A 57671-nucleotide genomic window follows, 5' to 3' on the forward strand; every position below is an offset into this window, starting at 1 on the left:
AAGGGACGGCGCCCCTGGATAACGGACCGGTCCCGGATCTTGAAGTCCATCGCATCCCCTGAACTGGGGTGTTGCGACAACCACTAGAACTCAAGCGATGCCTGCGGGCCGTTCCGGTGTCGCGGGTACTGCGGGTTTTACGGGTGCTCCACGACCGGTCAGTCGTCGCCGCTGAGGATCGCGACCAGGCGCAGCATCTCGATGTAGATCCACACCAGGGTCACGGTGAGGCCGAAGGCCGCCAGCCAGGACTCCTCGCGCGGAGCGCCGTACGCGATGCCGTCCTCGACCTGCTTGAAGTTCAGGGCGAGGATGCACGCGCCGATGACGATGGCCACGATGCCGAAGATGATGCCGAGCGCACCGCTGCGGAAGCCGAGGCCGTCACCGCCGCCGAACACGGCGAACAGGAGGTTGACCATCATCAGCAGCGTGAAGCCGATGGCAGCCGCCATCACGAAGCCGTAGAAGCGGCGCGTGACCCGGATCAGTCCGGTGCGGTAGGCGATAAGCACACCGGCGAAGACCGCCATGGTGCCGATCACCGCCTGCATCGCGGCGCCGGGAGCCCAGTAGACACTGACGATGTTGCTGATGACGCCGAGGAAGACACCCTCGAACGCCGCGTACGTCAGGATCAGCGGCGGCGAGGGCCGGCGCTTGAACGAGTTCACCAGCGACAGCACGAAGCCGATGATCGCGGCGCCGATGGCGACGCCGATCGCCGTGCCGACGTTCGCCTTGTCGACCGGCAGCGTCCACCAGGCGGCGGTCGCGGCGACGATCACGGTGCCGAGCGTCATCGCCGTACGCGTCACCACGTCGTCGATGGTCATCACGTCGGGACGGGCGGGCGCCTGCGGGGCGCCCTGGGTGTCCGTCTGCGCGTAGGGGTTGGTGGCGTACGGGTTGGCGGCGGTGCCCTGCGCGTACGGGTTGCCCGTCGCGGGGGCCCCGGCCTGCGGCGTCGCGTTGAAGCCCGCGTGGCCGTTGTCGCGGCTGAACCCCCGTCGCGAGAAGACCGGGTTGCTGCTCCTCATCTCACTCCTCCATGGCCACACTGCGTGGCCTTGCCACAAGAGTAATGGGTAGGCAAAAGAATCACCCTAGTGCCAGGGGAGGATCTTTGCGGCAGCGTGGAGTGATGCCCGCCGAGGGCTTGGGAGAGCTGTCGTGCGGGGCCGGGATCACGGACCGGGCGCCTGTCACGGTCTGGGCCGTCCGGGTCACGCACAGTGCGGCGCGTGGTGCCCGGAGCCGGACTCGAACCTGCTCCGCCCTGACGCCCTGACGCCCTGACCAGCGGAAACACCCTCACCTGCGAAACCCCATCCCGAGCCAGGCCCAGCCAGGGGCGACCGGAGGGGGCCAGCCGGGCCCCGTGCGCCATCTGGCGCACGGCCTGGCGCACCCCCGGGAACGGCGTAGGCCCGGCAGTCCACCTGCCGGGCCTACATCTGCACACGGGTGCCGGGTCAGCGGCGGGCGGTCACCAGAAGCGTGCCGATGTGCCCGGCCGTCGGGGCGTCGAGGACCCGGGCGTCGACGTCGCGGAACCCCGCCCGCTCCAGGATCCCGGCCCAGCCGCGCGGCGTGTAGCTGTACCGGTAGGTGTACATCGCCCTGCCGGCGAACCCGCCCTTGTACATGCCCTGCGGCCCGTACGCCCCAGGGATCGCCGGAGGGTGGGAGAACGCGAGGACCCCGCCCGGCCGGAGCCGCTCCGCGACGAGCGGGAGCAGCCGCGCCGGGTCGGTGAACCAGACCGCCCCGAAGATCGAGTACACGGCGTCGTAGGTCTCGGTGTCGGCGGCGAGGGTCTCCAGCACCTCCCCGCAGACGAAGTCGGCCCCGACGCCGGCCCACCTTTCCGTCACCTTCTTCACCATGACCGGCGACAGGTCGACGCCCGTCGCCTTCACCCCGCGCCCAGCCAGGAAGGCGAGCGCCCGGCCGGTGCCGCAACCGATCTCCAGCGCGGTCGCCGGATCACCGAGGAGCTCCGGCCCGGGGCCGTGCCCGGCGTACTGCGTCCAGCAGAAGACCGGTTCCATGTCGTCCTTGAACGCGCTGTCGGCATAGGTGTCCCACAGCTCGGTCTCAGCTGCGATGTCGTGGCGTGCGGGCACGGCACCTCTCCTAGTGGTCGAAGGGGAAGGCCCCTGCCCTCCGCACGGGCGGAGGACAGGGGCCAGCGTAGGGGGACTGAAGTCCCGGATCAGTGGCTGTCGGGTGCCTTGCTGTCACACGGCGAGCAGCTCGCCCCGTCGATCGCCCACAACTCCTCGTCGACGTCCCAGCCGTCGGCCGCGAGGAAGTCCGCGGTACGCAGGCACAGGCCGTCAGACCGCCGCTGGATGAACGGCGCGTGATGCTTGTACCGGCCGCCGTTGTGGACCTTGCAGAGCGCGAAGTACACCGGGGTGTCGAGGATCAGCTGATGCACCCCGATGTCGACCAGCTTGCCGACGCCCAGGTGGACGTCCGGGTTCTCCATGGCGCACACGCTGTACGCCACGGCCTGGCCGAGGATCCTCTCCGCCATGTTCCGGACCATGGTGTTGTCGCGGAGCAGGAGGGCGATCTCCCGCTCCCACAGGGGGCCACCGTCCATGACGTTGACCGTCAGGTGCTCGATGTGCGGCGCCAGTGCGTTGAGAGTCTGTTCCGGGTCGCTGGTACGGGCGAGGGTGGGCGGCTGAACTGCAATGGTCATCCTGTCCTCCGTCGATCGTCGAGTCGTGCGATGGAACCCCTCACCCCGGCCGACCGGGGTGAGGGAGCTTTGTCGGCCAGCCGTCAGACCGTGCCGGCCACCTTCTCGAGTGCGGCCACGCTGGCCGGCACGTCATGGCTCAGCCGGACCCGCAGGTGCGGCATCAGCGCCAGGCGCGCCGACACCTCGTCACGGGCGCTGCGCCGACCGCCGCCGTCGACGCCCCGCGCCAGCTCGAAGATGTCCGGGTAGCGGTCCTCTGTCGCCCCCGACATGAAGTCGTCTTCGCTCAGGCCGAGCGTCTGCGCGCCGTCGACGACGTCGGGCGAGCCGTTCGCCTCGACCCGGGGGAAGAGGAGCCCGGCAGCCCGGCCGCCCGCCGCGAGCTCGACGCCGAACAGCTCGGGGAACTGGTCGGGCCACACCTGGACCTTCCGCTCACGCGGCCGGTCGTCCTCCCACAGCGGCGTGAAGTCACCGGCGAGGAGGGCGTCCGTCACAGCGTCGTGCTGCGTCGGGTGGAAGCTCCCGCCCTCCTGCAGGTGACCGCGCGCCGCCGCCCCCCAGCCGAGAGCGTCGACCAGGCCGAGACCGAGAGCAGCCGCCGAGGGCCACGGCACCACCTCGACGTCGCGTTCACCGGCCGGCCGGGTCAGCACCCGGTCGTTCGCGAGGAGCTGCCACCCGGCCGACGCGAGGAGGAGCGCGGTCGTTGTCTTGCCCGCCCCCTTGCCCCCGAACGCGAGGAGCGTCGCCCCGTCCTCCGGGCGCACGACGGCCGACGCGTGCAGGACCGCCCACCCGTCCCGCAGCAGCTGCCCCCTCACCACCTCACGGGCCAGCCGTGCGGCTGCCAACGCCAGCTCCATCACGCCGACACCGGAGAGCACCAGGCGCCCCGTCGACGGAGTGCACCGGTAGCCGGTCGACTCGTCCGGCGACGTCGCGATGATGTCCTCGCCGTCCCGGGCGACGAGCATCCGATGCCGCGCGTACTCCACCTCATCGGTATGCCGGCCGTCGTGGACCTGAAGGCTCAGCTCGGCGTACTCGGTCGGGTCGACGTCCGCGACGAGGACCGGCCCCGCGCACACCTGCGTCGCGTCGACCGCGGAGGCGTTCCACCACTGCCCGAAGTACCGGGCCGACCAGTCCGTCACCTCCGTCCGTGAACTCCTGGACCGCGCCGCCGTCTAGGACGGCTTCACCGACTTCTGAACCCACGCAACGCATCGGTCGGCACCCAGGACGATGGGCACGGCGCACACCTCCGGGTTGTCCCAAGGGTGGTTATCGAGCAGGTAGTCCTCCAGCTCCGGATATCGGTCCTTGGTCGTCTTGAGCAGCAACTGCCACTCCTCCCCCGTGCCCTGCTTGCCCAGGTGCCAGAAGACGCTGACGACGGGGCCGACTACCTGAGCCCCTGCAGCGAGGCGCTGCTCGACGGCACCGGCCGCCAGAGCGACCGCCTGGTCACGAGTCTCCGTGGCTGTCGATACCTGCACGCATTCAGTCATGGCCGCGAGCCTTCGAGAACGCCCCACCCCCGCTGAAGATCGCTTCCGGTCTCCGAGCAGGTCCGGAGACGGAGGAAGTGCCGTGCTGTGACGCTTCGACCCGCGCCGGACGTAGGTGGCCGCCGGCTCGTTCACCCAGGCCCCGATCGTGGCCTTCTAGAAGTGATCGGTGGAGCGGACGTCGCAGTTCCGGAACGTCGGCAGGAGGTAGGCCTCCAACTCCTTCGTGATCGCGCCCCGGTAGCGGTCCTCGATCCCGGTCCGGTTTCTTGGTGGACTCCCGGGCGTACGCCTCGAAGACGAACCGCGCCTCGTCCTCCGACCCCGGGGCGATGCCCTCTCGCCCTTTACCCAGCCCGGGGGCCACTGCTGATCGTTGTCGTTCACCGCGTCACGGAAGACCTCCGCAGAGGTCACGTCGAGGAACCGCTCGCCTTGCCAGTCGCCATCACGGGCTCCGCCCAGCCGCCACTTCACCCGGCAGCTGGTGATCTCTCCGACCTTGCTCTCCACTGGATCCACGTATGCCACGCACGCAACGTAGTAACCGCACGCCAGGCGTGCGCCAGTAGCAAGAAAGCTACCCAGGGGTAGCGCAGCGTTCTTACTGGTCACTGGCCGTATGCGAAAGAGTGCCCGGAGCCGGACTCGAACCGGCACGCCCCCGAGGGGCAGCGAGGTTTAAGCTCGCCGTGTCTACGTTCCACCATCCGGGCGTGCCGCGCGACTCCGCGTTTGGCTACCGACCCTAGTCGGGGGCTTCCCTCGATCAGCGGAACAGTGGCGCGATGTTGTCCTATTTTATTGACCGCTTGAGGGCCCGTCAGGACATCAGGCCAAGCTGACCGCACGCCTGCGGCCGATCTTGGGCGGTCCGCGCACCGCACGGGAATGACGGAAAGTCGCCGCACTCGTACGGCCCAACGCGCCAGGTCCGCGCCATGCTTCGCCAGGGCATCCGCCACCCTCCGGCCCGGCTCCGCCCCGGACCCGGGGCCGGGGCGGAGCCGGAGGGGCCGGCCCACCGCCGGGGCCGCTCCCCGCGGACGTCCAGCCGCACTCACGATGGGTGACCACGAAGCGGTGGCCACGCCTCCGGTCAGGGTCGATGTCATACCCGAGGAGGACGGATCCACGCCCTTGATGCGACTCAAGACGGCCACGGGAACGGGCATCGGGAGTGACGACCGGGGCCGATCGGGACGTAACGATGGAGTAAGTCCCCGAGGCATGGCGTCGGCCCTCGCCTCAGCACGGCCCATGCATCCGCATCACCCGAACCAGGAGCGTCCCTGTGACCACCACCCCCACCGTTCACCGCGCCACCGCGGTGGCTGCCCGCGCCACGGAGCTGTCGAAGGTCTACGGCGAGGGCGAGACACAGGTCGTCGCCCTGGACCGGGTGACCGTGGACTTCCCGCAGGGCGAGTTCACCGCGATCATGGGCCCCTCGGGCTCCGGCAAGTCGACGCTGATGCACTGCGTCGCCGGACTCGACAGCTTCAGCAGCGGTTCGGTGCGCATCGGCGAGACCGAGCTCTCCACCCTGAAGGACAAGCAGCTCACGCAGTTGCGCCGGGACAAGATCGGCTTCATCTTCCAGGCGTTCAACCTGCTGCCGACGCTCACCGCGCTGGAGAACATCACCCTGCCGATGGACATCGCGGGCCGTAAGCCGGACGCCGCGTGGCTCCAGAAGGTGATCGACATGGTCGGGCTCTCGGACCGGCTGAAGCACCGCCCGACCGAGCTCTCCGGCGGTCAGCAGCAGCGTGTCGCCGTGGCCCGCGCCCTGGCCTCGCAGCCCGAGATCATCTTCGGTGACGAGCCGACCGGAAACCTGGACTCCCGCTCCGGCGCCGAGGTCCTCGGCTTCCTGCGCAACTCGGTGCGCGAGCTGGGCCAGACCGTGGTGATGGTGACGCACGACCCGGTCGCCGCCTCCTACGCGGACCGGGTCATCTTCCTCGCCGACGGCGCGGTCGTCGACCAGATGATGCACCCGACCGCCGACGGGGTCCTCGACCGGATGAAGGCGTTCGACGCGAAGGGCCGCACGAGCTGACGCCGTCGGCGGCCCGCCCACGGCCGCCGCACCGGCTGACGCGGGCGCCCGCCGAACCCCGGCCGCCGCCCCCGCGCGTCCCCGCCCCCCTTCCGGAACCCATCCCAGGACACACAGACATGTTCCGTACCGCCCTGCGCAATGTGCTCGCGCACAAGGCCAGGCTGCTGATGACCGTGCTCGCCGTCATGCTCGGCGTAGCGTTCGTCTCCGGCACCCTGGTCTTCACCGACACCCTCGGCAACGCCTTCCGCAACCAGTCCGCCAAGAGCTACGACAACGTCGCCGTCGCCGTGGAGACGTACGCCGGCGGGCACGACGAGAAGACCCCCGGCATCGACGAGGCCACCCTGGAGAAGATCCGGGGCCTGGACGGCGTGGCCTCAGCCACCGGCCGCGTCAACGGCTTCGCCGGGGTCGCCGACCCCGACGGCAAGCTGATCGGCAACGGCTGGTCCAACACCGGCGCCAACTTCGCCCCCGGCAAGGACGGCAAGGACGCGAGCTACGACTTCACCGACGGCTCGGGCCCGGCGAAGAACGGCACGATCGCGCTCGACAAGGACACCGCGAGCAAGGGCGAGTACCGCGTCGGCGACCCGGTGCGGGTCGCGACCAACGGCCCGGTGAAGGAGTACACCCTCTCGGGGATCTTCACCACCGAGGACGGCGCGGTCAACGCGGGCGGCAGCCTGGTGCTGTTCGACACCCCGACCGCCCAGAAGCTCTACCTGAAGCCCGGCGTCTTCCAGAACGCCACCGTCGCCGCCGCGGGCGGCGTCTCCGACCAGAAGCTGCTGGACGCGATCGAGCCCCTGCTGCCGAAGGACGCCACCGCGCGGACCGGCGAGGCGCTGGCGGACCAGCAGGCGAAGGACATCGAGAACGGGATGGCCGGCCTCAACGGCATGCTGCTGGCCTTCGCGGGCATCGCGCTGTTCGTCGGCATCTTCCTCATCGCCAACACCTTCACCATGCTGATCGCCCAGCGGACCCGTGAACTGGCCCTGATGCGGGCCATCGGAGCCACCCGCCGCCAGATCAAGCGCTCGGTGCTGCTGGAAGCGGCCGTCGTCGGCACGCTCGCCTCCGTCATCGGTTTCGCCCTCGGTCTCGGCCTCGCCACCGGTCTGCGCTCCGCGATGGGCCTCCTGGGCGGCAAGATCCCCGCCGGGCCCCTGATCGTCTCGCCGACCGCCGTCCTCTCCGCCTTCGCCGTCGGCGTCCTGATCACCGTGCTCGCCGCCTGGCTGCCCGCCCGCCGGGCCGCGAAGATCGCCCCGGTGGCCGCGATGAGCAGCGTGCACGCCACCGCCTCCACCAAGTCCCTGGTCGTACGGAACTCCATCGGCGGTGTGATCGCCCTCCTCGGCGCCGCGGGCATCGTCGGCGGCGCGGCGGCCGGCGGCACGTCCGGCAGGCAGCTGGTCGCGGGCGGCGCGTTCTTCGCCCTGATCGGCGTCATCATCCTGATCCCGCTGCTGTCGCGCCCGGTCATCGCGCTGGTCCGGCCGCTGCTGAAGAAGCTGTTCGGCGTCTCCGGGAAGCTGGCCTCGCAGAACGCGGTCCGCAACCCGCGGCGTACCGGAGCCACCGCTTCCGCACTGGCCATCGGGCTGACCCTGGTCACCGGCATCTCGGTGCTCGGCGTCACGCTCGGCCAGGCCATCGACAAGATGACGACGGACAACATCAAGGCCGACTACATGGTCTCGATGGCCAGCGGCGACGCGCTCGACGAGTCCGCGCTCAAGGCCCTGGCGAAGGCCGACGGCGTCGCCGCGCTCTCCCCGCAGCAGGCGGCCTGGCTCGAGGTCGACGGTGGGGGCTACTCGGCCTCCGGCGTCACCCCGGGCGACGTGGAGAAGGTCTTCTCACTGACGACCGTCTCCGGTTCGCTCGGCTCGCTCGAGGACGGGCAGGTCGCGGTCGGCTCCAAGACCGCCAAGACCCACGGCTGGAAGACCGGCGACACCCTCCCGGTGACGTTCGACGACGAGAAGAAGGGCGAGGTGAAGATCGGGGCGCTCTACGAGGAGAACGAGTTCCTCTCGCCCTTCCTCATCCCGAAGGAGCTCGCGGACCAGCACAGCGCGGCTTCCCGCCCCGACATCCGCGAGATCTGGATCAAGGCGGACGGCGGCGCGAGCAAGGCCAACGAGCAGTCGATCGTGGACGCGCTCGGCGACAACCCGGCGATGAGCGTCATGGACCGGCAGGACATCCGTGACATGTTCGGCGGCTTCATCAACACCGCCCTGAACATCATGTACGGGCTGCTCGCCATGGCCCTGCTGATCGCGGTCCTCGGGGTCGTCAACACCCTGGCGATGTCGGTGTTCGAGCGGCAGCAGGAGATCGGCATGCTCCGTGCGATCGGCCTCGACCGGGGCCGCGTCAAGCGGATGATCCGCCTGGAGGCCGTCGTCATCTCGCTCTTCGGCGCGGTGATCGGGGTCGGCCTCGGGGTCTTCCTCGGCTGGGCGATCGGCCGGACGCTGTCCGCCGACATCCCCGGCTACGCCCTGGTCATCCCGTGGGACCGGCTCGGCCTCTTCCTGCTCCTCGCCGCCCTGGTGGGCGTCCTCGCCTCGCTGTGGCCCGCCCGCAGCGCCGCGAAGCTCAACATGCTGACGGCGATCAAGACCGAGTAACCCGGGCCGGGGGGCCGGGACGGGAGTAGTACGGCAACGGGTGAGGGGCCGGTGCACCGCTTTCCAGCGGTACACCGGCCCCTCACCCGTTGCCGTGACCGTACGGGTCAGGCCTCCCCGCCCTCGGCGGACTCCGTCCAGGTGCGGGCGCGCAGCGGCATCAGGGAGCTGCCGCCGTCCAGCGGGCGCACCGCGAGGATCTGGTTGACGCCGATCTTGTTGTGCTCGAAGGAGAGGGCCGAGGCGGCCATGTACAGCCGCCAGACCCTGGCCCGGCCCGGGGAGGTGGCGCGTACCGCCCGCTCCCAGTGCTGCTCCAGGTTGGCCACCCACCGGCGCAGGGTCAGCGCGTAGTGCTCGCGCAGCGTCTCGACGTCCCGGGCCTCGAAGCCGGCCTCCTCCAGGATGGCCAGGGTGCGGCCGAGCGGGGCCAGTTCGCCGTCGGGGAAGACATAGGCGTCGATGAACGCGTCGATGCGGTAGGCGTCCTCGTCCTTCTCGGGGCGGCGGGCGATCTGGTGGTTCAGGAGGCGTCCGCCGGGCTTCAGGAGGGCGTAGAGGTCGTCCGCGTACTCCCGGTAGCGGACCGATCCGACGTGCTCGGCCATGCCGATCGAGGAGATTGCGTCGTACGGGCCGTCGCGGACGTCCCGGTAGTCCTGGACCCGGATCTCGATCCGGTCGGTCAGGCCCTCCTCGGCGATGCGCTTGCGGGCGTGGGCGGCCTGCTCCTGGGAGAGGGTGACACCGGTGACCTGCGCCCCGTACGCACGGGCGGCGTGGATGGCCATGGAGCCCCAGCCGCAGCCGACGTCCAGGAGCCGGTCGCCCTCCTTCAGGCCGAGCTTGCGGCAGACCAGGTCGAGCTTGTCGCGCTGGGCCTCCTCCAGGGTCCCCCCGTCCTGCCAGTAGGCGCAGGAGTAGACCATGGAGGGTCCGAGCACCAGGGCGTAGAAGTCGTTCCCGACGTCGTAGTGGTGGCTGATGGCCTCCTTGTCGCGGCGTCTGGTGTGCAGCGGGCCGGTGCGGCGGCGCACCTCCTCCGCGGGCGGGGCCGGGGGCGGCCAGGGGCCGGCGAGGTCGAGGAGACCGCGGGCGAAGGCACGGACCTTGGGGTCGCGGACCGGGTGAACGGAATCCTTGGCGTCGGCGCCCCGGTCCCAGAGCAGCCCGGCCAGATGGCCGAGCGCTTCGTACAGGTCGCCCTCGATGTCGATCTCCCCCGCCACCCAGGCGCGGGCCAGGCCCAGTTCGCCCGGCTTCCACAGGAGCCGGCGCAGGGCGCGGCGGTGGCGGATCACGAGGACCGGGGCGCCGGGCGGCCCCGATTCGCTGCCGTCCCAGGCCCGGATACGGACCGGCAGGGGTTCCGAGAGCAATTCCTCGGCAAGAGCGGTCAGCCGCGACGCGGCGTCTGCCATGGCGCACACCTCCGTGGTGTTTCCCCGACAAGCACAACAAGCACAGGCGAAAAGACATGCTCGTAGCCCCGCCGCGCCACCCCGGTGCCGTGGCGAGGTACGCCTGCGTCAACTGTCCTCGCACACTCCGTCATTCCGCTACCGGGCAACGAAACGGCAAAACGTATGTATGCGCCATTCATATGGGCGAGAACAGGCCACGGCCCGCCGTCCGGCCCTGGTCCGGCCCCCTCCCGGATACGCCGAAGGGGCCGTCCGCACCACGGATGGCGGACGGCCCCTTCGGGCGTCGTACGGTGCGCTCCCCGCGGAGCGCTTCACCGGGGGGTCAGGAGGCCTTGGCCTTCTCGCCCTCGGACTTGGCGGCGGCCGGAGCCGGGGCCGGCTTGGCGGCCTCGTAGAACTCCTCGCGCGGCGTCTCCATGGCGCCGAGCGAGACGACCTCGCGCTTGAGGAACATCGCCAGCGTCCAGTCGGCGAAGACCCGGATCTTGCGGTTCCAGGTCGGCATGGCCATGCCGTGGTAGCCGCGGTGCATGTACCAGGCGAGACGGCCCTTGAGCTTGATCTTCACCTTGCCCATGACGATCATCGCGACGCCCTTGTGCAGGCCGAGACCGGCGACCGCACCCTTGTTGGCGTGGCTGTACTCCTTCTGCGGGAAGCCCCGCATACCGGAGATCACGTTGTCGCCGAGGACCTTCGCCTGACGCAGCGCGTGCTGGGCGTTGGGCGGGCACCAGGCGTTCGGGTTGCCGGCGCGGCGGCCGACCATGTCCGGCACCTGGGCGTTGTCGCCCGCGGCCCAGATGTAGTCGGTGCCCTGCACCTGAAGCTTCTCCGAGGTGTCCACGTGGCCGCGGGGGCCGAGCGGCAGGCCGAAGCGCGCCAGCGCCGGGTTCGGCTTCACACCGGCGGTCCACACGATGGTGCTGGAGTCGACCTCCAGGCCGTTCTTCAGCACCACGCGGCCGTCGACGCAGGAGTCCATCGAGGTGGAGAGGTAGATCTCCACGCCGCGGCTCTCCAGGTGCTCCTTGCCGTAGGCGCCCAGCTTCGGGCCGACCTCGGGGAGGATCTTGTCGGCGGCGTCGACGAGGATGAAGCGCATGTCCTCGCGCTTCACGTTCGTGTAGTACTTCGCCGCGTCGCGGGCCATGTCCTCGACCTCGCCGATGGTCTCCGCGCCGGCGAAGCCGCCGCCCACGAAGACGAACGTCAGCGCCTTGCGGCGGACGTCCTCGTCGGTGGTGGAGTCAGCCTTGTCCAGCTGCTCCAGGACGTGGTTGCGCAGGCCGATGGCCTCCTCGACGCCCTTCATGCCGATGCCCTGCTCGGCGAGGCCGGGGATCGGGAAGGTACGGGAGACCGCGCCCATCGCGATGACCAGGTAGTCGAAGGGCAGCTCGTAGGCCTCGCCGACGAGCGGCGCGACCGTGGCGACCTTGCGGTCCTGATCGATGGTCGTGACACGACCGGTGAGAACCTCAGCCTTGGGCAGCACGCGTCGCAGCGGGACGACGACATGCCGAGGCGAGATGCTGCCTGCAGCAGCTTCGGGGAGGAAGGGCTGGTACGTCATGTACGACCGCGGGTCGACGACCGTGACGGTCGCCTCTCCGTATCGCATCTTCTTCAGAATGCGACGAGCTGCGTACAGGCCTACGTACCCACCGCCTACAACGAGGATCCTGGGACGCTCCGTGGTGCTCATGCCATCGAGTATCCACCCCGCCCCAGGGGGGTGCTCGTGAGCCCCTTCACAAGGATTGGGCGACCCTCTGCTACACTTCGCCGCCCACGTGACCCAGGTCATGGGCACGAAAGGGAACCACAGCACTGCGGGAAACGTTGTTCACCGCCCGTGAGCTGGCCCTTGACCCTCCGGAACGGGTGGACCACCCCTCCCCTTCATACGGCCGCAACGTTCCCGGAACGCGTGCGCGACACTTCCGCACACCCTCCCGGGCGACCGGTTCCGGCCTGATGGGCCCCAACTGCGACCAACAGGGCACCATTCCTTGTGAAGAAGTTCACGAAGTTTCCCGCGGCGTGTCCCCGGAGGGGCCCCCGGACGACCCCGAGGGGCCGGGTCAGGGCTCAACGGTGCAGGTGACGATGCGATTGAGCGGGCAGCGGGAGGGGTCGACCGCAGGGTCACGCGGCGCTCCAGGCGATGCCGTCCAGCATCACTTGCCTCGCCGGTCACCGCCACCGTCGCGTGTACACGAAATCGCGTACACTTGGTCCATGGCCGAGAGCACTGTGACTGTACGGGAAGCCCGCGCGCACCTGGCGGACCACATCAACTCCGCAGAGGAGGGCACCCCCACGGTGATCACCCGCAACGGCGTACCCGTCGCGGCGCTCGTTCCGATCGCGGACTTCGACGCACTGGAGGTGGCGGCCGACGTACTGCTCGCCCGGGAGGCGGAAGCGGTCCTGGCCGAGGGCGGCCCGACCGCGACGATGGCGGAACTACTGGCAGACCTGTTCACCGAGCGCACCGAAGAAGCGGCGTGAAATACGCGTTCCGGTTCACCGCTGCGGCGCAACGGCAACTCCGCGCCATCGACCGACCCGCCGCCATGCGGATCCTTGCCGCGCTGACGGCTCTCGGTGAGGATCCATACCGCGAAGACGCCGACGTCAAGAAGCTCACCGGCCCCTCGGGCCTCTACCGGCTCCGGGTGGGCAACTACCGAGTCGCCTACCAGGTGGAGGACGGCGAGTTGATCATCCTGGTCGTCAAGGTGGGCAACCGGCGGGACGACTACCGCACCATGTGAGAGCGGGCAGGTCCCGCCCTGTCACGTCATCGGGTGCACGACTGGAGCCGAGGCCCCGTCTGGGTTTGAGGCCCCTCATGTCATCCGCTACCTGGTCGGGACCTTGACGGTGCGCCCTGCATCCCAGTCTCGGGTGATCTGCATATTTCTGGCCCATCCAAGGAAAAGGACGGCCGTGAACGGAAGCGCAAGGACCGCATAGACCATCGGCAATACAGTCATGGCTCCCAGGGCCATGGTCGCGACCGCAACCGGCAGCAACGCCAGGGAGAGGCGCCATCGCAGGCGACAAGCACGCACATACCGTTCGGCCCGACGCTGCCCCGCCGCCTTCTCTGCCTCCTCCTCGTCGAGGATGGCTCGCCGTCGCGCAGTCCAGCGCCGTTCGGTCTCCAGCTCTTCCGGACTCCGCTGCCCAGCATGCGAGTTGAACACCATGTCCCCGTGGACGGAGCCCGCCTGCACAACGCTCCCGCCGACGTTGCCGCTCAACTCATTACGGGTGGATGGGTTTTCGCTCATGCGTCGAAAGATACTTCAGCGCCGCGGGCCACACATGGCCAAAGCCTGCATGCCCCTCCTCAGCGCCTACCGCTCGGTCACGCGGCGCTCCAGGCGATGCCGTCGAGGATGTCGTGCTCGCTGACGACGACCTCGTGGGCTCCCGTCCGCTCCATGACGGCGAGCAGGACGAGCGCCCCCGCGCCGATCACGTCGACCCGGCCCGGGTGCATCACGGGGATCGCGGCGCGCTCTTCGTGGGTGGAGCGGAGCAGGTGCTCGGTGATCGCACGGACCTGGCCGCGGGTGACCCGTGAGTGGTGGATGGCCCCGGAGTCGTACTCCGGCAGTTCCAGCGCGATTCCGGCGATCGTCGTGACGGTGCCCGCCAGACCGACGAGGGTGCCGGCCCCCTTGAGCTCCACGGTCTGCTCGGCGAGGTCGAGTGCGGCGTCGACGTCCGCGCGGATCGCCGCGGCCCGCTCGTGGCTGGGCGGATCCATGACCGCCCCGTCCACGACCAGATGACGCTCCGTCATCCGTACGCAGCCGATGTCGACGGACCGGGCCGCCTCCACCCGGTCCGAACCGAGGACGAACTCCGTGGAGCCGCCGCCGATGTCGACGACCAGATACGGCTTCTCCAGGTGGTCGCTGCCCACCAGCTCCTTGGTGGCCCCGTCGAAGGAGAGCTGCGCCTCCTGGTCGCCGGTGATCACCTCGGGCTCGACGCCGAGGATGTCCCGTACCCCGGCGACGAAGTCGGCGCTGTTCTCGGCGTCCCGGGAGGCGGAGGTGGCGACGAAGCGGATCCGTGTCGCGCCCAGTTCCTCGATGGCCGTCGCGTACTCACGGCAGGCGGCGAATGTCCGCTCCAGCGCCTCGGGGGCGAGCCGGCCGGTTCTGTCCACGCCCTGGCCGAGGCGGACGATGGTCATGCGCCGGTCCAGCTCGGTGAAGGAGCCGGTGGCGGGGTCCACGTCGGCGACGAGGAGCCGGATGGAGTTCGTGCCGCAGTCGACGGCGGCGACCCGGGTCATGCGCCCGGCCCGTCGGCGGGGCCGTCGAGGGGGCGGAAGGCGAAGTGGCCTCCGTCGCCCTCGTCCACCGTCCAGCCCTCGCCCTCGTCCGGTGTCGCGCAGGGCGTGACGCAGGGGCCCTTGGCCCACCACTCGGGCAGCATCGCGATGGCCTCGTCGCCCAGCGGGTTCACCCCGGGGCCGGCGGCCAGCGAGTGGCCGACCAGGACGTGCAGGCACTTCACCCGGTCCGGCATGCCGCCCGCGCTCGGGAAGCCCTCCAGGACCTCGATGGCGTCGCGGCGGGTGATGTAGTCCTCGTGCGCGGCCCGGTAGGCGTCGGCCAGCTCCGGATCGGTCTCCAGACGGGCCGTCATCTCCTTCATGACCCCGTTGGCCTCCAGCGTGCCGATCGCCGAGGCGGCCCGGGGGCAGGTCAGGTAGTACGTCGTCGGGAACGGCGTGCCGTCCTCCAGACGGGGCTGGGTCTCCACCACGTCCGGGTTGCCGCAGGGGCAGCGGTGCGCGATGGCGCGCAGACCGCGCGGCGGGCGGCCGAGCTGCTGCTCGAACGCGGCGATGTCCGCGTCGGTGGGCTGGGTGGACTCGGTCTGCGGAGGGGGCGTTTCCATGCCTGCCTTGGTTCTGCTCGGAAGTCGGAAGCTCGTAGAGGTGGACGTACGGAAGAACGTACGGGGTCGGTGTCAGTCGCGGTCGGTGTCAGTCGCGGTCGTCGTCTCGGTCGGCGCTGTCCACGCCGTCCCAGAGGTTCGAGTGCCACGGCCGGTCGCTCGCGCCCGACTCGCCGCGGCGGTCCCGGGCCGCGTCGGGGTCGGCCACGGTGTAGCCGGTCTCCCCGGGGAGGATGTAGTGGAGGTGCTGGCGGGCCAGCCGCTTGATGTACGCGTCGTCCTGGAGCCGCGCCTTCGCGTCCCGCAGCTCCTCGGTGCGCCGCTCCGCCTGCTGCGAGAGCCGCTCCTGCTCGGCGATCTCGTCGCGCTGGGAGACGTACTGCCGCATCGGGTAGGCGAGCGCCACCACCATGGAGCAGACCACCAGCGCCAGGAACGCGGCCCGGCCGGTGAGCCGGGAGCGGCGGGCCTGCCGACGGTTCTGGGATCGGTACACGCGGGCCGCGGTCTGCTCGCCGAGCAGGCGCAGCCTGGTCGCGGTGGAGAACCGGTCGCGGTCCTTGCCGGCCATGTCTCCCGCCTCCCCATCACGCACGTCCGTCCCCGCACACGGTACGGGACCGGGTGCGGGGACGGACGGAGGCTACCGTCTTGACGCTACGGGTCAGCCCTTGAAGCGCGGGAAGGCGGAACGGCCCGCGTACACCGCGGCGTCGTCGAGGATCTCCTCGATGCGCAGCAGCTGGTTGTACTTGGCGACGCGGTCCGAGCGGGCCGGGGCGCCGGTCTTGATCTGGCCGCAGTTCACGGCGACGGCGAGGTCGGCGATGGTGACGTCCTCGGTCTCGCCGGAGCGGTGCGACATCATGCACTTGAAGCCGTTGCGCTGGGCCAGCTCGACGGCGTCCAGGGTCTCGGTCAGCGAACCGATCTGGTTGACCTTCACGAGCAGGGCGTTGGCGGAGCCCTCCTCGATGCCGCGGGCCAGACGCTCGGGGTTGGTGACGAAGAGGTCGTCGCCGACGATCTGCACCTTGGCGCCGATGCGGTCGGTGATGACCTTCCAGCCGGCCCAGTCGTCCTCGTACAGCGGGTCCTCGATGGAGACCAGCGGGTACGCGGAGACGAGCTCCTCGTAGTACTCGGTCATCTCGGCGGCCGAGCGGGACTTGCCCTCGAACTCGTAGACGCCGTCCTTGTAGAACTCGGACGCGGCGACGTCGAGCGCGAGCGCGATGTCGCGGCCCGGGACGTAACCGGCCTCCTTGATGGCCTCGACGATGAGGTCCAGGGCGGCGCGGTTGGACTCCAGGTTCGGGGCGAAGCCGCCCTCGTCGCCGAGTCCGGTGGACAGGCCCTTGGTCTTGAGGACCTTCTTCAGCGTGTGGTAGACCTCCGCGCCCCAGCGCAGGGCCTCGGAGAAGGACTCCGCGCCGATCGGGGCGATCATGAACTCCTGGACGTCCACGTTGGAGTCGGCGTGCGAGCCGCCGTTCAGGATGTTCATCATCGGAACGGGCAGCAGGTGCGCGTTCGGGCCGCCGAGGTAACGGAAGAGCGGCAGGTCGGACGCCTCGGAGGCGGCGTGCGCGACGGCCAGCGAGACGCCGAGGATGGCGTTCGCGCCGAGCGACGCCTTGTTCTCGGTGGCGTCGAGGTCGAACATCGCCTGGTCGATGAGGCGCTGCTCGGTGGCGTCGTACCCGACGAGCTCCGGGCCGATCTGCTCGATGACGGCGAGGACGGCCTTCTCGACGCCCTTGCCCATGTAGCGGTTGGGGTCACCGTCGCGAAGCTCGATGGCCTCGAACGCACCGGTGGAGGCTCCGGACGGAACAGCAGCACGGCCCGTGCTGCCGTCGTCGAGGCCAACCTCGACCTCGACCGTGGGGTTGCCCCGGGAGTCGAGGATTTCCCTGGCTACGACGACGTCGATGGACGGCACGAGGCATCTCCTTCTGGGATCTGACACTGGTTGTGCAGGGTCACTGTGGCCTTGCGGCACGAGCCTATCGGGCCCGGCCGTGTCGACCGGCCGACCGCCCGCCTCCTGGGACGAAAAAGGGTCCAAGGAGCTGCATCACGGGACAAAACTCTAGAAACCTACTGAGCGGTAACAACAAGAGGTGAACACATGCGGGCCAGCGGCGCCCGCCGCTCACGAAGAACCCGGCCCGGCGCGCTGGGGGGACGAGCGCGCCGGGCCGGGGAGCCGTGCGAGGAGAAGTGCCGCCGGACGCTTCTCCTCCGGAGAGGAGAGACGGCGATTACTTCAGGTGGAGCTGCTGACCCGGGAAGATCAGGTCGGCGTCCTTGACGATGTCGTCGTTGAGCTTGAAGAGCTTGCTCCAGCCGCCCTTGACGCCCTCCGCGTCGGCGATGGTGCTCAGGGTGTCGCCGGCCTTGACCTTGTACTCGCCGTCGCCCTTCTGGACCTTCTCGCCGGTCGGGGTGGTGACGGTCTTCTTGCTCTCGGCCTTGGGGGCCTCGCGCTGCTCGGAGCGCGTGGTGGGCTGCTCGGCCTGGCGCTCGGGCTGCGCCTGCTCGGGCTTGCTCTCGCCGGAGCCGGAGCCGGAGCCGGTGTTGACGCCCGGGTCCACACCGTCGTTGGTGAGGCCGCCGGCGCCGGCGCAGGCCCAGGCGCCCGGGCCCTGGAGGTCGAGGAGCTTCTCGGCGGTGGCGATCTGCTGGTCCTTGGAGGCCAGGTCGGCACGGGAGGCGTACTGCGTACCGCCGGCGGCGGCCCAGCTGGACTGCGAGAACTGCAGTCCGCCGTAGTAGCCGTTGCCGGTGTTGATGGACCAGTTGCCGCCGGACTCGCACTGGGCGACGGCGTCCCAGGTCTCGACGGAGGCGGCGGAAGCGCTGGTCGCGCCCATCAGCGGGATGGCGATGGCGGTACCGGTGACACCCGCGAGGGTGGCGATACGGGTGGCCTTGGACGGGCGGCGGTGCTTGCCCTTGCTGTTCAGCAGCATGGAACGAATCTCCTCACCGACGCCTACGAGGTGAGCTGTCGGGTTCGGGCTGATGAGTTGCCCGGTCGCGCGGTGCTGCTCGCGACTTCACCCCTAGCCGGTCCCGTACGTCCCCGTCGGTTCGACGAGGCGTCCGGACCCGGCGGCTTACCTGGGTCCCCCGCTCCTGCCTACGGCGCTTACGCGTCTGTTCCCTTCGACCGACGGCAGGATTCGGCGTGACGGTCGACGGGGCCCGCGGTGCGAGCGGTCCGACCGTAAACACAGGCAACCCCGACATTCAAAGATGGACATAGGGGGCAATCAACCCGAACTCGCCGTGGCCGACTGGGCGTTTCCGCAGGTGGGGGGCGATTCACCCGGACCAGCCGGGCGAGCCGCGCCAGTTGAGGCAAAGAGACCCATGTCTCACTTACGCAAAAGTGGACATAGGTCTCTTAACTGCCTCGATTTTCGGGGTGTTTTCCCGAATTCGTTCAGTTGGCGGCGGGCGCCCCGGCGGGTGTCTCGGCGCCCTCCGGGGCGGCCGGGGCGGCGCTCTCGGCCGCACCCCGGCCCGCGTCCTCGCCCGCACCCCGGTCCATGCCCAGGTCCAGGTTCTGGCCGGGCAGGATCAGGTCCGGGTCGGAGCCCAGGAGGTCCTTGTTCGTCTCGTACAGGCCGGTCCAGCCGCCGGGGATCTCCTGGGCGTCGGCGATCGCCCAGAGGTTGTCGCCGGGCCGCACCGTGTACCCGTCGGCGGGCGCCGTGCCACCGTCCCGCGCGTCGCCCTCGCCACGCGAGGCGTGCCGGCCGGACTCACGGGGACCGTCCTTCTGGCCCGCGTCGGCCTCCTCGGGCGCGGGGGCGCCCCGGTGCTTGCCCCCCTTGCCGTCCTCGTCCGCCGAGGCGTCGGGGGCGGTGGAGGGGTCCGAGGCGTCGGGGGCGCCGGAGGCGGGCGGGGCGGAGGGCGTCACCGAGGAGTCGGGAGCCTCGCTCCGCTTCTCCGCGCCACCACTACCGCCCTTGTCCGCCTCATTACCCTTCTCACCCTTGCCCGTTTCGCGCGCTTCACCGGATTCACCGGGTTCGCCGGATTCACCGGGTTCGCCGGTTGCATCCGCTTCGCCGGTCGGGGTGGAGGTCGGGTCGGCCGAGGGGTCCGCCGACGGATCCGCGGACGGGTCGGCGGACGGATCCGTGGACGGCGAGGTGCCCGGGTCGACGCCGGGCAGACCGCCGTCCACCGCGAGGCCGGAGATGACCGCACAGCTGGGCCACGCCTTCGGGCCCTGGTCGTCCAGGACCTTCTCGGCGACGGAGATCTGCTGCGAGCGGCTGGCGAGGTCGGCGCGGGGCGCGAACGCCGTGCCGCCGTAAGCCGACCAGGTCTCCTGCGAGAACTGGAGCCCGCCGTAGTAGCCGTTGCCGAGATCGGCGCTCCACATGCCGCCGCTCTCGCACTCGGCGACCCGGTCCCAGGTGGTGGCCTCGGCCGCGTGCGCGCCGCCGGCGCCGAGCAGCGGGATGGCGATGGCCGATCCCGTCACGCCTGCGGCGACGATGATGGCGGGTGCCTGACGAGGGCGGCGGTGTCTGCCGTTCGCGGAGCCCATGGGTATGCCTTCCGTGCGACTGACAAGCGAGTGGCCTGAGCGCCGCACAGCGGATTCCGTGCCTGCTTCGGCGCCCAAGTGACGCGTGAGCAAGGTGCGACCGACGCGTCGAACCGTGAACCTAGCGGGACTCGAACGTGTGTCACAAGTCGATGCAGCGCAGATCACGTGAAAGTCACGGAGTTGACACTCTGTCACTTTTTTCGGATCGACTACCCGGTTCGAACGCGACCGGAAGGGTGCGCAGTCCACGCATGATGAGTCCGCCGCGCCAGCGCAAATCGCCAGGTTCTCCCGCAAGTCGCAGGTCAGGAAGGCGCCTCAACAGGGTGGTCAGCGCGGTCTGTCCCTCCAGCCGGGCCAGCGGCGCCCCCAGGCAGTAGTGGATGCCGTGCCCGTATCCGAGGTGCTGATTGTCACGCCGCGCAAGGTCCAGGGTGTCCGGATCCGTGAACCGCTCCGGGTCACGGTCGGCCGCCGCCAGCACCACGAGTACGGGGTCCCCGGCGGCGATCTCCTCGCCGCCCAGGGTCAGCGTCTCGGTGGCGTACCGCCAGGTCGCCATCTCGACCGGTCCGTCGAACCGGAGCAGCTCCTCGATGCCGGTGGCCAGCAGCGCGTCCTCCCCCGCCGCCAGGGAGGCCTCCAGCCGGGCGCGCTGCTCGGGGTGGCGCAGGAGCGCGTAGGTCCCGTTGCCGATGAGGTTGACCGTCGTCTCGAACCCGGCGAACAAGAGGATGAACGCCATGGCGGCCGCCTCGTTCTCCGTGAGGTGCTCGCCGTGGTCGCTGGCCCGGATCAGCCCGGAGATCAGGTCGTCGCCCGGATTCTCCCTCTTACGGTGGATGAGTTCGGCGAGGTAGCCGCGCATCTTCTTCACCGACCGGGCGACCCCGCCGCGCGGCCCGCCTCCGTGCCGGATCATCATGCCCGCCCAGTCCCGGAAGTCGTCCTGGTCCTCCTCGGGGACGCCGAGCAGGTCGCAGATGGCGTAGATGGGGAGCGGGAAGGCGAAGTCGTGGATGAGGTCGGCGCTCCCCTTCTCCACGAAGTCGTCGATGAGCCGGTCCGTCAGCTCCTGCACGCGGGGCGCGAACTCCGCGACCCGGCGCGGGGTGAACGCCTTGGACACGAGCCGGCGCAGCCGGGTGTGGTCCGGCGGGTCGATATTGAGCAGATGCGTCATCAGCTCCGCCTTGCGCTCCCCCGGGATCCCCGTCTTCCCCTTGGCGTGCGGCGACTCGGCGTGGTTGGCGGGGTTCTTGGAGAGCCGCGCGTCGGCGAGCGCCTCCTTGGCGTCCCCGTACCGGGTCACGAGCCAGGCCTCGACCCCGCTGGGCAGCGCGGTGCGGTGCACGGGGCGGTGCTCGCGGAGCCAGGCGTAGGCAGGGTAGGGGTCGGAGGCGAACTCCCAGGTGAAGAGTTCGGGGGCGGGGGCCGCCGGGGTGGCCCCGCTATGCGGGCAGGCGGGGGTGTCGTTCACCGTTCGACGTTATCGGGACTGCCTGCCGGAGTGAGCATCCGGGTCGGCAGGGGGAACTGCGTCGGGCGGGAGGAAATCCTCCTCGCGCATGACCATCGGCGGGAAAAGCTGCTCGGGGCCAGGGGACATGAGTGGGTTGGCGGTGACCGCACGGGCCGGGGGCAGCTCCTGCGTTGCGGCGGGGTACCCCGCCTCGGCCGCCCGGGTCAGCCAGCTCTGCGCCTGCGCGGCCAGGACCATACCCAGGCGGTACTGCGCCCGCACGACGCCGGCCTCGGCGGCCTGCTCCAGGTACGGGATGGCTTCCGCTGCCGCGTCGCGCGAGGCGAGCAGCTCGCCCAGGGTGGCCGCCGCTTCGACGTCGCCCGCGTCAGCGGAGTGCCGGAACCACTGCTCGGCGGACTCGTTCTGTCCGGTCGCCCGGTAGAGGCGGCCCAGCACCAGGCCGACCTCGGGCCGCCCGTCCGCCTCGTCCTCCAGCTCGCGCTGGGCGAAGTCCACCACCAGCTCCTCAAGTTCCGGATCCCCGCGCACGGCTTCCAGGGCGGTAAGCCACAGGCCGAGCGGCACGGGCGGGGCGTCCGGACGGGACACCGCGTCCCGGTGCAGAGCGGCGAAGGCCCTCCAGGTGTCGGGCTCCTCGCCCGCCACCAGCATCCCGGTGACGCCGTGCCGGACCTCGGACGCCCACGCGAAAGCGTCCTCGAACGACTCCCCGGCCGCCTGCGCGGCCTCCCGCTCGTACAGCGCGCACACCTCGCGCAGCAGGCTCGACGGGAAGGCGGTGTCAACCGTTCCGCACCGGGCCAGGTCCATGGCGACGCGCACCAGCAGATGGCCGTGCGGGTGGGCGTTCGGGCGGCGGGCTCGCCACCACTCGTCCCACAGTTCCGGGCCGACGGCGAGATACATGGTGACGCGGCCGTCCTCGCACCAGGAGCCGGTGTCTCCCAGCCGGCTGTCCCCACCCGCCTCGTTCAGTCGCCCCACCTCGTCCGCCGTCCATACGAGGCTCAGCTCCACCGGGTCGACGCCCACCAGCACCCGGCCGCAGGCCTGCCCGCCGAAGCGGTGGGCGTCGTAGGCCTCGTCGCTCATCGTGGCGATAACCGGGACATGCCGCTGGACGAGTTCGGCGAGGAGCGCCGGGGTCAGACCGTGTTCGCCGAGGTGGCCCTCCAGGTCGTCCAGCCAGATGACGCACTGTTCCGGGCCCCGGTCGCGCAGCAGAGCGGGCAGGCCGCGCAGATCCGTGCCGGGCGAGGGGGCGAGAAGGCGGGTCGTGCCCGACAGGTTCGTGAGCATCGCCGCCCAGGCGGTCCGGCTCTTCCCGGACAGTGGCTCACCGGTCACCAGCACCAGCCCACCGGACGTGGCGGCTGCACGGACTCGCTCCTTCAGCACCGGGTCGCCGTCCCGGGCGACGTAAGGGGGCAGCGGTGGCTCGTCGCCGATCCGCCGGGTACGCCGCACGCCGAAGGCGGTCGGGTCGGAGGCGTCGAGCCGGGGCCAGTCGGTGACCGGGGGCAGGCCGGTGTGCTGCGGCTGCCCGTAGTAGGTGTGCACGCCTCCGCTGAAGCTCCCGGCCTGAACCATCGGGCCCTGGAAGGTGCCGCCCGACACCGCGTTGTGTGTGGCGGCGGGAGCCGGAGTGCGCGGCCGGGAGCCGCGTGCCGTGTGCCACGACTCGTCCTCGCCGAGGATGTCGGCCATCTCCTCCAACTCGTCGTACGCGTCCGGGGACGTGCGCTTGACCTCGTGCAGGAGCCCGAGGACCTCCATCCGGACGTCCAGATCCGCCGGGCCGGAACGGGCGCCCCGGAGCTTCATCAGCCGCACCTGCAGAAAGCTGTTCCGGGTCTTGCCCACCGCGTCGGACATCAGCTCGTACGCGTCCGGGTCGCCGCTCTCGACAGCCCGTGTCAACTTACGTGCCAGCGCCTTGAACTCGGCGTCCACGCCTGTCCCCTCCCCCTCGTACAGCCCCTGGTGTCACCGTACTAACCCGCCCCGCCCTCCGCCGCCAGGATCGCGTCGCGGTAGGCGCGGGCGGCGGCGCGCAGGGCGGTCTCCGGGTCGGTGCCGTTCGCCTCGGCGGAGACGGCGAGGGCCAGGAGTTCGTAGCCGATGGTGTCGCCCGTGGGGAGGGGGACGTCCAAGTCCGCCGTACGGGCGCGGCTCGCGAGCTTCGCGGCGAGGGCCAGGCCGGGCTGGCCGAGGGGGACGCCTTCGGTGACCGAGGTCCGCTGCTTCTCGATCGCCTTGGTGCGCAGCCAGTGCGCGTGGACGTCCTCGGGGGTCTCGGCGCTCTCGTCGCCGAAGACGTGCGGGTGGCGGTGGATCAGCTTCTCGACGAGGCCGCCCGCGACGTCGTCGATGGCGAAGGGCTCCGCCCCGTCCTCCGGGCGGCCTTCCTCGGCGATCCTGGCGTGGAAGACGACCTGGAGCAGGACGTCGCCGAGCTCCTCACGCAGTTCGTCCCGGTCGCCGTCCTCGATCGCCTCGACCAGTTCGTACGCCTCCTCGATGGCGTACTTGGCGAGGCCCCGGTGTGTCTTCCGCGAGGTCCAGGGGCACGCGCGGCGGATGCGGTCCATGACCTGGACCAGGTCCAGCAGGCGAGCGCCGGGCAGGTCGTAGGAGCCGGGGAGCAGTTCCAGGTCCGGCATGGCCACCCGGCCCGAGCCGCCGAGGCGGGCCAGGCCGTCCGTCAGGCGGCTGTCGCCCTCGCCGCCGACCAGGACGACGACGGTCCGGCCGCCCGCGCAGTCGGCGACCAGTTCGTCGGCGGAGGGTGTGGCGTGTTCGACGCTCACGCCCGCCTCGCGGAGGTAGGGGAGCTGCGGGTGGTCCGGACCGGCGACGAGAACCCGGTCGGCCGCGTGCAGCGTCTGCCAGGCCGGCCAGGACAGCAGGCCGGGCGCGACCCGGTGGCTGGCGGTGAGCAGGACGATGCGGCCGGGGTCGGCGGGGGTCTCGACGGGGGCGTCGGGGGCTTCGGCGTTCACCCTGCGAACCTACCTCCGGCCTCGGGGTCCCCGATCCGCCCGTTCAGGCGCCCGTCGCTTCGGGCCCCGGCCGGCTCAGGCGCCCGCCGGGGCGTCCTTCGGCGCGAACTCGGTGACCTGGGTGATCCAGGGCGCGCTGTAGTTGCCGAGCTGCATCTTCTGGTCGTCCCAGGTGCCGAAGCGCGGGTTGACGTCGATGTCGAGGGCCTTCGACGCCTTGGTGAGGGCCTCGCCGACGACCTGCTGGCCGGCCGGTGTGCCGAGGTCCGCGCCGAGCGCCTCCGCCAGCTTCGGGAGCTGGACCTCCTGGCGCATGTCGGCGTCGATCTGGTCCGGGGCGACCCAGCGCTGCTGGAGCATCATCGCCTCGAACCGCTCCTCGCCGCCCTGCTGGGCGCCGCTGGTCCTGCGCATCTCCTGGATCTCCTTGCGGGTGACCGTGACCCCCGCGTCCGCGGCGGCGCGGTCGAGGATCCGGCCGAAGATCAGCCCGTGCAGTTTCGCGCGGTTGAGCTGGCCCGACTTGTTCACCAGCTGGGTGGCCTCCGGGGAGCTTTCCTGGGCGGTGCGGACGTCCGCGGCGCGGTCCTGGACCGTCGACACCTCGATCCGATCGCCGCCCACGACGGCCGCGGCGCCGGGGTGGGACTGGTTGCCGCAGGCCGAAAGGAGTGGCGCGGCGACGAGTGTCGCGGCGAGGACGGCGAGCGCGGTGCGACGACGGCGGTGCAAAGGAGCCTCCCGGGGAGAGTTTGTGCATCAGTGCACAAAGCCTTGCGGTGATCGATGTTAGGCAGTGGAGGTGGCCGGTGCCACTGATTCGACCAACGATTCGGGAGGAGTTGGGGATGTGGTCGGGGAGATGGCCGGGAATGTGCTCCGGTGGGGGCGGTGCGGGGGCGCTGTCAGCCCCCGCGGACGTCCCGTTGGTGGCTGAGCAGGCGGCGCAGATCCATCGGCAGCGGGTGGTGCGGCCCGTAGGTGCGCTCGGCGTCGTACAGCAGGGCCTGGAGCTGTGCCCGGCCCGCGGTGTGGTCGCCGACCGCCAGGAGCAGTTGCCCGATGCGGTGCCGGATGTCGAGGGCGCGGCCGGGGTCGGAGGCGATCGGCCCGTAGGCGTTCTCGTAGTACGGGAGGATCGCGCGGTACTCGACCAGCGCGGCCCCGGCCTCGCCGAGCTGTTCGAGGCACTGGGCGGCGTCGTAGCGGAACTGGAGGGCCTGGGCGTCGGCCCGGCCCGCTTCGGCGGTGCGGTCCTCGGCGAGGCGGCGCAGCTCGGGCAGGGCGCGGCGGTACTGCCCGTCGTCCATCAGGGTCGCGGCGTACTGCTTGCGCAGGATGCGGACGACCGGTGAGTGCTCGCCGTGCTCGGCGGCGGCGGCCGGGAGCGTGGCGCCGAGGACGTCCACGGCCTGGGTGATGCGGCCCTCGCCGAGCAGCTTCTTGACCTCGTCCACGGCCCGCGCGACATCCGGCCGGGCGGGCGGCGGCGGGGTGCCCGGCGGCAGGTGGGCGGGGCGCGCGGGGGTCGGTGCGGCGGCCGGGGGCGGGGTGAAGGACGGCGGGGCGCCGAGGGAGGGGGGCGGCGCGGCGAAGGTGGCGGGTGCGGGCACGAAGGCCGGGGTCGCGGCCCGGTCCGGCCAGGGGGCGTGCGGGCGCAGGAACGGACGCGTCGGGTCGAGCGGCCCGGCGGGGGCCCCGTGCTGGGGCAGCAGCGGGGCGAGGTCCTCGTACACCTCCTGGGCGGAGGCGGGCCGGTCCTGGGGGTCCTTGGCGAGGAGCCGCAGGACGAGGGCCTCCAGCGCGACGGGGACCTCGGGGCGGGTCTCGCGGACCGGGAGCGGGGGCTCGTAGAGGTGGCGGTGCAGGACGCCGAGCGCGGTGGAACCGGCGAACGGCACGTCACCGCTGAGGAGTTCGTGCAGGAGCACGCCGAGGGCGTACAGGTCGGTGTAGGGGCCGACCGCGCCGCCCATCGCCTGCTCGGGGGCCATGTAGGCCGGGGAGCCGATGGGTGAGCCGGTGTGGGTGAGGCGGGTGGTGTCCGTGTCGAGGACGGAGGCGACGCCGAGGTCGAGAACGGTGACGGTGCCGTCGGGACGGACCATCACGTTCCGGGGCTTGAGGTCGCGGTGGACGATCGGCACCGCGTGCACCGCGCAGAGGACGGCACAGAGCTGGGCGGCGACCGCGACGGCCCACGGCCAGGGGTACGGGTTCCGCTCGGCCAGATGGTCGGCGAGGTCGGCGCCCTCGACGTACTGCATGACGAGGTAGAGGTCGTCGTCCTCGCTGCCCGCGTCGTGGACGGTGACCAGGCCGGGGTGGTCGACCTGCGCGGTGACCCGGCACTCGCGGACGAACCGGCGGCGCAGTTCGTCCGCGGCGTCGCTGCCGGTGGGCCCGGCGACCCGGTCGGGGCGGAGCAGCTTCACGGCGACGCGGCGGTCCAGCCGCCGGTCGTAGGCCGTCCACACCTGTCCCATGCCGCCCTGGCCGAGGATGGTCGCCAGTTCGTACCGGTCGGCGATGATCCGCCCGCTCACCGGCCCTCGCCCTCCCGGTTCTCCTTGCGGAGGTAGTCGCTCAGCTCGTCCAGCTCGGCGCGGACCTGGTCGAGGCGCTGGGGCGCGGGGGTGGGCGTGGGCGGCAGGGTCGGCACGGTGTACGGGTTGGGCTGCGGGCGCTGGTTCTGGTTCTGGTGCCGGTTCTGGTGCTGTTGTGCGGGGTGTTGCTGGTACGGGAGGAGCGGTGCGGGGTGCCCGGGTGCGCTGTACGGGGTCGGGGAGCCGAGGGAGCCGTAGTGGCGGATCTCCACGTACAGGTAATAGGTGATCACCCCGGCCAGCAGGGCGACGATCCAGAGCAGCATGAACAGCACCGCCGCGTCCGACATCTCGTCGGGGTCGTCCGGTGTGGCGAGGATGAAGGCGAACAGCGCGACGTTGAGGACGATCACGACCGCGAGCAGGAACCAGTCCCGCGGCCTGCGGGTGACGATCGCCAGCCGCAACATCGCCACCCAGCCCAGCAGGCCGCAGCTCAGCACGGTCACCGTCACGAGGATCACGCGCACCGCCGTGAGCGTCGCCGGGGACGGCCGGGATGTCGTCTGCTGCTGCGGCGTCGGGCCGTAGCCGTGCATGTGCTGCTCCTGGGACGCGTATGTCGGACGTGTGGGGTGAGCGTATACACCTCCACCGACGGGCCGACCCCGGGTTGTACCCAACCGTTGTGCTTCGCCCCGCCCGCGGCCCCGCAGCCCCGGTCACCCGGCCGGTGCCGGGGCTCCGCCCGTGAAGTCCACCTCGGCCGCCGGCAGTACGCGCACCCGCCGTCCGGGGAAGCGGAGGTTGCGGTAGATCTCGTTGTGGTGCGCGACGGACGCCCCCGGTGCGGCGTACGGGCCGGGGCCCGGCCGGACGGACGTGGTGTGGCCGTCCGCGACGAGCACCACGTCGTACCCCCGGCTCAGCGCCTGCCGGGCGGTGGACTCGACGCAGATCTCGGTGGCGAACCCGGTGACGACGACCTCGGTGACCCCCCGGGCGCGCAGGACCGCGTCCAGTTCCGTGTCGAGGAAGCTGTCCGGTGCCGCCTTGGGCACGACCGTCTCACCGGGGGCGGGGGCCAGTTCGGGCACGATCCGCCAGCCCCCGGTCCCGGGCTCCAGCTCGTCGTCCCCCTGCTGCGCGAACGTCACCGGCGCGCCGGCGGCCCTGGCCCGCGCCTGGAGGCCTGCGATGGCCTCGACGGTGGCGGACGCCCGGTACGCCATCGCCACCAGGGCGTTCTGCATGTCGATGACGAGGAGGGCGGGGGTGTGCGCGGGAGCCGTGCCCGGATGGGCGGGTATCGCGGTGGGCTCCGTGCCCGGACCTTCCCGCCCGGGCGCGGTGGGCTCCGTGCCCGTACCTTCCCGCCCGGGCGCGGTGGGCTCCGTGCCCGTACCTTCCCGCCCGGGCGCGGTGGGCTCCGTGTCCGTACCTTCCCGCCCGGGCGTCACAGCTGGTGCCGCACCCAGACGTTGGGCTCGACGTAGACCGCGTAACCGTGCGCGAGCGCGCAGTGCACCGGGAGGAGCGCCCCCGGGACCTCCACCGGGCCGTCCGTGTCGAACGGCAGCCCGGTCCACTCCCGCCACTGCGCGAGCGAACCGCTCACCGTCATCGACACCGTGGCGACCGAGTCCACCTTGCCGCCCACCCGGGCGTGGACCCGCAGCCAGGGGTCCTCGGGCAGCCCGTCCTCGGGGCGGGTCAGCCGGGCGTACTCCTCCATCGGCAGTCCGGACCGCAGGTGCTTGCCGTTCGGCCGCACCGGGGCGACGAGCTGCCCGAAGCCGAGCCGCAGCGCGTTGTCGCGCAGCGCGGCGAGCATCCGGCCCGATATCCCCTTGCCCAGATGGCCGGTGGCCACCGTGATGTCGATCGCGCTGACCGTGTCGGGGGTGTTCCCGCGCCGCAGGTCCGAGAACGCCCACAGCATCACCTGGTCCCAGCCGCCGACGGGCAGTTCGCCGCGCCCCGGGGTGTCCAGCAGGAAGGGCACGCTGAACGCGCGCGCGACCACGACGCCCTCGGCGTCGGTGGCGACCAGCACGTACTGGGGGAACTCGACGGCGATCCGGGGGAAGTTCGCCCAGCCGACGAGGTCCTCCAGCATGAACTCCGGCCAGGTGTCCGGCATCCGGTCCAGGGCGTCGGCCAGCTCCGGACGCTCGGCGAGGGTGGTGATGTTCAGCTCCATACGCGCGACCCTAAACAGCCGCAGCATCTCCGACCAGCGAATATCGGCCCGGCTCCCCGCGCACTCCGGGGTCGCCCGCCCGCGCAGCCCGCTCGCCCGCGCCGCCGCCGCCCGGCTACCGTCACGCCGCATGACGACGACACCTCCGTCCGCCCGCGTCGGTCCCGTACAGATCCGGCCCTGCCGCGCGACGGATCTCGAACTCCTGGAGCGGCACCTGCCCTCGCCCGGCCGGACCCGGCGACACGCCGCCCGGTTCGACCGGCAGGAGCGGGGACTCAGCACCTTTCTGACCGCCTGGGCCGGCAACGTACCCGTCGGGTCGGCGCAGATCCTGTGGCAGGGCTGCGCCGCCCCGGAGGTCCGGGCCCGCTTCCCCGACTGCCCCGAGCTGAACGGGCTCGCGATCTGGCCACCGGAGCTGCGCTCCCGGGGCATCGGCACGGCGCTGATCCAGACGGCGGAGCAGCGGGTCCGTGCCGCCGATCACGCCCTGATCGGCCTGGGCGTGGACGACGACAACCGCCGGGCGGCCGGGCTCTACCTGCGGATCGGCTACCGCGAGACCGGCTGCCGCTACCTGGACCGGTACGCGTTCCTCGACGCCGACGGCGTCCGGCAGGAGGTCGCGGACCCGGCCCGCTTCCTGGTCAAGGACCTCGGCGAGGCCCCTCCCGGACCGGTGTGATCCAGCCGGAACCATGAGGTGTTCATGCCGCGTCCCCACCCGTGACTTCGCCCCCGTGACTCAGCACCCGGGGGCGCCACTCGTCGAGGAGCAGAACCATGACCCAGCCCGCCACCGCACCGCCCCGCCCCCGGAGAGCCGCCGGGTGCCTCCAGAGCCTGGTGGTGCTCGCGGTGATCCTCGGCCTGAGTTACGGGGCCTTCAAGGTCTTCGGGGACGAGTCCTCGAACAAGTACGCGAAGTCGCCCTCGTCCTCGTCCTCGTCCGCGTCGGACGGCAAGGGCGGCTCGTGGGAGATCGGTGACTGCGGAGGTCCCGACCCGGAGAACAAGCCGGACGGCTACCGCGCCTACGACTGCGACGAGGCGGGCGCGACCTTCAAGGCCCTGAAGATCGAGGACGCGAGCTTCCTGCCCAACGCGATCCAGTGCCCGGCCGGAACGGACCTGATCATCCAGGTCTCCCGGGTCTTCGGCTCCGGCGACGACAAGAAGGGCGGCGGCATCCCGACCAACACGGTCTGCGGCCGCAACCTGACGGGGGACCACCCCGGCGACGCGGGCGCCGGCGGTGGGCAGCTGGTCGAGGGCGACTGCATCTCGGCGACGGCCAAGGAGATCGCCTGCGCCTCGGCCGGGGCGGACGCCTTCAAGGTCCTCGGCCTCGTCAAGGAGAAGACCGAGTGCCCGGCCGCGACCACGGAGCCGATGCAGCTGATGATGGCGATGGGCCGGCCGTACGACGTGATCTGCGGCGGCAAGGTCTGAGACCCGCCCGCTCCCCGGTGCGGTGGCTGCCGCCCAGCAGCCGCCCAGCCGCCGCTCAGCCGCCGCACTGGGTGAGCATGGTGCGCTTGTCGGCGGCCGTGACCGGGAGTTCGTACTTCAGCGAGACCTGGGCGAACCGTACGGCGTAGGAGCAGCGGATCGGCTTGTACGGCGGCAGCCAGGAGGCGGGGCCGGAGTCCCGTTTGGCGTTGTTGGCCGGGCCGTCCACCGGTATGAGGTTGAGCGGGTCGTTGGCGATCCGCTCACGCTTGGCCTCGTTCCAGCGGGCGGCGCCCATCTGCCAGTTGTAGGACAGCGGCATCACATGGTCGATCTGCACCTCGGTGGCCCGCTGCTTGCGCCAGTCGATGCTCTCGCCGGTGTAGGGGTCCTGGAGCGTCATCGACATGACGACGCAGTCGGATCCCGCCTTGTGCTCGATGCCCTTGCCGTCCCGGGCGAGCAGGTCGTTGCGGGTGTCGCAGCCGTTGCGGGCGAGCGGGATGCCGTCGATCCCGTCCTTCCAGGCGTAGCCGAACTTCTTCCGCTCGTAGCCGGTCTTCGGGCCGCGCCCCTTGGTGGCCACCTTCTCGATGATCTTCCGGGCGGTGGCCCGGTCCGCGTCGGTGGTGAGGGGGGCCAGGCCCGGCTTCGTACCGTCGGGGTTGTCCAGCGGGCTGGCACCGAAGCCCCCGGGGGACCGCGCGCCGCCGTTGGTCCCGCCGCTCGCGCCGGCTCCGCCACCGGCCGCGAGGCCGTCGGGGGCGCAGCCTCCCGCCAGGGCGATCGCGACGAGAGCGCCGATGGCGGGCAGGGCCGCCGCTCGGTACGTACGGCGGCGGTGCGTACGGGGAGCTATCACGTGAAGCCGTCCTGACGGGGAGAGAGCCGAACGCCGAGAATCCTATGGGCGCCTTCTCCGCGTCTTCCCCGCCTCTTCCCCGCCAGAGGGATTTCCATGACCGTGCGTCAGCACACAACTCCCCCGGCCCGGTCACACCTTCCCGATGCCCAGGGTGTTCTCGGCGGGCAGCATCCCCGACCCGATGACCTCCAGCCAGGGCTCCCCCAGCAGCTCCACCAGCCGCTCGCGCCCCTGCTCCCCCAGCGCCCGCCACGGCCCGGCGGCCTCCTCGTCGGTACGCAGCTCCACCTTTACGCGCAGCTCGCGCCCCGCGTCCGTGGCCGTGCCGTCCGCAGCCAGCAGCCCGCGCTCCCGTAGCCGCCGCCGGGCCGCGTCCCACTCCTCCGGGCCCCATTCCCGGCTCGCGAACACCTCGGGCGGCGCCGCGCCGACCGCCGCGAAGGAGACCAGCGACTCGACCGGGTCGAGGCCGGCCTCGACGAGGGCGGCGATGTGCCCGTCTCCCCGGTGTTCACGCAGAACGGTCGCCGCCTGCCAGAGCACCAGTTGCGGGGCGTCGGGCCAGGGCAGCGCGGAGTTGGCGGCTCCGAGGCCGCCGGGAGTCCCAGGGCCCGCCGCCTCCGCCGCGCGGCGGGCCAGCGCGGCGGCCTCCACGAACTCCGGCCCCTCCACGCGGTCCCCGAACAGGGCCCGGTAGGACCGGTCGACGGCCCGCAGCCGGGCCGCGAGCACGGCCTCGGGGTCTGCGGTCGCCCAGACGCCCGGAACGTAACGCTCCACCATGGCCGGGGCAAAGCTGTGGAACGTCCGCACCGCCTCCTCCGCACCCACCGCCCCCAGCGGAGCCGCCCGCCAGGCGAAATAGCTCGCCCAGCGCTCGTCGGTGTCGTACCCCAGGGCGGCGGCCTCCTCGAAGGCCTCGGGGGCGTAGTACAGAACGGCGTGCAGGGGCTCCAGGAGGTGCCACATCTGCCGCACACGGGCCGGTTCTCCGGTCATGATCTCCACCCTTCAGAACAGGCGTCACGCATCTTGCCAATGCCTAGATCAGGTCTTCAGCATGCGCGTACCGCTGGAACTTGTCAATGACAAGATGCCGGGTAGGGTGCTGCCATGAACAGCGAGCGCGAGCGCACCTATCACCACGGCGACCTGCGGCGCGTGATCCTGGACGCCGCCCTCGACGTCATCGCGACGAACGGCCCCGGCGCCCTGAGCCTGCGCGACCTGGCCCGGCGGGCCGGCGTCTCGCACGCGGCTCCCGCGCACCACTTCAAGGACCGCACGGGTCTGCTGACCGCCGTGGCCGCCGAGGGCTACGCCCTGTTCGCCGACGCACTGGCCGGGGCCCCGGACCTCCGCGAGCGGGGCGTGGCATACGTACGGTTCGCGGCGACGCACCCCGCGCACTTCCAGGTGATGTTCCAGCCGGACCTGCACCGCACCGACGCCCCGGACCTGCTGGCCGCCCGCGCCCGGGCGACCGAGGCCCTGCGCGCGGGCGTGGCGGACCTCCCGCCGACCGGCCGGGGCGAGGACGACCGTCTCGCGGGGGTGGCCGCGTGGTCCCTGGCCCACGGCTTCGCGACGCTGCTGCTCAGCGGCGCTCTGTCGGACGCGGTGGAGGGCCGGGGCCCGGAGGAGACGTTCCGGTTGCTCACGGCGTTGATCTTCACGCCGGAAAACAGCCGCGCCAGCTGACGGGGCGTCCTCCAGGGTGCCCCTCATGGGCGTTTCCTGAGTGACGAAAGAGGTCCCACAGCGGGACCGGCAGCCGCCCGGCGTCGACCGCCGGGCTCGTTCGTATGCCTACGCACCCACTCAGGAGCCCCGCCCATGCCGCACGCCCGACCCACCCACGCCCGCACTCACCGGCCCTCCGACGGCCTGGACCGCCGCATCGGGCTGCTGCGCGCGACGGCCGACGCCGATTCCGCGTGGAGGGCGTCCTGTTGCACGGCTCGTGGACACTCGGCGAGGCCGACGCCCACTCGGACCTGGACGCCTGCCTCTACGTACGGGAGGAGGACGTCGAGCGGTACGCCACGACGACGGGACCGCTGACCCCGGAGGTCCTCCGCACGGGGGCGGCGAACAGCTGGCAGTGGAGCCGGGAACTGGCGGCCGAGGCGGCGGACCGGTGGGGCGTCGGCCTGCCGCTGGGGCTGCACGAGGAGATCGCGGAGGCGTTGGCCCCGGCCGAGTGACCTCGGCCGGTCGAGCACGCAGTTGTCTGCAAGACCGTCCGGGCGGCGTTCCATCGGCCGCCGCCGCCCCGGTCGGCCGCGTCCGCAGGGCCGATGTCCCATCGTGATGCGCGGGTGCACAACCCTGGGTGGATGTCGGCCGTCTGTAAGGCGCCGGAGGGACGATCCTTCGGCGCCATTCGTACGGAGATCGGGGATCAGGTGGGGAAGCAGGTCTGGAGAGCCGTCGTGGCCGGCGGTGCGGCGGCGGTGTTCACGGCGGTGGCCGCGGTGCCGGCCGGGGCGGCCGAGGGCGGGGCCTCGTTCAGCCGTGTCCAGGTGAACGGCGGCAAGCCGATCGTCATCGGGACGACGAAGGAGGTCGCGGTGCCCGCCTCCTTCCGGATGACGACCACGAAGCCGTGGAAGGCGCCGGGGTTGGTGTTCCTCCACCGCGACAGTGGGGAGGAACAGCTGTGGCACTCGATCGAGACGAACGACTGCCCCAACCGGGTCGGCGCCTGCGACATCAACGAGACGATGTACTTCGACCCGAGTGTGTGGGACATGCGCAACAGCGAGGCCGGGGCCTGGAGGGTCGGGGCCGAGGTGCGTTTCAAGGACGGCAGCGGTGACGTCGACGACAAGGGCATGACGGTCTACGTCCAGCGCAACTCCCGTCTGACCGTCAACGCCTCACCGGAACCGGTGGCCAAGGGCAAGACCATCACCGTGACCGGAAAGGTCACGCGGGCGAACTGGGAGACCAGGAAGTACGCCAATTACGGTGGCCGCCACGTGAGCTTGCAGTTCAAGCCTTCCGGCTCGGCCTCCTACAGCACGGTCAAGAAGGTGTACGCGGACGGCTCGGGCAAGCTCAAGACGACCGTGAAGGCCTCCAAGTCGGGTACGTGGCGCTGGGCGTACTACGGCAACACCACCACCGGTGCGTCGACGTCGTCCGGGGACAACGTCGTGGTGAAGTGACGCCCGCCGTACCGACAGGCCGGTGACGGCCAAGGCGCTCGGTCCGCCGAGCCGGGAGACCGCCGCCGGGGGATGACAACGGCCTTGCTCCGCCCGGGCGTCGATGCGGCCCCATCGACGCCCGGGCCCCCGGTTCCCGCGACCCCAACCGCAGCGCCGGCTGGTGCAACCGGGCGTGCACTCTTTCCAGGGAGTACCGAGCCGCGTTCAAGCGGCCCGCGACGCCGTAGCGGCTTCGGGGCCAGACGCATCGGGCCCCGCCGGTCAGCGCGGCGGGGCCCGTCGTTCACTCGGTACGCGGGTCTACGACCCCAGGATCGTCGTCAGGAACTCCCCCGTCCACGCCAGCAGTTCGCGGCCGATGACCGGCTTGCCGCCGATCCTTCCGGCCGTCGGGCGCGGGACCAGGATCTGGTGGGCGGCCGGCTTGATGACCGTCTTGGGGTGCAGGCGCTTCAGCCGCAGCTCCTGGGACTCGCGCAACTCCACCGGGGCGAAGCGGATGTTGGAGCCCTGGAGGACGATCTCGCCGACGCCGCAGGCGCGGGCCAGCATGCGCAGGCCGGCGACCAGGAGGAGGTTCTCGACCGGTTCGGGCAGGGGGCCGTAGCGGTCGGTCAACTCCTCGCGGACCGCGCGGATGTCGTCCTCCGAGGAGGCCGCGGCGATCGCGCGGTAGGCCTGGAGACGCAGCCGCTCGCCGGGGGCGTAGTCGTGCGGGACGTGCGCGTCGACCGGGAGCTCGATCTTGACCTCCAGCGGGGGCTCCTCCTGCTCGCCGCCCTCCATCTGGGCCCGGTAGTCGGCGACCGCCTCGCCGACCATGCGGACGTACAGGTCGAAGCCGACGCCCGCGATGTGGCCGGACTGCTCGCCGCCGAGCAGATTGCCCGCGCCGCGGATCTCCAGGTCCTTCATCGCCACGTACATGCCCGCGCCCATCTCCGTGTGCTGGGCGATGGTGGCCAGGCGTTCGTGGGCCGTCTCCGTCAAGGGCTTCTCGGGCGGGTAGAGGAAGTAGGCGTAGCCCCGGTCCCGGCCTCGGCCCACCCGGCCGCGCAGCTGGTGCAGCTGGGAGAGGCCGAAGTTGTCGCCGCGCTCCACGATCAGGGTGTTCGCGTTGGAGATGTCGATACCGGACTCGACGATCGTCGTGGAGACCAGGACGTCGAACTTCTTCTCCCAGAAGTCCACCACCACCTGTTCCAGGGACGCCTCCGACATCTGGCCGTGGGCCGTGGCGATCCTGGCCTCCGGGATGATCTCGCGGAGGCGGGCGGCGGCCCGGTCGATGGACTCGACCCGGTTGTGGATGTAGAAGACCTGGCCCTCACGCAGGAGTTCACGGCGGACCGCCGCGCCGATCTGCTTCTCCTCGTACGGGCCGACGAACGTGAGGACCGGGTGGCGCTCCTCCGGCGGGGTGGTGATCGTGGACATCTCGCGGATGCCGGTGACCGCCATTTCGAGCGTACGGGGGATGGGAGTCGCGGACATCGTGAGCACGTCCACGTTGGCGCGGAGCTTCTTGAGCTGCTCCTTGTGCTCGACGCCGAACCGCTGCTCCTCGTCCACGATGACCAGGCCGAGGTCCTTGAACTTCGTCTCGGAGGAGAAGAGGCGGTGGGTGCCGATGACCAGGTCGACCGCCCCGTCCCTGAGGCCTTCAAGGGTGGCCTTGGACTCGGTGTCCGACTGGAAGCGGCTCAGGGCGCGGACGTTGACCGGGAATTGGGAGTAGCGCTCGGTGAACGTGCCGTAGTGCTGCTGGACCAGGAGGGTCGTGGGGACCAGGACCGCCACCTGCTTGCCGTCCTGGACCGCCTTGAACGCCGCCCGGACCGCGATCTCCGTCTTGCCGTAGCCGACGTCGCCGCAGACCAGCCGGTCCATGGGGACCGTCTTCTCCATGTCCTCCTTGACCTCGGCGATCGTGGACAGCTGGTCGGGCGTCTCCGCGTACGGGAAGGCGTCCTCCAGCTCCCGCTGCCAGGGAGTGTCCGCGCCGAAGGCGTGGCCGGGGGCCGCCATCCGGGCGGAGTAGAGCTTGATCAGGTCGGCGGCGATCTCCTTGACCGCCTTCTTCGCCCGCTGCTTCGTCTTCGTCCAGTCCGCGCCGCCGAGCCGGTGCAGCGTCGGGGCCTCGCCGCCGACGTACTTGGTGACCTGCTCCAGCTGGTCGGTCGGGATGTAGAGGCGGTCGCCCGGCTGGCCGCGCTTGGCGGGGGCGTACTCGACGAGCAGATACTCGCGGGTCGCGCCCTGGACCGTGCGCTGCACCATCTCCACGTACCGGCCGACACCGTGCTGCTCGTGGACGATGTAGTCGCCGACCTCCAGCGTCAGGGGGTCGATCGTCTTGCGGCGGCGGGCCGGCATCCGGCCCAGGTCCTTGGTGGCGGTGCGCTGGCCGGTCAGGTCCGTCTCGGTGAGCACGGCGAGCTTCAGCGCCGGGTCGACGAACCCCTGCTCGATGGCCCCGCAGGAGACGTGCACCAGGGACGGGGTGAGCTCGGCCAGGTCCGCGTCGAGGCGGGCCGCGATGCCCTCGCCGCCCAGCACCTCGACCGTACGGGTGGCGAGGCCCTGGCCCTCCGTCACGTACACCGTGCGCCAGCCCTCGGCCAGCCAGCCCTTGGTGTCGGCGAGCGCACGGGCGGTGTCGCCCCGGTAGGCCTCGGGGGCGTGCATGGAGAGCTGGAGGGTGTCGTCGTCGTGGTCGGCGGCGTCGGCCGCGAACGGCGAGATCGACCACCACATCATGTCCAGTTCGCGGGCCCGGTCCCGGACGTCCGCGATGCCCCACAGCGAGGCCGCGCCCACGTCGATGGGGGCCTCGCCACCGCCCGCGCTCGCCGCCCACGACGCCTGGAGGAACTCCTGGCTCGTGGCGACCAGGTCGGCCGCCCTGGTGCGGACCCGCTCCGGGTCGCAGACGATCGCCATCGCGTCCCGCGGCAGGACGTCGAGCAGCAGTTCCATGTCGTCGACCAGGACCGGGGCCAGGGACTCCATGCCCTCGACCGCGATGCCCTCCGCGATCTTGCCGAGCAGCTCACCCAGCTCCGGGTGGGCCTCCGCCAGCACGGCGGCCCGCTCCCGCACCTGGTCGGTCAGCAGCAGCTCACGGCAGGGCGGGGCCCACAGTCCGTGCGCGGCGACCTCCAGGGATCGCTGGTCGGCGATCTTGAAGTAGCGGATCTCCTCGACCTCGTCGCCCCAGAACTCCACCCGAAGGGGGTGCTCCTCGGTGGGCGGGAAGACGTCCAGGATTCCGCCGCGTACGGCGAACTCGCCGCGCTTCTCCACCAGTTCGACCCGGGAGTACGCGGCGGCCGCCAGCGCGTCCACGACCTCTCCCAGATCCGCGCTCTGTCCGCCGGCCAGCGCCACGGGCTCCAGCTCGCCGAGCCCCTTGACCTGCGGCTGGAGCACGGAGCGGATCGGCGCGACGACGACGGAGACCGGGCCCGTCTCCGGGTCGTCCTCGCGGGGATGAGCCAGGCGCCGCAGCACGGCGAGGCGGCGGCCCACGGTGTCCGAGCGGGGCGAGAGCCGCTCGTGGGGCAGGGTCTCCCAGGACGGGTACTCGGCGATGGTGTCCGGCGGCAGCAGGGTGCGCAGGGCGGCGGCCAGGTCCTCGGCCTCCCGGCCCGTCGCGGTGACGGCCAGTACGGTCCGGCCGGTCTGCCGGGCCAGCGCGGCCACGGCGAACGGCCGTGCGCCGGGCGGGCCCACCAGGTCGACGTGTGCCCGGTGCCCGTCCCCGGCGGCCTTCACCGCCTCGGCGAGCGCCGGGTCCGTAACGACGACATCCAGCAGACCGTGCAGGCTCATGAAGTTTCCGTCCGGGGTTCAGATCAGGTGCGGCTCAGGGTTCACCGGCAGCCGGCTGCTACCGGGGCAACGCGAAGGGCCCGACACGTCAGGGGTGCCCGAACCGCCGGGCACCCCCGGGGGCCGGGGTGGCTTCCAGAGTACGACCCGGGGACGACAGTCGCGCCCGCAACCGGTGAGCCCGCGGTCTGTGCCGCCCCCGTGCGGCCGCCGTCCTGCCCCCGTGCGGCCGCCGTCCTGCCGCCCGTATCTCCGGCCGGGCCGCCCGGTTCACGCCTGATCCGGGCGGCCCGGTTCACGCCCGGGCCGCCCGGTTCACGCCCGGGCCGCCGCCCGTCGCGCCGTCACCGCCGCTCGTCGCCGGTCGCGCACCGTTCGTCTCCGGCCTGCGCGCAGTTCTGCCGGGGATCCTCACAGGAGCGTCCCGAGCGTCTAGTCTTTGCCCGACCATTGCACCGACACGCGGACGGATACGTCGACCGGCGCGCCACCCATGCGGTAAGGGGCACGGTCAAGGGCACAGGGCACAGGGCACAGGGCACAGGGCACAGGGCACAGGGCACAGGGCACAGGGCACAGGGCACAGGGCACAGGGCACAGGGCACAGGGCACGGGGCACGGGCGGAGCGAGCAGCGGCCGGGACGGGCGGCGCGGGGCGATCCCCTCGGCGTACGCCTCCACGGCACCAGGCATCGGGGGCGTACGTGGGCGAGAACGAGCTGTCTGCTTTCGGGGTCCCGGAGGCCGAGGAAGAGATCTACCGGCACTTCCTGCGCAACCCCGGCACCCGCGCCGACGACCTCCCCCTCCTGTCGCACTCCCGCCCCCGGGAGGCGCACGCCCGGATCACCCGGCTCCAGGAGCTGGGGCTGCTGCGCGACGAGGACGCCGAGCGGCGGATCTTCCCGGCGGATCCCGAGGTGGCCCTCACCCGGCTGGTGGACCTCCGGCTGCACGCACTCCACCAGGAGCTGCGTCGCGTCACCCGGTCGCGGCACGTCATTGACGGTCTACGCGCGGAGCAGGGGGCCGGTACACCGCCTCCCGACACCTCGCGGGGCGCGCTCCTCGCCCACCGCAGCGGCCTGGTCTCCAGCATCGTTTCCCTCTGCGAACGGATCTGGGACCAGGCCGACGAGCTGCCCCGGGCGGGCGGCGGCCCGGGGAGCGGCGAGGGCGCTGCCGCCCCTCGCCCGTCCGGCATCGAGCGACGGGTGCTGGTGTCGATGTGCACGGTCGGCAAGGACGAGGCGGGCGCACGGGAACTGGGGGTGTCGGTACGCACCTATCGGCGGCACGTCGCCGATCTGCTGCAGACGCTCGGCGCGGCCAGTCGGGCGCAGGCCGCACTGCTGGCCCGGGAGCGCGGCTGGATCTAGCGCGGCTGGACCTGAGCTCGCCTGGACCTGAGTTCGGTCTGAGCGGGACGACTGAGTAAGCACGAGGTGGCGCTCGGTCTGAGTAATCCACCTCATGCTCGGGCGGCAGGGAACTGGCGAGGATCAGGGCATGGACCCTCGCGCGTACGACGCTCTCTACGGACCCGCCCGGATCCCTCCGCCGCGTCGGCGCACCCCCGTGGTGCTCCTTGCCGCAGGGCTGTGGGTGCTGACGATGTCGTCCCTCGCTTTCCTGGGCTTCATGGTCGGGATGACAGCGTTGTGGAGCGCGGCGGAGGGCATGGCGGTGGGGGGCTTCCTCCTGCACTGCTTCGCCGGCCCGTTCGGTGGTGCGGCCGTGCTCGTCGCGGTCCGCCTGGCACCGGCGGTGAAACGCATGTCCGCTGACACACGCAGCCTCCTGCTGGCAGTCCTGGCGTGCCCGATCCCACTAGTCATGGGGACGAGCATGTGGTTCTACGCCGCGTGACCGATTCTCGCGGTGTAGACCTTTCGCTCGGCGGGCGCTGTGTCCCAGGCCGCCGTCCTCCCGAGGGATCGTCTCTTGGGGCAGCCCCACAAGACCTCAGCCACGGTGAGCGGCCTCCGTGACCACTGGCGCCCCATTCACGCAGAAGGGCAACGAAGCCCTCGACGGTATCCGGGCGGCGGCCTGCCCGCATCACGGCGGCAGGTCTGCGGCAGGTCTGCGGCAGCCGAAGGGGCGGCCGGTGCCGGAGTAGCGGGCCGCCGCCGGGGGCGACTTGCGTGCCTGGTGCAACCCGAGCGGCGGGCCGGCGCACTTACCGGGGCGAGACCCCCTGCCGGAAGGAACCCGTATGCGGACCGCCCGTACCCGCCGCTCGCTGCTCAAGGCCGCTGCCGTCGCCGTACTCTCCACCGCTCTGCTCACGTCACTGCCCGCGTCCGCGCAGACGCGGAACACCGATGCTCCGGCTCGCTGGACGGCCCAGCCGCTGCCGTTCACCGACGCCAACCTCACGGACGCCGTGGGCGTGGGGCAGGGGCGCACCCTGGCCGCCGGATTCGCCGTGCACAGGGAGGGCAAGGTGCACCGGTTCCGCCCGGTGGTGGCCGAACGGGAGTCGGTCGGGGGTACGTGGCGGCCCGTGGCGGCGGCCTCGGAGGCGGCGGGGGCCGTCAGCAGCCGGGTCAACGCGATCGACGCGGACGGGCCGGACGACGTCTGGCTGGTGGGCGACGACGCCTCCGCGCTCGACGGGCAGATCTTCACCCAGCACTACGACGGTACGCGGTGGAGCGTCGTTGCTGCCGAGCTGCCGGCCAAGGGTGAGGCGGGAGCACTGCTGGACGTCGACACGAGCGCGGACGGCGCCTGGGCCGTGGGCTTCGCGCAGATCGAGGTGTCACGCACCTGGAACGAGGAAAAGGGTGGCTGGATCATCGAGTCCCGGAACGCCGGAATCGCCAGGCACTACGACGGGACCGCGTGGCGCGACGTGCCGCTTCCCGAGCTCGGGGGCGACTACTGGTACCTGAATTCGGTGCGGGCGGTCTCGGCCGACGACGTCTGGGCGGCCGGATACGACGGGAACACCGGCGGCCCGCTCCTCATGCATTACGACGGCACGTCCTGGAGCCAGGTCTCGGCCGCCGGTGTGACGGACAGCCCCGGCCACGCCCAGGGGCTCGCGGTCACCCCGGCGGGCGAGGTGTGGCTGGTCGCCGAGGACTGGGCCCCGGCCGACGGAACGACCCGGGCGCTCGTGGCCCGTTACGACGGGACGCGGTGGCGCACGGTCGAGGTGCCGGACGTCCATGCCCGGCCCTTCGACGTGACGGCCGTGCGCGGCGGCGGTATCGCCGTGGTCGGCCAGACGCTCGGCGAGCGACGCGATGCGCTGGCCTGGCAGTGGACGCCGACGCGGGCGGGGCTCGCCGACGGCTCGGGGGCGGGCCGCTGGACGATGCTCGACCTGCCGCAGCCCACGACCACGGGCCCGTCCGAGAACTCGGCGAGCACGGTCGTCAGCGACGGGGCCGGTCTGACCGTCCTCGGCACCTCCGTCGTCCCCGGCTTCGAGCCGCAGCCGTTCGCGGCACTCCGGCGAAGCGGACGCTGACCCGACCGGCGGGGACGGGGCGCGCGGGCGGTCAGGCCCTTTCGGCCGCGTCCGCCGCCGCGGGCCTCGGCCCCGCCACCGGCCAGGGTGGGGGCCGCGCCCGCCAGGTTGGACATCCGGGCGTTGAGCGCAGAGGTGTGCGTCCGCGACCCGGCCGCCGATCACCGCGCCGATCCCGAACAGCCCGAGCATCCAGGGAACCCAGCCAACTTCCAGTCCCGCGACATCGGTCAGCAGCGGTGCGAGATAGCTGAACGCGCAGAAGACACCGCCGACGGCGAGCGCCGTGATCACCACGGTGCTGAGTCTCGTTTCGCTGGGCTGGGCTGGGCTGGGCTGGGCTGGGCTGGGCTGGGCTGGGCTGGGTATTCTCACGAGGCGCCCGCCGTTGTGTCGCCACCCGCTGAGGAAGCACTTCTCAGATCCCTTGCCGCAGACACCAGCGAGAAAGCGGGCGGCTTTCGCCGCGCTCGGCGTCGACTGGGCCACGGCCTGACGGCCGGAACGAGAGTCCGGAGACTGCCCTGACGGGCCAACCAGCCGGCTGCCGTCGCGGGTCGTCGACCTCCGACTTTGGACAGGGCCCCCTGACCGGCGTCCCGTGCCAGGGGGTAGCTGCGAATGGTGTCAGCAGATGACGTGGACGGCGTCGGTCCTGTTGTCCGCCGAGGCCGGGAGGGTGAAGCCCTCGCCGGGGTTGGCGTGGACAAGGTGTTCCCAGGCGCTGCCGTTCCAGTTCGCGAGGTTCACACGGTGACCGGTGCGGTTGAAGACAGATGTGGCCCGGTCACCGCCGCCCGCGAGACCGATGTTGTCGAACCAGCAGCCGTCCGTCGCGGTGTAGAAGCGCCCCACACCGCCTGCCTCGTCGTACAGGCAGATATTGCCCGACGGGCAGTCCCAGGCGGCCTGGACGCCCGGTGCCGTCGGTGTCGCTGCGGCCGGCACGGCCGTCATGGTCAGTCCGGCGGTGAGAGCCGCAGCCAGCGCGGCAGCCTTGAACTTCATTACGCACTCCCCAAGCTTTCGGACTCCCCGAAACGGGTGCCCGCCTCCAGTGACCGGAACAGTTCCGGTCTGATCACCTCCCTCATACGCCTGCCGGCAGGCCGCCAAGTCTTCCCCCACCCGCACGGCAGTCAGAACCACCCCCACAGCCGAGCGCTCGGCACTTTCGGCCAGGCCGGCACGTACCGGCTCGCGCACCGGCGCACATCCGCGCCCCCGTAGAAGCCGCGCATCAGGCTGAAGGCACTGCGCGCGGCCCGCACCGAACGGCGGCAGTCGCGGACCGGTCCGGCTCGAAACCTGGATCAGCAACACCCGCAGCAGGCGGGGGAAGCTGAGCGATCAGCAGCGCGAGCAGCTCGCCGCGCTCGGGGTGGAGCGGGCGGCAGCGACCTGACCCCGACAGCGACCGGCTCCGCCCGGGGGCAGGGCCGCTGCGGTCCTCGCTCGAAGCGGCCCGACCCGCCCCGACCTGGCACGATGGCGGCCATGAATCTCCAGCCCCACCCCTGCCAGGGGCTCGGTTCCGACCAAGCAGACGCAGACGTCCGTGCGGCTGCCCGACTCGTTTCCGCGCGCTATCCGGAAGCGACCGGCGCGGTGCTGGGCGGTTCCGCCGCCCGCGGTCAGTCCACTCCCAGCAGTGACCTCGACATCACCGTCCTTCTCCCTGATCACGGCAGGAGACGTCGTGAGGTGCTTCATCACGACGAGCGCTTGGCCGAGGTCTTTCTCAACAGCCGCTCCGACCTGCGAACCGCCTTCGCGGAAAGCCGTACAACGCGCAGGGCCACAGCACTCTTCCTCTTCGCCGATTCCATCGTTCTCCACGACGCCGACGGTCATGTCGAGGCGCTTCGCCAAGAAGCTGAAGCCCTGTTGGCAGCAGGCCCAGATGCCCTGACAGGGCCCGAGCGTGATGCCCAGCGAGCCCTGCTCACAGACCTCTTGGACGACCTCACCGACACCGGCCCCCACAGCGACCCGCACGAACAGCTGGCGGTGGCAGACCGAGTCCTGCGCCAAGCGGCGCATTTGCTCACCGCGCACCATCGCGCGTGGAACGGCGCCGGAAAATGGCTGCCCAGGCGCCTGAAAGCAGCTGATCCCGACCTGGGCCAGCACCTACTCGACGGACACCTCGCCCTGGCCAGACACGCTGACCCGACACCGTTGACGACTTCAGTCATGCGCGTGCTGAACCTGACAGGCGGCCCTCTCCGCGAAGGCTACGTCGACCGCTGACACCTTGAACACCAACGTCAGAGGCACCGATACCAGCGGTCACGGGGTCTCGGCAGATGGAAAAAGCCTACTGCGCTCAGCTGAGGCCAGAGGACTCCCAGTGGTGTGTCCATCACCTGCCGGGGCGGGAAACGCGCTCGGCCCCGGGACGTTTGGAGGAACGTCCCGGGGCCTGCGGGTCATCCTACGGTGACGCCCGGAGGGTCACCGCAGTCGGGAGGACGTCGGCTCATCCGTCCGTCGCGATGGCGTTCAGGACGTTCATCCGGCCCGCCCGGAAAGCCGGGACGAGAGCGGCGAACAGTCCGACGAGGGCGGAGCAGGCGAAGACCGTGAGGATCGTCGGCCACGGGATCTCCAGGACCTCCAGGCCCTCCAGCGCCAGCAGCTTCTGGGCCGCGGTGCCCCAGCCCATCCCGAGTCCGAGTCCGAGCAGCGCCCCGAAGAGGGCGATGACCACGGACTCCAGCCGGATCATGCGGCGCAGCTGGCGGCGGGAGAGCCCGATGGCGCGCATCAGGCCGATCTCGCGGGTCCGTTCGACCACGGACAGGGCGAGGGTGTTCACCACACCGAGCACCGCGACGATGATCGCCAGGGCGAGCAGGCCGTACACGATGTTCAGCAACTGGCCGATCTGGTCCTTCAGGTCTTCCTTGAAGTCGGCCTGGTTCTGCACCTTGTAGACGGGGTACTCGGCCATGACGCTCTTCAGGGCCGCGTACGCCTCCTTTTCCTTGCCCTCCTCCGCCTTGCCGAACATGGCCACGTTCTGCGGCATCCGGTCGGCCGGGACGTAGGACGCCGCCGTAGTGAGATTGGTGTACATCGCGCCGCGGTCGATGTTGGTGTCGTCGGAGGTGATGGCGACGACCTTCAGCTTCGCCGTCTCCCCCGCCTTGAACGCGACGGTGAGGGTGTCACCGACCTTGACCCCGTGCTTCTCGGCGTAGTCCTCGCCGACGGACATGGCGTTCTTGTCGTACGCCTTCGAGAGGTCGCCGGAGAGTGCGGTGCGCCGGACGTCCTGCTGGTACGTCGGGTCGGCGGCGGTGATCCCGTCGTCCTCCGTCTTTCCGTTGGGGGCGGTGATCTTCGCCTTGAGGTAGGTGTAGCTCGTCATGTGCTCCAGGTGCGGCACGGCGTCCAGTGCCTCGGCGGCCTGGGGCACGATCGGCCGCCCGGCGCCGCTGTCCTGGACGATGAAGTCCGCTCCGACCGACTTGTCGAGCTCCTCGGTGGCCGAGGCCACCATGGAGGACCCGACGACGGAGAGGCAGGCCACCAGGGCGAGCCCGATCATCAGGGCGGCTCCGGTCGCTCCCGTACGCCGGGGGTTGCGCAGGGCGTTGCGCTCGGCCAGCCGGCCGACCGGGCCGAAGAGCCGCAGGACGACGACGCTCAGGGCGCGCACCACCACACCGGCCAGGAGCGGGCCGATCACGATGAAGCCGATCAGGGTCAGCAGCACGCCGAGGGCGAGGAACATCGAGCCTTCGGTGGCCTTGTCCGCCTGGCTCGTCGCCCACAGGGCCGCACCGCCGGCCGCCGTCAGGAACAGGCCGATACCGGCCCTGATCCAGCCGGACTTGCCGTCAGCGGGGGTCCCGGCGTCGCGCAGCGCGGCCATCGGCGAGACCTTGCCGGCCCGGCGGGCGGGGATGTACGCGGCGAGGACGGTGACGACGACGCCGAGCACGAGGCCGACCACCGGGGTCGTCCAGGCGACGGTGAGGTCGCCGGTGGACAGCTCCATGCCCACCGCGCCCATCGCCTTCATCAGGCCGACGGCGAGGCCGACGCCGGCCGCGACGCCGAGCAGGGAGCCGACGATGCCGAGGAGGACCGCCTCCACCAGCACGGAACGGTTGACCTGCTTGCGGCTGGAGCCGATGGCCCGCATGAGACCGATCTCGCGGGTCCGCTGGGCGACCAGCATCGAGAAGGTGTTGACGATGAGGAAGATGCCGACGAGGAAGGCGATTCCGGCGAAGCCGAGCATCGCGTACTTCATGACGTCCAGGAAGGCGCCCATGGAGTCCTTGTTGGCCTCCGAGGCCTCCTGCTGGGTCTGGAGCTTGTACGCGCCGGAGCCGTCGAGGGCGGTGGCGATGTTCTTCTTCAGCTGGGTGTCGCTGACGCCGCTCTCCGCGCTCACCAGGATCTGGGTGAAGACGTCGGGGGCGCCGAGCAGCTGCTTCTGGGCGGTGGCGGTGTCGAGGTAGACGATGGCCGCGCCCGGGTTGGTGACGGTGAAGGACGCGATGCCGCTGATCTTCGCCGTGATGTCACCGGTGGCGGCGATGATGCGCAGCTCTTCACCGGTCTTGAGCTTGTGCTTCTTCGCGGTGTCGGCGTCGACCATCACCTCGGTGGGGCCGCGGGGTGCGTGCCCGGAGGTGATCTCCATCGAACGCAGGTCGTTCTCGGTCCAGTTGCTCGCGATGGTGGGGGCTCCGGTCTCGGAGCCCATGTTCTTGTTCTCGCTGTCGACGACGGTGACCGCCATGGAGAGGGCGGCGCCCTCCGCCTTCTTCACGCCGTCGACCTTCGCGACCTCCTGGACGGCGGAGGCGGGCAGCGAGGCGGGCTTGCCGTTGTCGGGCTGCTCGTCGGCCTCGCCGGCCGCCTTCGGGCTGACGGTGACGTCGGGCGAGGTCACCGCGAAGAGCTTGTCGAAGGTGGTGTTCATCGTGTCGGTGAAGACGAGCGTGCCGCAGACGAACGCCACGGACAGCAGCACCGCCACGGCGGAGAGGGCCATCCGGCCCTTGTGCGCGAGGAAGTTGCGCACCGAGGTCTTCCAGACAGTCATGACGTCCGCCCGCGTGCGTCGAAGTGCTTCATGCGGTCGAGGACCTGGTCCGCGGTCGGGTTGAGCATCTCGTCGACGATGGAACCGTCGGCGAGATACAGCACCCGGTCCGCGTAGGAGGCGGCGACGGGGTCGTGGGTGACCATGACGATGGTCTGGCCCAGCTCGTCGACCGACTTGCGGAGGAAGGACAGGACTTCGGCCCCGGCGCGGGAGTCCAGGTTTCCGGTGGGCTCGTCACCGAAGATGATCTCCGGCTGGGCGGCCAGCGCCCTGGCGACGGCGACACGCTGCTGCTGACCGCCCGAGAGCTGGGTGGGGCGGTGCTTGAGACGCTCGGAGAGCCCGACCGTGTCCACGACCTGCTGGAGCCAGGCGGCGTCGGGCTTGCGGCCCGCGATGTCCATGGGGAGCGTGATGTTTTCGATCGCGTTGAGCGTCGGGAGCAGGTTGAACGCCTGGAAGATGAACCCGATCCGGTCGCGCCGGAGCTGGGTGAGCTTCTTGTCCTTGAGCTTGGTGATCTCGGTCTCGTCGAGATAGATCTCGCCCGACGTCACCGTGTCGAGCCCGGCCAGGCAGTGCATCAGGGTCGACTTGCCGGAGCCGGACGGGCCCATGATCGCCGTGAACTGCCCGCGGGCGATGTCCACATCGACGTGGTCGAGCGCGACGACCCGGGTCTCCCCGGTTCCGTACGCCTTCACGACCTGCCGCGCTCGCGCCGCGACGGCCGTACGCCCTCCAGTGCCCCCGTGCCTGGGAATGGTCACAGCCGTTGTCACGGTATTTCTCCTATGCCGGTCGATGACTGGACGTCATTGGGTACGGTCCGAGTCTGGGTTCTGGACGGTGTCCGGCGCGATGGTGCCCAGCGCAGTCTTCAGGTGGGGTTTTCCCCACCCTCCCCCCTGCGACGGGCCCTAGCGGCGACGTAAGAACAGGTTAAGGAAACGCCCCCCGGCGCCACGTCCTCCGCCGGGAGGAACGGGCCCTGGCCACTATGAGGGGGCGCCCCCTAGGGGACTCGTCCCCCAGGGGGAGACGAGGTCAGGGGCACCGTTCGCCCCGGCGGGACCGCGGGCGGGGCGGCCACCCAAGCGGAGCGGAGGGGTCCGCCGTTGCCCCCCTTGCCCACCGTGCCTTTCCCCTGCCCCTCCCCCCGCCGAACCCTCGACCGTTCTCCTCGTCCCGCCCCGTACGGCGCTCCCGGATGAGACAGTGCCCCGGGAGATACGTGCATAGGGAAGGAAACCCGGTGAGCGGCACGGACGACGAGAGCGACGTGGGCGCGGACGGCACAGCGGCGAGCTCCGCCCCCGGCGCGGACGGAACCGGCACGGGCGGAATCGGTACGGACGGAATCGGTACGGACGCGGAAGCTCAAGCCGGCCCCGGCCCCGGCGCGGGTGCGGGTACGGGCCCCGGAGCGGGTGCGGGTCCCGGAGCGGGTGCGGGTGCGGGTCCCGGCGCGGGTGCGAATCCAAGTACGGCTTCGGGCCCCGGCGAGGGTACGGGCCCCGGCCCCGGCGCGGGCGGGGACGGCACGAAAGCGCCGCCCGCCCTCACCACCCCCCGGGGCCGCCGCCCCGTCGTGGCCGCGCTCATGCTCGGCATGGCGCTGGCGGCCATCGACGGCACCATCGTGTCCACCGCCGTCCCCCAGATCGTCGGGGACCTCGGCGGGTTCACCGTCTTCTCCTGGCTCTTCTCCGGCTATCTGCTGGCCGTCACCGTCACGCTCCCCCTGTACGGGAAGCTCTCCGACACCTTCGGCCGCAAGCCGGTCCTGATAGCCGGGATCATCCTGTTCCTGATCGGCTCGATCCTCTGCGCGGCCGCCTGGAACATGGGCGCGCTCATCGCGTTCCGCATCGTCCAGGGCCTGGGCGGCGGCGCGCTCCAGGGCACGGTCCAGACCATCGCGGCCGACCTCTACCCACTGAAGGACGCCCGCGCATCCAGGCGAAGCTGTCGACGGTGTGGGCCACCTCCGCGGTCGCCGGGCCCGTGGTCGGCGGGCTGCTCGCCGGGTACGCCGACTGGCGGTGGATCTTCCTGATCAACCTCCCGGTCGGGGCGATCGCCCTCTGGCTGGTGGTCCGCCACCTCCATGAACCCGCCCGCCCCCGCCCCGCCGTCCGGCCCCGCGTCGACTGGGCGGGTGCGCTCGCCGTCTTCGCGACCGGCGCCCTGCTGCTCACCGCGCTCGTACAGGGCGGTGTCGCCTGGCCCTGGCTCTCGGCGCCCTCACTCGGCCTGTTCGGGGCGAGCGCGGTGCTGGCGCTGCTCACCGTCGTCATCGAACGGCGGGCTGCGGAGCCGATCATTCCGGGCTGGGTGTGGCGTCGGCGCACCATCGCCTCGGTCAACCTGGCGCTCGGCGCGTTGGGGCTGCTGATGGTCGCGCCGACCGTCTTCCTGCCCACGTACGCCCAGTCGGTGCTGGGACTCGGGCCGATAGCGGCCGGGTTCGTGCTCTCCGTGATGACGCTGAGCTGGCCCGTCACGGCGGCCCTGTCCGACCGGGTCTACAACCGCATCGGCTTCCGCCTCACCGCGATCATCGGCATCGGCGCCGCCCTGCTGGTCCTGCTGGCCTTCCCTCTGCTCCCCTACCCCGGCGAGCCCTGGCACCCGGCGCTGCTCATGCTCCTGCTCGGCGCGGCCCTCGGCCTCTTCCAACTCCCGCTGATCGTGGGCGTCCAGTCGACGGTCGGCTGGGCGGAGCGCGGCACGACGACGGCGTCCGTCCTCTTCTGCCGCCAGGTCGGCCAGAGCATCGGCGCGGCGGTCTTCGGGGCCGTCGCCAACGGCGTACTGGCCGCCCGCCTCCTCGACGCCCCGGTGGCCGGCCTCCCCGACGACCTGGACGCGGTCGCCCGCGCCCTGGAGGACCCGGGCACCCTCTCCGCGGCGGCGACGGACTACCTGCGCCGGGCGGTCGACGCCGCGGTGGACCACGTCTACATCGGGGCCGCCGGAGCCGCGGCCCTGGCCCTGCTCGCCCTGATCACCCTGGCCCCGCGCCGCTTCCCGGTCATCACCGAGACCGCCGCCGCCCCGAGGGCCGCGGGGGCGGCGGACCGGCAGGACAGCCCCTCCTAGTACTGCAACCGGCGGTTGCAGTAGTAGGTCCTGTCTCCCCGATCACAAGTAGTCCTCACGAGTGGGATGCTCCGTATGAACCGATCAAGCGGGCCAGTTGTCGGCTCGTCGCCCGCAGTGGTTCCTCGCTGCGGTTGACCTGTGCCGTCACTTCGGCGCCTTCCAGGGCGCTGATGACGGTGGTCGCCAACTCCCGGGCGTCGTGGACCTGGAAGCCGGAGCGCAGAAGCTTGTCGGTGACCACCTGCTCCCAGCTGCGCAGTGCGTCGGCGCATGCCTGCTGGATTTCCGAGTCGGTTCCCAAGGTTTCCAGTGCCGCTGCCGTGACCGGGCAGCCGTCGGTCCAACCCGACGCGCGCAGTCCTTCGGCGAGCTGCTGGGCGCAGGCCTGAACGCCCGCGCCCGGGTCCTCCTCGCCGTCCAGCGCGTCGCGGAGGACCGCGGCAAACTCCTGGCCGCTGTACTTGATGGCGGCGACGGCAACGGCCTCTTTGCCGCCCGGGAAGAAGTGATAGACGGAGCCCAGTGTGGCCTCCGCCTCCTTGGCGATCTGCTTGATGCCCGTGCCGACATAGCCCTGGCGCTGCAGGAGGCGCGCTGCGGCGATGACGATCCGGTCCCGGGTACTGGCCTGTCCCATGTGCACACCCTACTCGTTAGAGCGTTCGTTTTAGAGCCGTGTTACATTGCCTCCACACTTGGATAGAGCGTTCGTTTTAGTCGCCTCGTCACTCGTACCGCGGAGGTCTTCCCCATGAGCATCAAGCAGCCTGTGACCGTCATCGGGCTCGGCCCCATGGGGCAGGCCATGGTCCACGCCTTACTCGGGCAGGGACACCATGTCACCGTCTGGAATCGCACCGCGTCCCGTGCCGATGCCCTCGTCGCGCGCGGCGCCGCACTCGCAAAGAGCGCCGAAGACGCCCTGACCGCCAATGAGCTGGTCGTCCTGACCCTCACCGACTACGACGCGATGTACGCCGTGCTGGAGCCGGCTTCCCACGCTCTGGCCGGCCGCGTGCTCGTCAACCTCAGTTCCGACACCCCGGAGAAGACGCGCGCCGGAGCGCGGTGGGTGTCCGAGCATGGCGGGGTCCACCTCACCGGTGGAGTCAACGCCTCGCCTACGGACATCGGACAGCCCGGGTCGTCCACCTTTTACAGCGGGCCGCGCGAGGTGTTCGAGGCGCACCGGTCGACTCTCGAAGTCCTGACCGACACGGACTACCGGGGCGGCGATCCCGGGCTGGCCGCGCTTCTGTACCAGATCGTCGTGGGCATGTTCTGGACGTCCGTGCTCGGATACTGGCAGGCCATCGCGCTCGCCGACGCCAACGGACTCACGGCGACGGACGTCCTCCCACACGCCACCGAGCTGCTGACCGGGATGCCGGGCTTCCTCTCCTTTTACGCCGAACGCATCGACGCCGGCGAGCACGGCGGCGACGCGGAGCGGCTTGCCATGGGCATGGCCAGCGTCGAACACGTGCTGCACACCAACGCCGACGCGGGCGTCGACACCACTCTGCCGGCCGCTATGGCCGCTCTGTTCCGACGCGGCATGGATGCCGGACACGGGGCGGGCAGCGCCTCCCGCCTCGCGGAGCTGATGAAGACGGCCAAGGCATAGTTCCAGGTCGGCGAGGTATCTGTTGGTCTGGACATGATCAGTAGGGGTGACTTGACCGACGTTGAGTGGGCCGTGCCGGGATCACTGCTGCCGGTGACCAACAGTCGGTGCGGCCGGTGGCGGGATCACCGTCAGGTGATCAACGGGGTCCTCCACCGGCTCAGCACCGGGGCGCAGTGGAGAGAGTTGCCCGAACGCTTCGGCCCGTGGAAGACCGTGCACAAGCGGCACTTACTGTGGTCGGCCGATGGCACCTGGGAGAGGCTCCTCCAGCACGTCCAGGCCCGGGCCGACGCCGAGGGTGACATCGATGGGGACATCAACGTCGACTCCACCTGTGTCCGTGCCCACCAGCACGCCGCTGGGGCGCCCAGGGGTGGCACCGTCCGCACTGCCGGGTTCTTCAGGAACCGGGTTCTTCAGGAAAGAGGGCTCCGCGAAGATCAGTTCGCGGAGCCGACACCGGCGAGTCCGCGGCTCCTCCTGGCGGAGCCGGTGCGGCGGCCGAGGCTCTCGGCAGGTCCCGTGGCGGACTGACCTGCAAGATTCATCTGAGTGCGGAGGGCCGCCGCCGTCCGCTGTCCTTGCTCATCACGCCGGGGCAGCGGGCCGACTGCACGCAGTTCGAGCCGGTCATGGACAAGATCCGTGTCCCCCGGCTGGGGCTCGGGCGTCCGCGCCGCACACCGAACAGCGTTGCCGCCGACAAGGCGTACAGCAACCGCAATACCCCCGCATATCTACGGAAGCGCGGGATCCGGCACGTGATCCCGGAGAAGAACGACCACAAGGCCGCCCGTCTCCGGCGTGGTTCACGTGGCGGACGGCCATCGGGTTTCGACAAGGACCGCTACAAGAAGCGCAACACGGTCGAGAGGGCGATCAATAAGCTCAAGCTGTTCAGAGCCGTGGCCACCCGCTATGACAAGCGCAGATACGTTTACCTGGGCACCGTCACCGCCGCGGCACTCCTCGCCGCGGCACTCCTCATCTGGCTCCGGTCGTGATCGGAGAGACAGGACCTCGGGCCCGGCACTCCTCGAACCGTTCTACGGGTTGAGCAGGGGCATGGCCGCGAAGGCGTGGTCCGCCCAGATGCGGCGGGATTCCTCGTTGGCGTACGGGGCGACCTCCGGGTCGGTGTCCATGAGCCGGGTGAGGCGGCTCGGGGCCCGGTACGGGGACCAGCCCGGGAGGCCGTCCGTGGCGAAGGAGGTCCATGCCCGGCGGAAGTGGGCGGACACGGCCTCGGCCTCGTCGCGGGCTTCCTCGCCGATGAACGTGGCGCTGAACTCCGTGGTGAAGTCGCCGAAGGTGAGCGGGACGTCCAGACCGTGGCAGGCCCCGGCGATGCCGCCGAAGGCGGGCGCGGGCCAGGTGAGTTCGTAGACGTGCACTTGGCCGCCGGCCTCGGCCTGCGCTTCGGCGAGGTGGACCGTGGGCATGCGGAACAGCCAGTCGGAGTGCACCAGTTCGTACAGACGCTCGGCCGAGGCGTCCGGGAAGGCCTCGCGATAGACCCGCTCGCCGTCCGGGGCTGGGGCCAGTGTGCCGAGCGCGGCCCGTGCCTGGTCCTCGGTCACCTTGCCGAGGAGTCCACCGAGGAAGAGGGCGAAACGGAACTCGTCGCGGGTGTGTCCGGTGAGCAGCTCCACCTGGCGGGCCGAGCCCGCGGCCACGGACTGCCAGGGCGCCGCCGGCAGGACGTCGCCGTCGACGACGGGGCAGATGAGCATGGAGGTGTCGGCGATGGCGCCCCAGCGCCGGGCGTACTGCCGGGATGCGGCGGCGTGCGCGCCGGTGGCCTGAGCGAGGGCTGCCGGCGACAGGGCGGCGAGGTCCGTGATGGCCGCCTCCACCCCCAGGGAGGAGGCGATGGTGGAGGCGATGTCCGCTGCCAGTTCCGGTGAGAGGAAGGTTCCCGGCACACTCTGCGCGATGGCCCGGCCGAACAGTCCCCGGGCGCGCGGAATGGCCAGGAGAGCGGCGATGGAACCCGCCCCTGCGGACTCGCCGAAGACCGTGACCCGGCCGGGGTCGCCGCCGAAGGCCGCGATGTTCTCCTGTACCCATTCCAGCGCGGCTATCTGATCGAGCAGGCCGCGGTTGGCGGGAGCGCCTTCGATGTGGCCGAACCCCTCGAAGCCGACCCGGTAGTTGAGGGTGACGAGGACGACCTCGCCCTCCCGGGCGAGCCTGGCGCCGTCGTACTCGCTGGACATACCCATGGTGTAGCCGCCGCCGTAGATCCACACCATGACCGGCAGCCGCGCCCCCGCAGCCGGTTCGGGGGTCCAGACGTTCACTGTGAGCCAGTCGTCGCCGCCCGGTGCATCCGTCTCCGCGTTGACCGACGGAACCATCGGCATCGGGGTCTGCACCGGCGGCGGACCGAAGGAGAACGCGTCGCGCACGCCGTCCCAGGGCTCCGGGGGACGGGGGGCGGCCAACCGCGCCTCGCCGACCGGCGGTCGCGCGTAGGGAATGCCGCGGAAGACGGCCAGGCCGCCCTCCGCTCGTCCGCGGACAGCACCGGACGCGGTGCGAGCCGCCGGGCCCGCACTCCCGGCTTCGGCTGTGGATGGTTTGCCTGTCGTCATGAGGACTCCATTCGTTCCGTCCGGACCGGTTTCCCGGCCGGGCGCCGTGGGCGTGCGGAGCGGCACCGTCAGCCGGGGGCTCCGGCGGCCGACGCGACGTCATCCGCGTGGATACGAGGCACCACCATCTTGATAGGCAAGTCGGTACTTGCCTATTGCGGGGGGCATGGCGGGCGATGCCTTCAAGGCCCTGGCCGCCCCCACCCGGTGGCGCATCCTCGACGAACTGACGGAACGGAACAGTCAGACCCTGTTCGAGATACGCGCGCGGCTGGTGACCAGACACGGTCTGGACCTGCCGCGCCAGGTGGTCAGCCAGCACCTGGCAGTCCTGGAGGCAGCGGGCCCGGTCGTCACGCTCCGCCAGGGCCGCTACAGAGCCTTGTCCGCGCCCACGTGCGGCTGAGCGAGCCAGACGAGGGAGGCCCCGACAGGACTGCCGTCGCGCCTGCTGAGGGCGAAGCCGAAGCCCCAGAGAAGGAACAGCACGACGCCGAGGCCGTCAAGCCCGTCCCACGCATTGCGGCGACGCGTCCCCGCAATGCGTAGTCATCCCCCGGGGCTCGGGCTTCGGGCTTCGGGGCGGTCGGGGTCACTCTTCCGGGGTACGTGAGTGGGGCTTTGGCCCGAAGCTCGGGTGCCGGGACTCGGGCTTCGGGATACGGGCCCCGGGGTTCGAGCGCCTTCTTTAACCGGTAGGTAGAAGAAGGGGTTTGGGAAAACCTCCCCTACCCCCCGCCCCCGTAGCGGTCAGCAAGTATGACTAATCGTGACAGCTTGCGGCACAGCGTCACGACTGCTTACGGTGCGAGAACCAAACGACCCCGACACGGTGTTGGACGCACCAGGCCGGGGTCTCACCGCAAGATCGATAACCCAGAAAGCCGATCCCGTGGCTACCCAGCACACTAGCTCCGCCCTGCCCGCTCCCGCACTCTCCGCCGCGTACCCCATGGCCAAGCCCGGCTACGGCAAGCGCTCCGCACCGGACCAACGCCCGCGTGCGCGCGATGATTTCGCTCTCCTGCCGACGCGAGAACGGTATGTGGCCGGGTTCGTCGACCACCTCCCCGAGGGCGCGGCGATGAGCGTGAAGACGCTGGCCAAGCAGCTCCCGCTCTACGGCCAGCAGGCCATCTCCACCGCGCTGACCGCCTTGTCCGTCGCCGGGCATCTGCGGCGCGTCCGGTGCGCGGCCGTCGGTGCGGGGGACGAGACGCGCTGGGTCTTCCGCACGTTCTGGTCGCGCACGGCCCGGGACAACGAGTGGTGGAACGCCTACCTCGCCACCGAGAAGGCCGCGCTGGCCGCCGCCCCCACGCCGTCGCCGTCGTCCGTGCCCGACACGGCACCACCCGCACCGTGGGCCCCGCCCGAGGAACCGCCGCCGCTGCCCGCCCCGGAGAGGCACGGTACGGAACCGGCCCCCGAGCCCACCGCCGTACCGCACCAACGCACCCCGACCCAGACCCCGGACACCGATCCCGCGCTACCCCCACCGCCCGCCCCGGGCGCGGTGCCCGCGACGCCCCGAGCCCCCGGAGCCGGCCGGTCTCCCGCCTACCTCGCCCTGGCCCGCCTCGGCCGCGACGACCACCGCCTGGCCCTCTCCGCCGACGACTGCGCAATCTTGGAACCACAGGCAACGGAGTGGCTCGCCAGAGGCGTGAGCATCGACTACCTAACCAGTGCACTGACCGCAGGGCTCCCCGCCCAGGTCGACAGCCCTCTCGGCTTCGTCCGCCGCCGCCTCACCGACAAGATCCCACCCCAACTCCCCACCGAAAACGCACGACCCGCTGCCCCCGCCGCAACCCGCCGCATCCTCATGGAATGCACCGGCTGCGGCCGCCCCGGCCGGCCGGAAGCCCTCCCCGACGGCCTCTGCCGCCCCTGCCGCACCGCCCACTCCCCGGCAGACGGGACCCCGCCCCACCCTGCCGAGATCGCCGACGTCAAGGCCCACATGAGCAACCTCCGCGACCTGCTCAAACCCGTCTGAGCACGAGCGCCACGACCAACTCGCACCCCCGACCGACACAAACCACGGGCACAGCGCACGACAGGTCACCGAACCTCCCGCATGGCAGCCATGCATCTCCGCAAGATCCCGAACACGACGGCGAACGCCCTCCCTCTTGCAGAGACGAGTTGCCGCACGCGACCGGCAAAGGGCAGGATCACCACTGTGCATGCCCAACTCCAGGGCAGGACGGTTTACCACATCGAGGAGATATGTCCGTTTCTCAAGAAGTGGGTAAAAACAGCCCCACGGGCACATAAACCCGCAGGTCACGAACTATGGTCCCCGCGCACGCGGGGATGGTCCCTCAATGTCGTCAACGATGGACATGCTGCTCCTTATGGTCCCCGCGCACGCGGGGATGGTCCCATCTCTCGCCCGCCCACCGGGTGCCGGTGCGGATGGTCCCCGCGCACGCGGGGATGGTCCCCGTGGTTCCTCAAGGACTGGCGCACGGTTGGCATGGTCCCCGCGCACGCGGGGATGGTCCCTCGGCTACCTCACCATCAAACCGCCGACGCACATGGTCCCCGCGCACGCGGGGATGGTCCCAGCGAGCCGAGGCCGGTGAACCACCTGAACGCATGGTCCCCGCGCACGCGGGGATGGTCCCAACTGGCCGAACTGGAAGGCCGGTGGTTCGTCATGGTCCCCGCGCACGCGGGGATGGTCCCTGGAGCCCGTTCCACGGGCCGCGCTCGCCGTAATGGTCCCCGCGCACGCGGGGATGGTCCCGACCAGTACCGCGGGGCGGTCTCACACTCGAGATGGTCCCCGCGCACGCGGGGATGGTCCCGCCGCGGGCGAAGCAGGAGAGCTCCTGGCCGTATGGTCCCCGCGCACGCGGGGATGGTCCCGAGGGGCAGGGTGCTCATGTCCGGCAGCGGCTATGGTCCCCGCGCACGCGGGGATGGTCCTGACCACACGCGCGCCATGATCCAGGCCATCGGATGGTCCCCGCGCACGCGGGGATGGCCCCTCGGTCCCCAGCAGCGCCAACTGCGGGAGCAGATGGTCCCCGCGCACGCGGGGGTGGTCCCGGCTGAGCCGATACCGTACTCAGGGAATCTCGGTGGTCCTCGCGCGCGCGGGGGTGATCCCGGGGAATGGGTCCTGCCACCGCTCGTGACGATATGGTCCCCGCGCACGCGGGGGTGGTCCAGTGTCCAACGTCCAGCCCGGCCCGATTACGTAGTGGTCCCCGCGCACGCGGGGGTGGTCCCTGGGTGCGGAACGCTCCGCCCCGGGCGGGGCTGTGGTCCCCGCGCACGCGGGGGTGGTCCCAAGCTGGTCTTCGACC

Annotated in this window: 47 protein-coding genes, 1 tRNA gene, 4 pseudogenes, 1 CRISPR repeat array and 1 riboswitch (1 of these 54 running past the window's edge); of the genes and pseudogenes, 19 read left to right on the top strand and 33 right to left on the bottom strand. The window is 71.1% G+C overall.

Translation table 11 applies throughout. The features are described from left to right. Positions 1 to 158: 158 nt before the first annotated feature. From AB0F29_RS29230 to AB0F29_RS29260, 7 genes are all read right to left on the bottom strand, one after another. Entirely contained in the window at positions 159 to 1040 is an 882-nt protein-coding gene (locus tag AB0F29_RS29230; protein ID WP_361878041.1) for a Bax inhibitor-1/YccA family protein, read from the bottom strand. A 435-nt stretch (positions 1041 to 1475) separates the two neighbouring features. After that, complete coding sequence (locus AB0F29_RS29235; protein ID WP_361878044.1) at positions 1476 to 2129, bottom strand: class I SAM-dependent methyltransferase; 654 nt, start codon at positions 2127 to 2129, stop codon at positions 1476 to 1478. An 89-nt stretch (positions 2130 to 2218) separates the two neighbouring features. Further along, positions 2219 to 2716, bottom strand: coding sequence for a hypothetical protein (locus AB0F29_RS29240; RefSeq protein WP_361878047.1), 498 nt, complete (start codon positions 2714 to 2716; stop codon positions 2219 to 2221). Positions 2717 to 2799: 83 nt separating this feature from the next. Continuing rightward, complete coding sequence (locus AB0F29_RS29245; protein WP_361878050.1) at positions 2800 to 3876, bottom strand: hypothetical protein; 1077 nt, start codon at positions 3874 to 3876, stop codon at positions 2800 to 2802. Positions 3877 to 3909: 33 nt separating this feature from the next. After that, positions 3910 to 4233, bottom strand: a complete 324-nt coding sequence (gene cutA / locus AB0F29_RS29250) for a divalent-cation tolerance protein CutA (RefSeq protein WP_361878053.1) — start codon at positions 4231 to 4233, stop codon at positions 3910 to 3912. A gap of 156 nt (positions 4234 to 4389) precedes the next feature. Then, positions 4390 to 4764: a hypothetical protein gene (locus AB0F29_RS29255; RefSeq protein WP_361878056.1), complete on the bottom strand. Its 375-nt coding sequence runs from the start codon at positions 4762 to 4764 to the stop codon at positions 4390 to 4392. Positions 4765 to 4866: 102 nt separating this feature from the next. Beyond that, positions 4867 to 4949, bottom strand: a tRNA-Leu gene (locus AB0F29_RS29260). Positions 4950 to 5527: 578 nt separating this feature from the next. Between AB0F29_RS29260 and AB0F29_RS29265 the strand changes: the two genes are divergently transcribed. Together AB0F29_RS29265 and AB0F29_RS29270 are read left to right on the top strand one after the other, a co-directional pair. Continuing rightward, positions 5528 to 6298: an ABC transporter ATP-binding protein gene (locus AB0F29_RS29265; protein WP_097867229.1), complete on the top strand. Its 771-nt coding sequence runs from the start codon at positions 5528 to 5530 to the stop codon at positions 6296 to 6298. A gap of 119 nt (positions 6299 to 6417) precedes the next feature. Continuing rightward, positions 6418 to 8952, top strand: coding sequence for an FtsX-like permease family protein (locus tag AB0F29_RS29270; protein ID WP_361878059.1), 2535 nt, complete (start codon positions 6418 to 6420; stop codon positions 8950 to 8952). Positions 8953 to 9059: 107 nt separating this feature from the next. On the opposite strand, the gene AB0F29_RS29275 is transcribed toward AB0F29_RS29270, so the two are convergent. Both AB0F29_RS29275 and AB0F29_RS29280 read right to left on the bottom strand, forming a co-directional pair. Next, a complete protein-coding gene (locus AB0F29_RS29275) occupies positions 9060 to 10373 on the bottom strand; it encodes a cyclopropane-fatty-acyl-phospholipid synthase family protein (RefSeq protein ID WP_361878062.1) in 1314 nt (437 codons plus the stop codon). A 328-nt stretch (positions 10374 to 10701) separates the two neighbouring features. Beyond that, complete coding sequence (locus tag AB0F29_RS29280) at positions 10702 to 12087, bottom strand: NAD(P)/FAD-dependent oxidoreductase (protein ID WP_265601206.1); 1386 nt, start codon at positions 12085 to 12087, stop codon at positions 10702 to 10704. 536 nt (positions 12088 to 12623) lie between these two features. On the opposite strand from AB0F29_RS29280, the gene AB0F29_RS29285 reads away from it, so the two are divergent. Together AB0F29_RS29285 and AB0F29_RS29290 are read left to right on the top strand one after the other, a co-directional pair. Next, complete coding sequence (locus tag AB0F29_RS29285; protein ID WP_361878066.1) at positions 12624 to 12896, top strand: type II toxin-antitoxin system Phd/YefM family antitoxin; 273 nt, start codon at positions 12624 to 12626, stop codon at positions 12894 to 12896. Then, entirely contained in the window at positions 12893 to 13162 is a 270-nt protein-coding gene (locus AB0F29_RS29290; protein WP_361878069.1) for a type II toxin-antitoxin system RelE/ParE family toxin, read from the top strand. The genes AB0F29_RS29285 and AB0F29_RS29290 overlap by 4 nt, the downstream gene beginning before the upstream one ends. Positions 13163 to 13249: 87 nt before the next feature. On the opposite strand, the gene AB0F29_RS29295 is transcribed toward AB0F29_RS29290, so the two are convergent. The 15 genes from AB0F29_RS29295 to AB0F29_RS29365 form a co-directional block, all read right to left on the bottom strand. Then, positions 13250 to 13684 carry a hypothetical protein gene (locus AB0F29_RS29295; RefSeq protein ID WP_361878072.1) on the bottom strand — a complete coding sequence of 145 codons (435 nt, stop codon included), beginning with the start codon at positions 13682 to 13684 and terminating at the stop codon, positions 13250 to 13252. 77 nt (positions 13685 to 13761) lie between these two features. After that, entirely contained in the window at positions 13762 to 14703 is a 942-nt protein-coding gene (locus AB0F29_RS29300) for a Ppx/GppA phosphatase family protein (RefSeq protein ID WP_361878075.1), read from the bottom strand. Continuing rightward, entirely contained in the window at positions 14700 to 15314 is a 615-nt protein-coding gene (locus AB0F29_RS29305) for a DUF501 domain-containing protein (RefSeq protein ID WP_361878078.1), read from the bottom strand. Before AB0F29_RS29305 ends, AB0F29_RS29300 begins: the two co-directional genes overlap by 4 nt. Positions 15315 to 15402: 88 nt before the next feature. After that, entirely contained in the window at positions 15403 to 15885 is a 483-nt protein-coding gene (locus tag AB0F29_RS29310) for a septum formation initiator family protein (RefSeq protein WP_361878081.1), read from the bottom strand. Positions 15886 to 15978: 93 nt separating this feature from the next. Further along, positions 15979 to 17259: a phosphopyruvate hydratase gene (gene eno / locus AB0F29_RS29315; protein WP_007456034.1), complete on the bottom strand. Its 1281-nt coding sequence runs from the start codon at positions 17257 to 17259 to the stop codon at positions 15979 to 15981. A gap of 322 nt (positions 17260 to 17581) precedes the next feature. Continuing rightward, entirely contained in the window at positions 17582 to 18292 is a 711-nt protein-coding gene (locus AB0F29_RS29320; RefSeq protein ID WP_361878084.1) for a transglycosylase family protein, read from the bottom strand. Between the two features lie 5 nt (positions 18293 to 18297). Next, a riboswitch (cyclic di-AMP (ydaO/yuaA leader) is annotated at positions 18298 to 18480 on the bottom strand. 288 nt (positions 18481 to 18768) lie between these two features. Next, positions 18769 to 19887 (bottom strand): transglycosylase family protein, encoded by a 1119-nt coding sequence (locus AB0F29_RS29325; protein ID WP_361878087.1) that lies wholly within the window; start codon positions 19885 to 19887, stop codon positions 18769 to 18771. A gap of 175 nt (positions 19888 to 20062) precedes the next feature. Then, positions 20063 to 21370 carry a cytochrome P450 gene (locus tag AB0F29_RS29330; protein WP_361878090.1) on the bottom strand — a complete coding sequence of 436 codons (1308 nt, stop codon included), beginning with the start codon at positions 21368 to 21370 and terminating at the stop codon, positions 20063 to 20065. Positions 21371 to 21379: 9 nt separating this feature from the next. After that, a complete protein-coding gene (locus AB0F29_RS29335; protein WP_361878093.1) occupies positions 21380 to 23329 on the bottom strand; it encodes a sel1 repeat family protein in 1950 nt (649 codons plus the stop codon). A gap of 41 nt (positions 23330 to 23370) precedes the next feature. Further along, complete coding sequence (locus tag AB0F29_RS29340) at positions 23371 to 24378, bottom strand: nucleoside triphosphate pyrophosphohydrolase (RefSeq protein WP_361878095.1); 1008 nt, start codon at positions 24376 to 24378, stop codon at positions 23371 to 23373. A gap of 75 nt (positions 24379 to 24453) precedes the next feature. After that, positions 24454 to 25110: a SurA N-terminal domain-containing protein gene (locus AB0F29_RS29345; protein WP_361878098.1), complete on the bottom strand. Its 657-nt coding sequence runs from the start codon at positions 25108 to 25110 to the stop codon at positions 24454 to 24456. A 173-nt stretch (positions 25111 to 25283) separates the two neighbouring features. Next, complete coding sequence (locus AB0F29_RS29350; protein WP_361878101.1) at positions 25284 to 26924, bottom strand: serine/threonine-protein kinase; 1641 nt, start codon at positions 26922 to 26924, stop codon at positions 25284 to 25286. Further along, positions 26921 to 27523 carry a hypothetical protein gene (locus AB0F29_RS29355; RefSeq protein ID WP_361878104.1) on the bottom strand — a complete coding sequence of 201 codons (603 nt, stop codon included), beginning with the start codon at positions 27521 to 27523 and terminating at the stop codon, positions 26921 to 26923. Before AB0F29_RS29355 ends, AB0F29_RS29350 begins: the two co-directional genes overlap by 4 nt. A 123-nt stretch (positions 27524 to 27646) precedes the next feature. Beyond that, positions 27647 to 28177, bottom strand: coding sequence for an isochorismatase family cysteine hydrolase (locus AB0F29_RS29360; RefSeq protein ID WP_361878409.1), 531 nt, complete (start codon positions 28175 to 28177; stop codon positions 27647 to 27649). A 203-nt stretch (positions 28178 to 28380) separates the two neighbouring features. Then, complete coding sequence (locus AB0F29_RS29365; RefSeq protein WP_361878411.1) at positions 28381 to 29127, bottom strand: N-acetyltransferase; 747 nt, start codon at positions 29125 to 29127, stop codon at positions 28381 to 28383. 130 nt (positions 29128 to 29257) lie between these two features. Between AB0F29_RS29365 and AB0F29_RS29370 the strand changes: the two genes are divergently transcribed. Continuing rightward, a complete protein-coding gene (locus AB0F29_RS29370) occupies positions 29258 to 29815 on the top strand; it encodes a GNAT family N-acetyltransferase (protein WP_361878107.1) in 558 nt (185 codons plus the stop codon). Positions 29816 to 29913: 98 nt separating this feature from the next. After that, entirely contained in the window at positions 29914 to 30582 is a 669-nt protein-coding gene (locus tag AB0F29_RS29375; protein ID WP_361878110.1) for a hypothetical protein, read from the top strand. A gap of 55 nt (positions 30583 to 30637) precedes the next feature. On the opposite strand, the gene AB0F29_RS29380 is transcribed toward AB0F29_RS29375, so the two are convergent. Further along, on the bottom strand, positions 30638 to 31444 hold the full coding sequence (locus AB0F29_RS29380; RefSeq protein ID WP_361878112.1) for an HNH endonuclease family protein: 807 nt from the start codon (positions 31442 to 31444) through the stop codon (positions 30638 to 30640). A gap of 132 nt (positions 31445 to 31576) precedes the next feature. Next, positions 31577 to 32446, bottom strand: coding sequence for a hypothetical protein (locus AB0F29_RS29385; protein WP_361878115.1), 870 nt, complete (start codon positions 32444 to 32446; stop codon positions 31577 to 31579). 114 nt (positions 32447 to 32560) lie between these two features. Between AB0F29_RS29385 and AB0F29_RS29390 the strand changes: the two genes are divergently transcribed. The 3 genes from AB0F29_RS29390 to AB0F29_RS29400 all read left to right on the top strand — a co-directional run bounded on the left by AB0F29_RS29390 (position 32561) and on the right by AB0F29_RS29400 (position 34620). Next, a complete protein-coding gene (locus AB0F29_RS29390) occupies positions 32561 to 33148 on the top strand; it encodes a TetR/AcrR family transcriptional regulator (RefSeq protein ID WP_361878118.1) in 588 nt (195 codons plus the stop codon). A gap of 251 nt (positions 33149 to 33399) precedes the next feature. Beyond that, complete coding sequence (locus AB0F29_RS29395; protein WP_361878121.1) at positions 33400 to 33654, top strand: hypothetical protein; 255 nt, start codon at positions 33400 to 33402, stop codon at positions 33652 to 33654. A 201-nt stretch (positions 33655 to 33855) separates the two neighbouring features. Continuing rightward, positions 33856 to 34620: a hypothetical protein gene (locus AB0F29_RS29400; RefSeq protein WP_361878414.1), complete on the top strand. Its 765-nt coding sequence runs from the start codon at positions 33856 to 33858 to the stop codon at positions 34618 to 34620. 303 nt (positions 34621 to 34923) lie between these two features. On the opposite strand, the gene mfd is transcribed toward AB0F29_RS29400, so the two are convergent. Then, on the bottom strand, positions 34924 to 38457 hold the full coding sequence (gene mfd / locus AB0F29_RS29405; RefSeq protein ID WP_361878124.1) for a transcription-repair coupling factor: 3534 nt from the start codon (positions 38455 to 38457) through the stop codon (positions 34924 to 34926). A gap of 705 nt (positions 38458 to 39162) precedes the next feature. Between mfd and AB0F29_RS29410 the strand changes: the two genes are divergently transcribed. From AB0F29_RS29410 to AB0F29_RS29420, 3 genes are all read left to right on the top strand, one after another. Beyond that, positions 39163 to 39837 carry a DNA-binding response regulator gene (locus AB0F29_RS29410; RefSeq protein ID WP_361878127.1) on the top strand — a complete coding sequence of 225 codons (675 nt, stop codon included), beginning with the start codon at positions 39163 to 39165 and terminating at the stop codon, positions 39835 to 39837. Between the two features lie 130 nt (positions 39838 to 39967). Beyond that, complete coding sequence (locus AB0F29_RS29415; RefSeq protein ID WP_361878129.1) at positions 39968 to 40327, top strand: hypothetical protein; 360 nt, start codon at positions 39968 to 39970, stop codon at positions 40325 to 40327. 349 nt (positions 40328 to 40676) lie between these two features. Next, positions 40677 to 41942 (top strand): hypothetical protein, encoded by a 1266-nt coding sequence (locus tag AB0F29_RS29420; RefSeq protein ID WP_361878132.1) that lies wholly within the window; start codon positions 40677 to 40679, stop codon positions 41940 to 41942. Positions 41943 to 42019: 77 nt separating this feature from the next. Here AB0F29_RS29420 and AB0F29_RS29425 read toward each other — a convergent pair. Continuing rightward, positions 42020 to 42242, bottom strand: a pseudogene (locus AB0F29_RS29425) (Cmx/CmrA family chloramphenicol efflux MFS transporter); the annotation flags it as partial. A 327-nt stretch (positions 42243 to 42569) separates the two neighbouring features. Next, entirely contained in the window at positions 42570 to 42950 is a 381-nt protein-coding gene (locus AB0F29_RS29430) for a peptidase inhibitor family I36 protein (RefSeq protein WP_361878135.1), read from the bottom strand. Between the two features lie 256 nt (positions 42951 to 43206). On the opposite strand from AB0F29_RS29430, the pseudogene AB0F29_RS29435 reads away from it, so the two are divergent. After that, positions 43207 to 43347, top strand: a pseudogene (locus AB0F29_RS29435) (helicase associated domain-containing protein); the annotation flags it as partial. A gap of 92 nt (positions 43348 to 43439) precedes the next feature. Continuing rightward, positions 43440 to 44195, top strand: a complete 756-nt coding sequence (locus AB0F29_RS29440) for a nucleotidyltransferase domain-containing protein (protein WP_361878138.1) — start codon at positions 43440 to 43442, stop codon at positions 44193 to 44195. 229 nt (positions 44196 to 44424) lie between these two features. Here the strand turns inward: AB0F29_RS29440 and AB0F29_RS29445 are convergent, their stop codons facing one another. Together AB0F29_RS29445 and AB0F29_RS29450 are read right to left on the bottom strand one after the other, a co-directional pair. Beyond that, positions 44425 to 47010, bottom strand: a complete 2586-nt coding sequence (locus tag AB0F29_RS29445) for an FtsX-like permease family protein (protein WP_361878141.1) — start codon at positions 47008 to 47010, stop codon at positions 44425 to 44427. Then, a complete protein-coding gene (locus tag AB0F29_RS29450) occupies positions 47007 to 47795 on the bottom strand; it encodes an ABC transporter ATP-binding protein (protein ID WP_361878143.1) in 789 nt (262 codons plus the stop codon). Before AB0F29_RS29450 ends, AB0F29_RS29445 begins: the two co-directional genes overlap by 4 nt. Positions 47796 to 48616: 821 nt before the next feature. Here AB0F29_RS29450 and AB0F29_RS29455 point away from each other — a divergent pair. Further along, positions 48617 to 50118, top strand: a pseudogene (locus AB0F29_RS29455) (MFS transporter). A gap of 55 nt (positions 50119 to 50173) precedes the next feature. Here AB0F29_RS29455 and AB0F29_RS29460 read toward each other — a convergent pair. Then, positions 50174 to 50758 (bottom strand): TetR/AcrR family transcriptional regulator, encoded by a 585-nt coding sequence (locus tag AB0F29_RS29460; protein WP_361878146.1) that lies wholly within the window; start codon positions 50756 to 50758, stop codon positions 50174 to 50176. Between the two features lie 114 nt (positions 50759 to 50872). On the opposite strand from AB0F29_RS29460, the gene AB0F29_RS29465 reads away from it, so the two are divergent. Both AB0F29_RS29465 and AB0F29_RS29470 read left to right on the top strand, forming a co-directional pair. Further along, complete coding sequence (locus AB0F29_RS29465; RefSeq protein WP_361878149.1) at positions 50873 to 51748, top strand: NAD(P)-binding domain-containing protein; 876 nt, start codon at positions 50873 to 50875, stop codon at positions 51746 to 51748. Positions 51749 to 51784: 36 nt separating this feature from the next. Next, a pseudogene (locus AB0F29_RS29470) lies at positions 51785 to 52755 on the top strand (IS5 family transposase). A 42-nt stretch (positions 52756 to 52797) separates the two neighbouring features. Here AB0F29_RS29470 and AB0F29_RS29475 read toward each other — a convergent pair. Further along, entirely contained in the window at positions 52798 to 54348 is a 1551-nt protein-coding gene (locus AB0F29_RS29475) for a carboxylesterase family protein (RefSeq protein WP_361878152.1), read from the bottom strand. A gap of 166 nt (positions 54349 to 54514) precedes the next feature. Here AB0F29_RS29475 and AB0F29_RS29480 point away from each other — a divergent pair, with 166 nt between their 5' ends. Together AB0F29_RS29480 and AB0F29_RS29485 are read left to right on the top strand one after the other, a co-directional pair. Beyond that, positions 54515 to 54754 carry a helix-turn-helix domain-containing protein gene (locus AB0F29_RS29480; RefSeq protein WP_361878155.1) on the top strand — a complete coding sequence of 80 codons (240 nt, stop codon included), beginning with the start codon at positions 54515 to 54517 and terminating at the stop codon, positions 54752 to 54754. A 486-nt stretch (positions 54755 to 55240) separates the two neighbouring features. Beyond that, on the top strand, positions 55241 to 56350 hold the full coding sequence (locus tag AB0F29_RS29485; protein ID WP_361878158.1) for a MarR family transcriptional regulator: 1110 nt from the start codon (positions 55241 to 55243) through the stop codon (positions 56348 to 56350). A gap of 299 nt (positions 56351 to 56649) precedes the next feature. Next, positions 56650 to 57671: a CRISPR direct-repeat array (repeat unit 28 nt; unit sequence ATGGTCCCCGCGCACGCGGGGATGGTCC); it runs 289 nt beyond the window's last position.

Source organism: Streptomyces sp. NPDC026589, assembly GCF_040638385.1.
Lineage (GTDB): Bacteria > Actinomycetota > Actinomycetes > Streptomycetales > Streptomycetaceae > Streptomyces.

Excerpts from the sequence above, each read along its gene's own strand:
- AB0F29_RS29430 (WP_361878135.1), bottom strand. The coding sequence starts at position 42,950 with ATGAAGTTCAAGGCTGCCGCGCTGGCTGCGGCTCTCACCGCCGGACTG.
- AB0F29_RS29370 (WP_361878107.1), top strand. The coding sequence starts at position 29,258 with ATGACGACGACACCTCCGTCCGCCCGCGTCGGTCCCGTACAGATCCGG.
- AB0F29_RS29415 (WP_361878129.1), top strand. The coding sequence starts at position 39,968 with ATGGACCCTCGCGCGTACGACGCTCTCTACGGACCCGCCCGGATCCCT.
- AB0F29_RS29445 (WP_361878141.1), bottom strand. The coding sequence starts at position 47,010 with ATGACTGTCTGGAAGACCTCGGTGCGCAACTTCCTCGCGCACAAGGGC.
- AB0F29_RS29385 (WP_361878115.1), bottom strand. The coding sequence starts at position 32,446 with ATGACCGGAGAACCGGCCCGTGTGCGGCAGATGTGGCACCTCCTGGAG.
- AB0F29_RS29465 (WP_361878149.1), top strand. The coding sequence starts at position 50,873 with ATGAGCATCAAGCAGCCTGTGACCGTCATCGGGCTCGGCCCCATGGGG.
- AB0F29_RS29285 (WP_361878066.1), top strand. The coding sequence starts at position 12,624 with ATGGCCGAGAGCACTGTGACTGTACGGGAAGCCCGCGCGCACCTGGCG.
- AB0F29_RS29390 (WP_361878118.1), top strand. The coding sequence starts at position 32,561 with ATGAACAGCGAGCGCGAGCGCACCTATCACCACGGCGACCTGCGGCGC.
- AB0F29_RS29475 (WP_361878152.1), bottom strand. The coding sequence starts at position 54,348 with ATGACGACAGGCAAACCATCCACAGCCGAAGCCGGGAGTGCGGGCCCG.
- AB0F29_RS29280 (WP_265601206.1), bottom strand. The coding sequence starts at position 12,087 with ATGAGCACCACGGAGCGTCCCAGGATCCTCGTTGTAGGCGGTGGGTAC.
- AB0F29_RS29440 (WP_361878138.1), top strand. The coding sequence starts at position 43,440 with ATGAATCTCCAGCCCCACCCCTGCCAGGGGCTCGGTTCCGACCAAGCA.
- AB0F29_RS29320 (WP_361878084.1), bottom strand. The coding sequence starts at position 18,292 with ATGCTGCTGAACAGCAAGGGCAAGCACCGCCGCCCGTCCAAGGCCACC.
- AB0F29_RS29275 (WP_361878062.1), bottom strand. The coding sequence starts at position 10,373 with ATGGCAGACGCCGCGTCGCGGCTGACCGCTCTTGCCGAGGAATTGCTC.
- AB0F29_RS29270 (WP_361878059.1), top strand. The coding sequence starts at position 6,418 with ATGTTCCGTACCGCCCTGCGCAATGTGCTCGCGCACAAGGCCAGGCTG.
- AB0F29_RS29420 (WP_361878132.1), top strand. The coding sequence starts at position 40,677 with ATGCGGACCGCCCGTACCCGCCGCTCGCTGCTCAAGGCCGCTGCCGTC.
- AB0F29_RS29295 (WP_361878072.1), bottom strand. The coding sequence starts at position 13,684 with ATGAGCGAAAACCCATCCACCCGTAATGAGTTGAGCGGCAACGTCGGC.
- mfd (WP_361878124.1), bottom strand. The coding sequence starts at position 38,457 with ATGAGCCTGCACGGTCTGCTGGATGTCGTCGTTACGGACCCGGCGCTC.
- AB0F29_RS29360 (WP_361878409.1), bottom strand. The coding sequence starts at position 28,177 with ATGCAGAACGCCCTGGTGGCGATGGCGTACCGGGCGTCCGCCACCGTC.
- AB0F29_RS29355 (WP_361878104.1), bottom strand. The coding sequence starts at position 27,523 with ATGCACGGCTACGGCCCGACGCCGCAGCAGCAGACGACATCCCGGCCG.
- AB0F29_RS29325 (WP_361878087.1), bottom strand. The coding sequence starts at position 19,887 with ATGGGCTCCGCGAACGGCAGACACCGCCGCCCTCGTCAGGCACCCGCC.
- AB0F29_RS29480 (WP_361878155.1), top strand. The coding sequence starts at position 54,515 with ATGGCGGGCGATGCCTTCAAGGCCCTGGCCGCCCCCACCCGGTGGCGC.
- cutA (WP_361878053.1), bottom strand. The coding sequence starts at position 4,233 with ATGACTGAATGCGTGCAGGTATCGACAGCCACGGAGACTCGTGACCAG.
- AB0F29_RS29375 (WP_361878110.1), top strand. The coding sequence starts at position 29,914 with ATGACCCAGCCCGCCACCGCACCGCCCCGCCCCCGGAGAGCCGCCGGG.
- AB0F29_RS29300 (WP_361878075.1), bottom strand. The coding sequence starts at position 14,703 with ATGACCCGGGTCGCCGCCGTCGACTGCGGCACGAACTCCATCCGGCTC.
- AB0F29_RS29230 (WP_361878041.1), bottom strand. The coding sequence starts at position 1,040 with ATGAGGAGCAGCAACCCGGTCTTCTCGCGACGGGGGTTCAGCCGCGAC.
- AB0F29_RS29240 (WP_361878047.1), bottom strand. The coding sequence starts at position 2,716 with ATGACCATTGCAGTTCAGCCGCCCACCCTCGCCCGTACCAGCGACCCG.
- AB0F29_RS29460 (WP_361878146.1), bottom strand. The coding sequence starts at position 50,758 with ATGGGACAGGCCAGTACCCGGGACCGGATCGTCATCGCCGCAGCGCGC.
- AB0F29_RS29305 (WP_361878078.1), bottom strand. The coding sequence starts at position 15,314 with ATGGAAACGCCCCCTCCGCAGACCGAGTCCACCCAGCCCACCGACGCG.
- AB0F29_RS29310 (WP_361878081.1), bottom strand. The coding sequence starts at position 15,885 with ATGGCCGGCAAGGACCGCGACCGGTTCTCCACCGCGACCAGGCTGCGC.
- AB0F29_RS29365 (WP_361878411.1), bottom strand. The coding sequence starts at position 29,127 with ATGGAGCTGAACATCACCACCCTCGCCGAGCGTCCGGAGCTGGCCGAC.